We start from the raw sequence: 57,671 nt of genomic DNA on the forward strand, positions 1-57,671 counted from the left end.
CGCTTCGATCAGGGTCTTGCCCATGCGCCCCGCGGCGCCCATTACAGCTATACGTCGCATCATCAGCTCCAGGCTGCTGGCCGGGCGCCGCCTCGCGACGACGCCCCTGCCGGTTTAGAGGTCGTCGAAGAAGCGCTTCATGCCGTCGAACCAGCCACTGGCCCGGGGCGAATGGGAACTGTCGCTCTGCAGGGTGTTGCGGAATTCCTCGAGCAGCTCGCGCTGCCGCCGGCTCAGGTTGACCGGAGTCTCCACCACCACCTTGCACATCAGGTCGCCGGCGCCACCGCCACGCACGGGCGTCACGCCCTTGCCACGCAGGCGGAACATTTTGCCGGTCTGGGTGCCCTCGGGGATCTTCAGCTTGACGCGGCCATCCAGGGTCGGCACTTCCAGCTCGCCACCCAGGGCGGCATCGGTGAAGTTGATCGGCACCTCGCAATAGAGATGCTTGCCGTCGCGCTGGAAGATCGAGTGCTCGCGCACATTGACCACCACGTAGAGATCGCCGCTCGGACCACCCAGGGTCCCGGCCTCGCCCTCGCCGGTCAGGCGGATGCGGTCGCCAGTGTCGACGCCCGCCGGCACCTTGACCGACAGGGTCTTCTGCTCTTCCACACGTCCCTGACCATGGCAGGCGTTGCAAGGCTCGGGAATGATCTTGCCGCTGCCGTGGCAGCGTGGGCAGGTCTGCTGCACCGAGAAGAAGCCCTGCTGCATGCGCACCTGACCGATGCCGCCGCAGGTAGGGCAGGTGGACGCCGAGGTACCCGGCTTGGCGCCGTTGCCGTCGCAGACCTTGCACTCGACCAGGGTGGGCACGCGAATGGTGACCGTGGTCCCGCGCACCGCCTCTTCCAGATCCAAGTCCAGGGTGTAGCGCAGATCGGCGCCGCGCTGCGGACCGCCACGCCCACCGGCACCACCGCGCCCACCGAAGAAGTCGCTGAAGACGTCGCCGAAGATGTCGGAGAAGCTCGCGCCACCCGCCGCACCACCGAAACCGCCGCCACCCATGCTCGGATCGACGCCAGCATGGCCGTACTGGTCGTAGGCCGAGCGCTTGCCCGCATCGGACAGCACTTCGTAGGCCTCGGCGGCCTCCTTGAACTGCTCCTCGGCAGCCGCGTCACCCGGATTGCGATCCGGGTGGTATTTCATCGCCAGGCGTCGGTAGGCCTTCTTGAGCTCGGCTTCGCTGGCGCCGCGCTCGACCCCGAGCACCTCATAGTAATCACGTTTGGCCATAGACTTTCTGCACCTTAAATTTTCTCACCCTCCAGACACGCCAACGCGGGAGCAGGCTCCCGCGTGGCGGATCCGACGGGCCGAAGCCCGTCAGGTGCGGTAAGCACGCGGCTTACTTGTTGTCCTTCACTTCCTCGAACTCGGCATCGACCACGTCGTCGCCGGGCTTCTTGGCATCACCGTCCGCCTTGGCCGAGGCGCCTTCGGCACCCGCGGCAGCACCCTGCTCGGAATAGAGCTTCTGGGCCAGCGGCGCGGAGGCCTGGGACAGGGCATTCATCTTGGCTTCGATGGCATCCTTGTCGTCGCCGCGTACCGCGGTTTCCAGTTCGCCGATGGCCTTCTCGATGGTGCTCTTCTCTTCCGCGGTGGCCTTGTCGCCGGCCTCGGTCAGCATCTTGCGGGTGCCGTGCACCAGGGCATCACCCTGGTTGCGGGCGGCAGCCAGCTCTTCGAACTTGCGATCCTCGTCGGCATTGGCTTCGGCGTCACGCACCATCTGCTGAATCTCGTCCTCGGACAGACCGGAGGACGCCTTGATGACGATGGACTGCTGCTTGCCGGTGGCCTTGTCCTTGGCGGACACGTTGAGGATGCCGTTGGCGTCGATGTCGAAGGTCACCTCGATCTGCGGCACGCCACGCGGCGCCGGCGGGATCTCGGCCAGGTCGAACTTGCCCAGCGACTTGTTCTGCGCGGCCTGCTTGCGCTCGCCCTGCAGCACGTGGATGGTCACGGCGCCCTGGTTGTCGTCGGCGGTGGAGAACACCTGCGACTTCTTGGTCGGGATGGTGGTGTTCTTCTCGATCAGCGCGGTCATCACACCACCCATGGTCTCGATGCCCAGGGTCAGCGGAGTGACGTCCAGCAGCAGCACGTCCTTGACGTCGCCGGCCAGCACGGCGCCCTGGATGGCGGCACCGATGGCGACGGCTTCATCCGGGTTGACGTCCTTGCGCGCTTCCTTGCCGAAGAAGTCGGCTACGCGCTTCTGCACCAGCGGCATGCGGGTCTGACCGCCCACCAGGATGACCTCGTGGATGTCGGAGACGTCCAGGCCGGAGTCCTTCAGCGCAGTGCGGCACGGCTCGATGGTGCGCTCGACCAGCTCTTCCACCAGGGACTCCAGCTTGGCGCGGGAGACCTTGACGTTCAGGTGCTTGGGACCGCTGGCATCGGCGGTGATGTACGGCAGGTTGACGTCGGTCTGGGTAGCCGAGGACAACTCGATCTTGGCCTTCTCGGCAGCTTCCTTCAGGCGCTGCATGGCCAGCGGGTCACCCTTGAGGTTCATGCCGCTTTCTTTCTTGAATTCTTCGACGAGGTAGTCGATCAGGCGGATGTCGAAGTCTTCGCCACCCAGGAAGGTGTCGCCGTTGGTGGCCAGCACCTCGAACTGATGCTCACCATCGACCTCGGCGATCTCGATGACCGAAACGTCGAAGGTGCCGCCGCCCAGGTCATAGACGATCACGGTATGGTCGCCCTTGGCCTTGTCCAGGCCATAGGCCAGGGCAGCCGCGGTGGGCTCGTTGATGATGCGCTTGACATCCAGACCGGCGATGCGACCGGCATCCTTGGTGGCCTGGCGCTGGCTGTCGTTGAAGTAGGCCGGTACGGTGATGACCGCCTCGGTCACGGCTTCGCCCAGGTAGTCCTCGGCGGTCTTCTTCATCTTTTTCAGGACTTCGGCAGACACCTGGGGCGGCGCCATCTTCTGGCCCTTGGCCTCGACCCAGGCGTCACCGTTGTCGGCCTTGACGATCTTGTAGGGGACCATCTCGATGTCTTTCTGCACGACGTTTTCTTCATAACGCCGACCGATCAGACGCTTGACCGCGTACAGGGTGTTCTGCGGATTGGTCACCGCCTGGCGCTTGGCCGGCTGGCCGACCAGGGTCTCGCCATCGTTGGTGTAGGCGATGATGGACGGCGTGGTACGGGTGCCTTCGGCGTTTTCCAGTACCTTGACGTTACCGTTTTCGAGGATCGCGACGCAGGAGTTGGTCGTCCCCAGGTCGATACCGATGATCTTGCCCATGTAGTCTTCTCCAGAAATCTCAGATTCCGCGCGGCCCGCTCAGGGGGCCTTTGATGTTCGCTTGCCTACCAGATGGGGCCGAGCGAAAGAATTTCAAGCCTTTTCGTCGATGCTCGGCTGCTGCGCCGCAGGTGCCTTGCTGACTACCACCATCGCCGGCCGCAGCAGGCGACCATTGAGCAGATAGCCCTTTTGAAACACCTTGAGCACGCTGCCCGGCTCGGCGGTAGCGCTCTCCTCCATGGCCATGGCCTGGTGGTGCTCCGGGTTGAAGGGCGCGCCGTGGGGATCGACGGCCTCGACCTGATAGCGCTTGAGGGTGTCCTGCAGCATCTTCAAGGTCAGCTCCATGCCTTCACGCATGGGCTTGAGGGCCTCGTCGCTGGCGTTGGACAACTCCAGGCCACGCTCCAGGCTGTCGAGCACCGGCAGGAGATCGCCGGCGAATTTTTCCAGCGCGAACTTGTGCGCCTTCTCCACATCCTGCTCGGCGCGACGACGCACGTTCTGCAGCTCGGCGACGCTGCGCAGCGACTGATCCTGGGCAGCAGCGAGCTGCTCTTCGAGCGTGGCGACGCGGGTGGCGAGATCCTCGTGCTGGACGTCGCCCTGAGCGGCTGCTTCGTGCTCGGGGGTCTGGGAGTTCTGTTCGTCGGCCATGGAGTCCTCCTGTGATAATGCCGGTGGGCGCGCCCGCTAATGGACGATGCCTTGATCGATGGCGCCTATATGGGGCCGCCGGCCGGCGCTTCAAGAGCTGTATGGATTGCCAGTGCCCGAGAGGCACTGTATAAACAACCAGAAAACCGCTTTCGGAGATCGTCGCATGCTGGTGCATCTGTCCGTCCGCAACTACGCCATCGTCGAACACCTCGACCTCGACCTCGAGCGCGGCATGACCGTGATCACCGGCGAAACCGGCGCCGGCAAGTCCATCATGCTCGATGCCCTCGGCCTCACCCTGGGCGACCGCGCCGACAGCGATGCGGTAAGGCCTGGCGCCGACAAGGCCGATGTCCTGGCCAGCTTCGATACCACCGACATACCCGAGGCGCGCCAATGGCTCGCCGAGCGAGACCTGGAGCAGGACGGGCCCTGCCTGCTGCGCCGCGTCATCACCCGCGAAGGACGCTCGCGCGGCTATATCAATGGCTCGCCCTGCCCGCTGGCCGACCTCAAGACCCTCGGCGGTCTGCTGATCGACATTCACAACCAGCACGAACACCAATCGCTGCTCGGTCTCGATACCCATCGCCGCCTGCTGGACGAATACGCTGGCGCGGGCGAGCTGGTGCGCCAGGTGCAACTCGCCGCCCAGCGCTGGCGCCAGGTGCGCCAGACCCTGGAGCGCCTGACCCGCAACGGTGACGAGCAACGCGCCCGCCATCAGCTGCTCAGCTACCAGCTGGAAGAACTCGACAACCTCGCCCTGGTCGAGGGCGAGCTGCAGGCCCTGGAGCAGGAGCAGAGCGATCTGGCGAGTGCCGAGCACATCCTGCTGGCCTGCCGCCAGGCCATGGACCTCTGTACCGAGAACGAGCAGGGCAATGCCCAGTCAGCGCTCAATGCCAGCGTGGCACGCCTGACTGCCTTCGACCGCCCGCCTGCGCAGATCCAGGAAGCCAGCAACCTGCTCGCCTCCGCGCAGATCCAGATCGAGGAGGCGATGAACGAACTCAATCGCTTCGTCGATCATTTCGAAGCCGACCCGGAGCGCCAGCAGGCGGTACAGGAGCGTCTCGACAGCGTCTACAGCCTCGCCCGCAAGCATCGCGTGCAACCCGAAGCCCTGCTGGAGCTGCACGAACAGCTGCGCAACGAACTGCAATCGCTGGATGCCGACGACGTCGCTCTGGAGCGCCTGCAGGAAGAGCTGGCCGCCTTCGAGCGCCACTACCAGGAAAAGGCCGGCGAATTGAGCCGTCTGCGCGAGCAACGGGCGCCGGAGCTGGCCGCAGCGGTCGAAACCGAGATGCAGCGCCTGGGCATGCCAGGTGGCCGCTTCAGCATCACTCTCACGCCGGGCAGCACCGGCGAACCCCAGCCGGTGGGCAACGAGGGGGTCGAATTCCGCGTCAGCGCCAACCCGGGCCAGCCCCTGCGCCCACTGGCCAAGGTCGCTTCCGGTGGCGAACTGTCACGGATCAGTCTGGCCATCCAGGTCATCACCGCCCAGACCTCGCGCACGCCCACGCTGGTGTTCGACGAAGTGGACGTCGGCATCGGCGGCCCGACTGCCGAGGTGGTCGGCCAGCTGCTACGGCAGCTGGGCGAGCGCGGCCAGGTACTGACGGTCACCCACCTGCCCCAGGTAGCGGCCCAGGGGCATCAGCATCTTTTCGTGCACAAGGAACGCGGCACCGACGAGACCCGTACGGCGGTTGCAAAACTGGACCGGGCGCGCCGTGTGGAGGAAGTGGCGCGCATGCTCGGCGGCGTCGACCTTACCCGCGAATCCCTCGCCCATGCCCGCAAGCTGGTGGTCAGCCGCTAGATGCGGGCTGGCAACAGACATGAAAAAGGCGACTCGGAGTCGCCTTTTTCATGTCTGGATCTTCACTTGCGCTGACGGATGTACAGCACGAGGTTGTGATCGACCAGCTCGAAACCATGCTCTTCGACGATCTCGCGCTGACGCTTTTCGATCGAGGCATCGGTGAACTCGATGACTTCGCCGGTATCCACATCCACCATGTGATCGTGATGTCCGGTGTCGGCCAACTCGAACACGGCGTGACCGCCATCGAAATTGTGGCGCACCACCAGGCCGGCCGCTTCGAACTGGGTAAGGACCCGATAGACCGTTGCCAGCCCCACGTCCTCGCCTGCTTCCATCAGCGCCTTGTAAACGTCTTCAGCGCTCATGTGGCGCTGCTCGGTGGTGTCCAGCATCTGCAATATCTTGACGCGCGGCAGGGTCACTTTCAGACCCGCTTTGCGGAGTTCGTTGTTCTCTACCATGCTCTTTCTCGGTGCCGAGTGCTTTCGCAGCCCTCGGGAATACGGGTATGATCGGTGCTTCGTTGCCCAGCAAGATAGTGGAAGTCTCCCACCGATGCAAAACCTCAAGCAAACGCTGACCGGGCTCTCTCTGATGGGCCTAGCCATGCTCGCCGGCTGCTCTCTGCCGGGGGTTTACAAGATCGACATCCAGCAGGGCAACGTCGTCACCCAGGACATGATAGACCAGTTGCGCCCCGGAATGACCCGACAACAGGTCCGGTTTATCATGGGCTCGCCGCTGATCCAGGACACCTTCCATCCCAATCGCTGGGACTATCTGTACAGCCTGCAAGCCGCCGGTGGTCAGCGGAAACAAGAGCGTGTCAGCCTGGTGTTCAACGGTGACAACCAGTTGAGCAGCCTGGCTGGCGATTTCATGCCCGGCACCAGCCGTGAACAGCAGATCATGGGTACCGACAGTGGTACCAGCGTGGATCCCACCGCGCCGGCGCAACCCGCTGCTGCGCCTGCGGCAGCACCGGAAACCCCCGCCGTGCCCGGCTCGACCGAAGACACTATTCAGAAAGAGATCGATAGCGCTCGGCCGGCTGCCATCCCGACCCCCGACCGCATCCGTACCGACGGCCAGTGATCTCCAGCTAGAGTCCAGTCTTGGCTCTAGCCTTTTCGGCCCGCCGCTTGCGACTCTCCTTGGGATCCGCAAGCAGCGGGCGGTAGATCTCGACCCGTTCGCCTTCCAGCAGCTTCCTTTCTTCCGGCTTGGCGACCTGCTTGCCAAAGATGCCGACCCGATAGCCTTCGCGCTGCTCTGGCGTCAGCTGGTCGAGCAGACCCGAAGCCAGCACGGCCTGCGCGACCGTGGCGCCCTCCTCCAGCTCCAGCCTCAATAGCCATTGCCGCTCCGGCAGCGCCAGTGCCACCTCGATGGCGAGACGCTCAGCCATAGAGGGCTCGGGCACGCTGGCAGAAGGCATCCACCATGGTATTGGCCGCCTGATTGAACAGCGGGCCCAGGGTCGCGCGCACGATGGCGCTGTCGTATTCGAAGGACAGATCCAGCGAGATCTTGCAGGCCTTGTCGCCCAGTGCCTTGAATGTCCAGACGCCATGCAGCTGCTTGAAGGGCCCCTTCTCCAGATCCATGGTGATGGACTCGTCCGGCACCAGGGTATTGCGGGTCGTGAACTGCTGACTGAGGCCGCCCTTGGCCACTGTGAGACCGGCGCGCATCAGCCCTTCGTTCTGCTCCAGAATCTGGGCGGACGAGCACCACGGCAGGAACTCCGGATAACGGTCCACGTCATTAACCAGCGCATAGAGCGCTGAAGCAGGATAGGGAAGCAACGCCGAACGTTGGATGTGCGAGCTCATCGGAACCTCGTAGAATAGCGATATCGGTGTCGGACCTTGAATTTGAGGGCGGCGCTCGCATTTTACTCCCGCACCAGCCTGCCACGGTCCAGAACCGCGGTATTGTCCGTGTTTGCTCATACCCGCTCAAGCGCGTGGCGACATTTCCCCCGACTCGCTGTACCCTGGAATCATGGCCAAGCAAAAGAAAGTCTCCCCCGGTAGCATCGCGCAGAACAAGAAAGCGCTACACGAATACTTCGTCGACACCCGCTTCGAGGCAGGTGTTTCCCTGGCAGGCTGGGAGGTCAAGAGCCTAAGAGCCGGCAAGGCGCAGCTGACCGACAGCTATGTGCTGCTCAAGGACGGCGAAGCCTGGCTGCTCGGTAGCCACATCACCCCGCTACAGACTGCCAGTACCCACGTCATCGCCGACCCTACCCGCACCCGCAAGCTACTGCTGAACAAGCGCGAGCTGGGCAAGCTGTTTGGCGCGGTGCAGCAGAAGGGCTACGCCTGCGTAGCGCTGTCGCTCTACTGGAAAAAACACCTGGTCAAGTGCGAGATCGCCCTGGCCAAGGGCAAGAAGGAATTCGACAAGCGTGCCACTGAACGCGAGCGCGATTCCGACCGTGAGATCCAGCGCGCCATCCGCAAGGACGCCAAGTAGCCAAGCGGCTAAAAAAACGTTTCGTCAGCAATGACTTGCGCAGGACTGCTGGAATTCCTATAGTGAACGACCAGCAAGTTTTGGGGGCGATTAGGATTCGACGCCGGTAACGAAACTTGAGGGGCATGCCGAGCTGGTAGCAGAACTCGTAAATTCGCTGCTGCAAACTTATAGTTGCCAACGACGACAACTACGCTCTAGCTGCTTAACGCGGCTAGCAGTCGCTAGGGGATGCCTGTAAACCCGAAACGACTGTCAGATAGAACAGGATCGCCGCCAAGTTCGCTGTAGACGTAACGGCTAAAACTTATACAGCTCGCCCAAAGCACCCTGCCCGTCGGGCCGCAATGGGTTAACTCAGTAGACAGGGCTAAGCATGTAGAACCGATAGCGGAGAGCTGGCGGACGGGGGTTCAAATCCCCCCGCCTCCACCAAAAAGAAAGGGCAGCCACTGGCTGCCCTTTTTCTTTGCCTGATCAACGAGGCCCTAGAAGGGAATGTCGTCGTCGAAGCTGTCGTAGTCCTGCTGAGCCGGCTGCTGCTGGGGCTTGGGCTGCTGCTGAGGACGACTGTTGCCAGAGCCGGCATTGCCACCGTTGTCGTACTGCGGAGCCGACTGCTGGGGACGAGGGGCACGCTGCTGCTGGGGCGCAGGGGCGCTCTGGTTGTATTCATCGTTGCCACCGGCATTGCCACCGCGGCCACCCAGCAACTGCATGTTGCCGTTGATATCGACCACGATTTCGGTGGTGTAGCGATCCTGACCGTCCTGACCCTGCCACTTGCGGGTACGCAGGCTGCCTTCGACATAGACCTGGGAGCCCTTGCGGATGTACTCGCCGGCGATCTCTGCCAGACGACCGAAGAACACCACACGGTGCCATTCGGTGCGATCCTGCTGCTGGCCGGTCTGCTTGTCCTTCCAGCTTTCGCTGGTGGCCAGGGTGACATTGGTCACCGCATTGCCATTGGGCATGTAGCGGGTTTCGGGATCGGCGCCGGCATTGCCGACGAGGATGACTTTGTTGACGCCACGGGCCATATGAATCTCCTGATAGGGCTGTCGATCAAGCGGCGACTGGCGTTTGGCTTACCAGTCGCTCCAGTTGCGCCCGATCGACGATTTTAGTATCGATCTTGATGTAGACGGCTTGTTCTTCCGCCACCATTACCGCGTCGGTCACTCCGGCCAGGGCCAACAGGCGTCCGACCAATCCCTGGTCGTTGACTAGCGCGGGCGTAACCGGCAAACGCAGACTGGTGACATAGGGCGGTTCTCGCATCGTGCCAGCTACCACCGCCCATCCCAGGCAAAGCGCCGCACAACCCAGGAAGACGGTGGACAGGCCACCATGCTGGAACAGCCAGCCACCGAGGATACCGCCCAATGCGGAACCAAGGAACTGACTGGTGGAATAGATCCCCATGGCGGTGCCCTTGCCGCCTGCAGGTGCCACCTTGCTCACAAGTGACGGCAGCGAGGCCTCCAGCAGGTTGAAGGCGGTAAAGAACACCACGATGCCAATGACCAGGGCCACCAGGCTGTCGCTGAAAAAGAAGAAGTACAGCTCGCAGAGCACCAGCACACTGATGGCACCCACCAGCACGCGCTTCATCCGTCGCTTCTTTTCACCATAGATGATGAAGGGAACCATGGCGAAGAAGCCGACCACCAGTGCGGTCAGGTAAACCCACCAGTGCTCTTCCTTGGGCAGGCCGGCGTGTTCGGCGAGGGCCAGCGGCAGGACGACGAAACTGGCCATCAGCACAGCGTGCAGCGCCAGGATACCGAAGTCCAGCCGCAGCAGATCGCGATTGCGCAGGGTGGCGCCCAGCGCCTGACGCGCCAGATTCGACTCTCGATGGGTGAAGGGCGAGGCCTGGTGAGGAACCAGGAACAGCACGATCAGCAAGCCGACCAGTGCCAGCCCGCAGGTCGCCCAGAACAGACCGGCCAGACCATAGGCACGGGTCAGCAGCGGTCCGGCTACCATCGCCACGGCAAAGGACACGCCGATGCTCATGCCGATGGTAGCCATGGCCTTGGTGCGATGCTGCTCGCGGGTCTGATCCGACAGCAGCGCCATGATGGCGGCCGAAATGGCACCGCCGCCCTGCACGATACGACCGGCGATGACGCCCCAGATCGAGTGGGCATTGGCGGCAATGGCGGCACCAAGGGCGAACACCAGCAGTCCACCAATGATGATGGGGCGGCGACCGATGCGATCGGACAGCGTCCCCAGGGGAATTTGCAGAACCGCTTGGGTCAAACCATAGGCACCTATGGCCAGGCCAATCAGCGCCGGGGTGGCATCAGCCAACTCCTGACCATAGGTCGCCAGGACCGGGAGCACCATGAACATACCGAGCATACGAAAGGCGAAGACCAGAGCCAGCCCTAGGGCGGCACGGCGTTCGACGCCGTTCATGGCTTCACTGCGCTTGTCGAGCATTGATAATCCTCTCGTCGGCGACAGGCTTTTACGTCGCCACACATCTTTAAAACAGTCGTGACAATGACCATTTAGGGAGGAAGCGGTGAAGATAGCCGAGCGCTCGTCCGAACGTTCCCGACCGCCAGGATCACGAACGCCCGATCACCGCTGTCGGGCCACCAATTTTACCAGCCTTACCCCCTCTCTCACAGGCGCGGCAGATAGCCGCAGCCCGGGACGAGACCTCTTTCCTATTGAAGCGCCGCCAAAACGAGGCAGAAGTCTACGTGGATAAAATCCTCATCCGTGGGGCCCGCACCCATAATCTGAAGAACATCGACCTTACCCTCCCCCGGGACAAGCTCATCGTCATTACCGGCCTGTCCGGTTCCGGCAAGTCTTCGCTGGCGTTCGACACCCTCTATGCCGAAGGCCAGCGCCGCTACGTGGAATCCTTGTCGGCCTATGCCCGGCAGTTCCTGTCGATGATGGAAAAGCCCGACGTGGACACCATCGAAGGCCTGTCCCCGGCGATCTCCATCGAGCAGAAATCCACCTCGCACAACCCGCGCTCCACCGTGGGTACCATCACCGAGATCTACGACTACCTTCGTCTGCTCTATGCGCGCGTCGGTACGCCCCGCTGCCCGGAACACGACGTGCCCCTGGAAGCCCAGACCGTCAGCCAGATGGTCGATCAGGTGCTGGCCATGCCGGAAGGCGAGCGGCTGATGCTGCTCGCCCCCATCGTGCGCGAGCGCAAGGGTGAACACCTCTCGGTATTCGAGGAACTGCGCGCCCAGGGCTTCGTCCGCGTCCGCGTCAATGGCCGTCTGCACGAGATGGACGAACTGCCCAAGCTCGACAAGCAGAAGAAGCACACCATCGAGGTGGTGGTGGATCGCTTCAAGGTGCGCGAAGACCTCCAGCAACGCCTGGCGGAATCCTTCGAGACGGCGCTGAAGCTGGCCGACGACATCGCCATCATCGCGCCCATGGAAGGCGGGAAGGGTGAGGAGATCGTCTTCTCCGCGCGTTTCGCCTGTCCGATCTGCGGCTTTTCCATCGGCGAGCTGGAGCCCAAGCTGTTTTCCTTCAACAACCCTGCCGGTGCCTGTCCGACCTGCGACGGCCTGGGCGTGAAGCAGTTCTTCGATGCCCGCCGTGTGGTCAACGAGGAGCTCAGCCTCAGCGAGGGCGCCATCCGCGGCTGGGACAGGCGCAACGTCTACTACTTCCAGATGCTCGGCTCATTGGCGAGCCACTATGGCTTCAGCCTGGACGAGCCCTTCAAGGGTCTCGATGACAAGCACCGCAAGGCGGTCCTCAGCGGCTCCGGACGCGAGAGCGTCAACTTCCGCTATCTGAATGACCGCGGCGACATCGTCAAGCGCGCCCACCCCTTCGAAGGCATCCTGCCGAATCTGGAGCGGCGTTATCGCGAGACCGAATCCCAGAGCGTGCGCGAAGAGCTGGCGAAGTATCTGAGCACCCAGCATTGCCCGGACTGCAATGGCACCCGCCTGCGCCGCGAAGCCCGGCATGTGTGGGTCGGCGACAAGACCCTGCCGGCGGTCACCCGCCTGCCCGTGGGCGATGCCACCCAGTACTTCCAAGACCTCACCCTCAAGGGCCAGCGGCAGCAGATCGCCGACAAGATCCTCAAGGAGATCCGCGAGCGCCTGCAGTTCCTGGTCAACGTCGGCCTGGACTACCTGACCCTGGATCGCAGCGCGGACACCCTGTCCGGCGGCGAGGCGCAACGTATCCGCCTGGCCAGCCAGATCGGTGCGGGTCTGGTGGGCGTCATGTACATCCTCGACGAGCCTTCCATCGGCCTCCACCAGCGCGACAACGAGCGCCTGCTGGGTACCCTGACCCACCTGCGCGACCTGGGCAACACCGTCATCGTCGTCGAGCACGACGAGGACGCCATCCGCCTGGCGGACTATGTCATCGACATAGGTCCGGGCGCCGGCGTACACGGCGGCCAGATCATTGCGGAAGGTACGCCCGACCAGGTTATGCAGCACCCCGACTCGGTGACCGGGCAGTACCTGTCGGGTCGCAAGAAGATCGCAGTCCCCGCCAAGCGCACGCCGCGGGACAAGAAGAAGCTGCTGAAGCTAAAGGGTGCCCGCGGCAACAACCTGCAGAACGTCAATCTGGAGATTCCCGTTGGGCTGCTGACCTGCGTGACCGGGGTATCCGGCTCCGGCAAGTCGACTCTGATCAACAACACCCTCTTCCCGCTGACCGCCACGGCGCTCAATGGCGCGACGACCCTGGAAGTCGCCGCCCATGACAGCTTCGACGGCATGCAGCACCTGGACAAGGTGGTGGACATCGACCAGAGCCCCATCGGCCGGACGCCACGTTCCAACCCGGCGACCTACACCGGTCTTTTCACCCCGATTCGCGAATTGTTCTCCGGCGTCCCGGAATCCCGCTCCCGCGGCTACACCCCGGGGCGCTTCTCCTTCAACGTCAAGGGCGGCCGCTGCGAGGCCTGCCAGGGCGACGGCGTCATCAAGGTGGAGATGCACTTCCTGCCGGACGTCTATGTCGCCTGTGACGTCTGCAAGGGCAAGAGATACAACCGCGAGACCCTGGAGGTGAAGTACAAGGGCAAGACCATCACCGAGGTGCTGGACATGACCATCGAAGAGGCCCATGCCTTCTTCGAGTCGATCCCGGCCCTGGCGCGCAAGCTGCAGACGCTGATGGATGTCGGCCTGTCCTATATCCGTCTCGGCCAGAGCGCTACGACCCTGTCAGGCGGCGAGGCCCAGCGTGTGAAGCTGGCGCGGGAGTTGTCCAAGCGTGATACCGGCAAGACACTCTATATTCTTGACGAGCCTACTACCGGTCTGCACTTCGCCGATATCCAGCAGCTGTTGGACGTTCTGCATCGCCTGCGGGATCACGGCAATACCGTGGTGGTGATCGAGCACAACCTCGATGTCATCAAGACCGCCGACTGGCTGGTGGACCTGGGCCCGGAAGGCGGTTCGAAGGGTGGTCAGATCATCGCGACAGGTACACCCGAGGAGGTCGCGGCGAACAAGAAGTCCTATACCGGCCACTTCCTCAAGCCCTTGCTGGAACGTGACCGGGAGTAATCTTCGGCACCTTCCAGAACGCAAAAAGCCCGGCCAATGCCGGGCTTTTTCTTGCTCACGTAAAGATGCGGTAGGTTGGGCTGAGCACAGCGAAGCCCAACTTCCGGAAGCCAACCCCTGCCCCTCACCGCCCCGACCCGCCGCCGTTCGCTTGATCCCTGCAGCGGAGCTGATTGTTGGGCTTCGCTGCGCTCAGCGCCAACCTACGACGGTCCTGTGCCGCGCTTCAAGCACAACAGCCCGGCGCAGCTGGGCTGTTGGGCTCTTGCGGACGTAAAGCTGCACCTGCCTAGCAGGCACTGCTCCAACGCCGCCGCCGCGCCCTTTTGGTCTCCTCTCTCCCCGGAGAGGGCTAGGGTGAGGGCACCCTCAGCCACGCCGCGTCAGGCTTCCGCTAGCCGCTTAGCCGCTCCCAGCGCTCAAGCCCCTGACGCCCGGCCAAACTTTTCCCACCCCAAAGACAACACCCCCGCCAGAATGAACTGAGCGGGGGTGCTGGGTGTTAGGCGCTTGACGATGACCTACTCTCACATGGGGAAACCCCACACTACCATCGGCGATGCATCGTTTCACTTCTGAGTTCGGGAAGGGATCAGGTGGTTCCAATGCTCTATGTTCGTCAAGCAATTCGGTTGGCTGACCAGGCGATGAGGCTGCCTGGCTGGCCCAATTGGGTCTGTGATCGAAGTAGACAACTCGTCTTGGGTCTTGCGAACCCACGCGCCGTTTTCGGCGTCGTCTTCCTCACGCTCTGACCGCGGTCAGATTGTTTGGGTGTTATATGGTCAAGCCTCACGGGCAATTAGTATCGGTTAGCTCAACGCCTCACAGCGCTTACACACCCGACCTATCAACGTCGTAGTCTTCGACGGCCCTTCAGGAAGCTCAAGGCTCCAGTGAGATCTCATCTTGAGGCAAGTTTCCCGCTTAGATGCTTTCAGCGGTTATCTCTTCCGAACATAGCTACCCGGCAATGCCACTGGCGTGACAACCGGAACACCAGAGGTTCGTCCACTCCGGTCCTCTCGTACTAGGAGCAGCCCCTCTCAAATCTCAAACGTCCACGGCAGATAGGGACCGAACTGTCTCACGACGTTCTAAACCCAGCTCGCGTACCACTTTAAATGGCGAACAGCCATACCCTTGGGACCGGCTTCAGCCCCAGGATGTGATGAGCCGACATCGAGGTGCCAAACACCGCCGTCGATATGAACTCTTGGGCGGTATCAGCCTGTTATCCCCGGAGTACCTTTTATCCGTTGAGCGATGGCCCTTCCATACAGAACCACCGGATCACTAAGACCTACTTTCGTACCTGCTCGACGTGTCTGTCTCGCAGTCAAGCGCGCTTTTGCCTTTATACTCTACGACCGATTTCCGACCGGTCTGAGCGCACCTTCGTACTCCTCCGTTACTCTTTAGGAGGAGACCGCCCCAGTCAAACTGCCCACCATACACTGTCCTCGATCCGGATAACGGACCAGAGTTAGAACCTCAAGATTGCCAGGGTGGTATTTCAAGGATGGCTCCACGCAGACTGGCGTCCACGCTTCAAAGCCTCCCACCTATCCTACACAAGCAAGCTCAAAGTCCAGTGCAAAGCTACAGTAAAGGTTCACGGGGTCTTTCCGTCTAGCCGCGGATACACTGCATCTTCACAGCGATTTCAATTTCACTGAGTCTCGGGTGGAGACAGCGCCGCCATCGTTACGCCATTCGTGCAGGTCGGAACTTACCCGACAAGGAATTTCGCTACCTTAGGACCGTTATAGTTACGGCCGCCGTTTACCGGGGCTTCGATCAAGAGCTTCGCTTGCGCTAACCCCATCAATTAACCTTCCGGCACCGGGCAGGCGTCACACCCTATACGTCCACTTTCGTGTTTGCAGAGTGCTGTGTTTTTAATAAACAGTCGCAGCGGCCTGGTATCTTCGACCGGCATGAGCTTACGGGGTAAACCCTTCACCCTCACCGGCGCACCTTCTCCCGAAGTTACGGTGCCATTTTGCCTAGTTCCTTCACCCGAGTTCTCTCAAGCGCCTTGGTATTCTCTACCCGACCACCTGTGTCGGTTTGGGGTACGGTTCCTAGTTACCTGAAGCTTAGAGGCTTTTCCTGGAAGCATGGCATCAACCACTTCTCCTTCTAAAAGAAGGATCGTCATCAGCTCTCGGCCTTAACTGTCCGGATTTACCTAAACAGTCAGCCTACCACCTTAAACTTGGACAACCAACGCCAAGCTGGCCTAGCCTTCTCCGTCCCCCCATCGCAGTAACTAGAAGTACGGGAATATTAACCCGTTTCCCATCGACTACGCCTTTCAGCCTCGCCTTAGGGACCGACTCACCCTGCGTCGATTAACGTTGCGCAGGAACCCTTGGTCTTTCGGCGTGCGAGTTTTTCACTCGCATTGTCGTTACTCATGTCAGCATTCGCACTTCTGATACCTCCAGCAAGCTTCTCAACTCACCTTCACAGGCTTACAGAACGCTCCTCTACCGCATCACCAAAGGTGATACCCGTAGCTTCGGTGCCTGGTTTGAGCCCCGTTACATCTTCCGCGCAGGCCGACTCGACTAGTGAGCTATTACGCTTTCTTTAAAGGGTGGCTGCTTCTAAGCCAACCTCCTAGCTGTCTAAGCCTTCCCACATCGTTTACCACTTAACCAGGACTTTGGGACCTTAGCTGACGGTCTGGGTTGTTTCCCTTTTCACGACGGACGTTAGCACCCGCCGTGTGTCTCCCATGCTCGGCACTTCTGGGTATTCGGAGTTTGCATCGGTTTGGTAAGTCGGGATGACCCCCTAGCCGAAACAGTGCTCTACCCCCCAGAGTGATACATGAGGCGCTACCTAAATAGCTTTCGAGGAGAACCAGCTATCTCCGAGCTTGATTAGCCTTTCACTCCGATCCACAAGTCATCCCCTGCCTTTTCAACGGAAGTGGGTTCGGTCCTCCAGTCAGTGTTACCTAACCTTCAACCTGCTCATGGATAGATCGCCCGGTTTCGGGTCTATTCCCAGCGACTAAACGCCCTATTAAGACTCGCTTTCGCTACGCCTCCCCTATTCGGTTAAGCTCGCCACTGAAAATAAGTCGCTGACCCATTATACAAAAGGTACGCAGTCACCTAACAAAGTAGGCTCCCACTGCTTGTACGCATACGGTTTCAGGTTCTATTTCACTCCCCTCTCCGGGGTTCTTTTCGCCTTTCCCTCACGGTACTGGTTCACTATCGGTCAGTCAGGAGTATTTAGCCTTGGAGGATGGTCCCCCCATATTCAGACAGGGTTTCTCGTGCCCCGTCCTACTCGATTTCATTGATAAGAGCGTTTCGCGTACAGGGCTATCACCCACTATGGCCGCCTTTTCCAAAGCGTTCCGCTACTCTCAAATCAACTTAAGGGCTGGTCCCCGTTCGCTCGCCACTACTAAGGGAATCTCGGTTGATTTCTTTTCCTCAGGGTACTTAGATGTTTCAGTTCCCCTGGTTCGCCTCTTAACCCTATGGATTCAGGTTAAGATACCTAGCTTATGCTAGGTGGGTTTCCCCATTCAGAGATCTCCGGGTCGCAGGTCATTTGCCACCTCACCGAAGCTTATCGCAGGCTATCACGTCTTTCATCGCCTCTGACTGCCAAGGCATCCACCGTATGCGCTTCTTCACTTGACCATATAACCCCAAGCAATCTCGCTGGCATCCAAGGACGCTACCGATCTGCAGGCGTTACATGAGTGAAGACGACATTTCGCCGAAAACTTGCGCTTGAGTTCGCAAGATTTTACCTTGACGACACTAACTGCCAGTGAAAACAGTTAATGCAGTCTACTTCTATCACTTTCCCAATTTTTTAAAGAACAGTTCTGATCAAAGACCAGAAGTCAGGATTCGCGTCGGCGAACACTCACTTCTGAGCTTTTCAAGCAATTGCGTTAGCGGTTAGGTGGAGATGGTGGAGCCAAGGAGGATCGAACTCCTGACCTCCTGCGTGCAAGGCAGGCGCTCTCCCAGCTGAGCTATGGCCCCATCGATTGGTGGGTCTGGGCAGATTCGAACTGCCGACCTCACCCTTATCAGGGGTGCGCTCTAACCAACTGAGCTACAGACCCAATCGTCTTACCTTGAGTCTAACTAACTCAATTGCTCTTCTATCAGTGAATCAAGCAATTCGTGTGGGTGCTTGCCAGCAAGCTGACATCTTTCGATTAAGGAGGTGATCCAGCCGCAGGTTCCCCTACGGCTACCTTGTTACGACTTCACCCCAGTCATGAATCACTCCGTGGTAACCGTCCTCCCGAAGGTTAGACTAGCTACTTCTGGAGCAACCCACTCCCATGGTGTGACGGGCGGTGTGTACAAGGCCCGGGAACGTATTCACCGTGACGTTCTGATTCACGATTACTAGCGATTCCGACTTCACGCAGTCGAGTTGCAGACTGCGATCCGGACTACGATCGGTTTTATGGGATTAGCTCCACCTCGCGGCTTGGCAACCCTTTGTACCGACCATTGTAGCACGTGTGTAGCCCTGGCCGTAAGGGCCATGATGACTTGACGTCATCCCCACCTTCCTCCGGTTTGTCACCGGCAGTCTCCTTAGAGTGCCCACCATAACGTGCTGGTAACTAAGGACAAGGGTTGCGCTCGTTACGGGACTTAACCCAACATCTCACGACACGAGCTGACGACAGCCATGCAGCACCTGTGTCTGAGTTCCCGAAGGCACCAATCCATCTCTGGAAAGTTCTCAGCATGTCAAGGCCAGGTAAGGTTCTTCGCGTTGCTTCGAATTAAACCACATGCTCCACCGCTTGTGCGGGCCCCCGTCAATTCATTTGAGTTTTAACCTTGCGGCCGTACTCCCCAGGCGGTCAACTTAATGCGTTAGCTGCGCCACTAAGATCTCAAGGATCCCAACGGCTAGTTGACATCGTTTACGGCGTGGACTACCAGGGTATCTAATCCTGTTTGCTCCCCACGCTTTCGCACCTCAGTGTCAGTGTTAGTCCAGGTAGTCGCCTTCGCCACTGGTGTTCCTTCCAATATCTACGCATTTCACCGCTACACTGGAAATTCCACTACCCTCTACCACACTCTAGCCAGACAGTTTTGGATGCAGTTCCCAGGTTGAGCCCGGGGATTTCACATCCAACTTATCAAGCCACCTACGCGCGCTTTACGCCCAGTAATTCCGATTAACGCTTGCACCCTTCGTATTACCGCGGCTGCTGGCACGAAGTTAGCCGGTGCTTATTCTGTCGGTAACGTCAAAACTCACAGGTATTCGCTGCAAGCCCTTCCTCCCAACTTAAAGTGCTTTACGACCCGAGGGCCTTCTTCACACACGCGGCATGGCTGGATCAGGCTTTCGCCCATTGTCCAATATTCCCCACTGCTGCCTCCCGTAGGAGTCTGGACCGTGTCTCAGTTCCAGTGTGACTGATCATCCTCTCAGACCAGTTACGGATCGTCGCCTTGGTAGGCCTTTACCCTACCAACTAGCTAATCCGACCTAGGCTCATCTAATAGCGTGAGGTCCGAAGATCCCCCACTTTCTCCCGTAGGACGTATGCGGTATTAGCGTTCCTTTCGAAACGTTGTCCCCCACTACTAGGCAGATTCCTAGGCATTACTCACCCGTCCGCCGCTGAATCGAGGAGCAAGCTCCTCTCATCCGCTCGACTTGCATGTGTTAGGCCTGCCGCCAGCGTTCAATCTGAGCCATGATCAAACTCTTCAGTTAAGTAGACTGATCGGGTTTTGAGAAAACCCTAAACTTGGCTCAGCAATCGCAAAAAACTCATGAATTCACGAGTTACTTGTGTTGCTGATAATCTTGCGACACCAGACTTATCTCACAAGCACCCACACGAATTGCTTGATTCAACTTGTTAAAGAGCAGTTGGTTGCGACCGTGTCGCTAACCGAGGCGCGCATTCTACGCTGTCCTCACATCCTGTCAAGCGTTGATTTGAACTTTTTCGTTTCAACTCAACCACTTGCGCTTGCCTGACTGGTCTAGCCAATCTCGGCAGCGGGAGGCGAATCCTACAGCATCCTGAGACGCTGTCAACCCCCTCCGCTTCATCTCGTCATCACCCGGAGGTGAAGACCAAACAGCGAAGAGTCCGTGGACCCCTCGCCCGGCTCAGACCTAAGTGCTTGATTTTCAAGCCGCTTCAGCGTCTGCGCCGGAAGTGGGGCGCATTATAGGGGAGTTTCGGGGCAGGTCAACCGATTATTTTCACAAAGGCCAAAAAAGAAAGGGGGCTGCTTGCGCAGCCCCCTTTCCTATAGACCTATCGTGCGGCTAACCGCGACCGACACGACGATTGCGCCAGAGGGTGGTGAAGGGGCCGGAGACGGCATAGGCCAGGAAGCCCAACAACAGAACGCGCGGCGGGTCGGTGAAGACCACGGCGAAGACCAGCACGGCGATCAGGATGACCACGAAGGGCACCCGCCCTTTCAGGCCCAGGGTCTTGAAGCTCCAGTACTTGAAGTTGCTGACCATGAGCATGCCAGCCGCGGCGACCATCAGGGCTACCAGCAGGGACAGCTTGGAGCCCTGAATGCCGAAGTCACTGAAGCACCAGACGGTACCAGCCACCAGGGCCGCCGCGGAAGGACTGGCCAGGCCGATGAAGTAGCGCTTGTCCACGGAACCGATCTGGGTGTTGAAGCGCGCCAGACGCAAGGCGGCGCCTGCCACATAGATGAAGGCAACGGCCCAGCCGACATTACCCAGGCCGCTCAGTGCCCACTGGAAGGCCAGGATCGCCGGCGCGACGCCGAAGGCGACCATGTCGGAGAGCGAATCGTACTGCTCGCCGAAGGCGCTCTGGGTGTTGGTCATACGGGCGACGCGGCCATCCAGGCCATCGAGGACCATGGCAATGAAGATGGCGGCGGCGGCGGCCGAGAAACCGGCAGAGGCAATCTCGTACTGCCCCTGGATGAAGGCGGTCTGAGCCGCAACACCCTTGATAATCGAATAGAGGCCGGCAAAGAGCGCCGCGGTGGTGAAGAGGTTGGGCAGCAGGTACACGCCACGGCGTCTGATCTTGCGCCCCTGGGCGTCCTGCGTCTCCTCGATGTGTTCATCCACGGGGATGAGGCCGTCGGTGTTGGTGTTGGACGGGGTTTCTTCGGGACGCTCGCTCATGGATTTTCCTTCGGCATTACCTGACGGATTGGACTGACCTCTTGAGGATAGGGTTCAGCCTAACCTCCCATGCTAAGGCATTGCCGGGGTCGTGGGCAGTGCAATAAAAAACGCGGCCGAAGCCGCGTCTTTACTGTTCGTTACAGGGCTGACGCCCTGCCCGATCAGTTCTTGGTCTTGTCGACGATCTTGTTCGACGCGATCCAGGGCATCATGGCCCGCAGCTTCTCGCCGACCTGCTCGATCGGGTGAGCCGCGTTGTTGCGACGGTAGGCGGTCATGGAAGCGTAGTTGGACGCACCCTCGGCCACGAACATCTTGGCGTACTCGCCGTTCTGGATGCGCTTGAGCGCATTCTTCATGGCGGCGCGCGACTCGGCGTTGATCACCTCGGGGCCGGTCACGTACTCGCCGTACTCGGCGTTGTTGGAGATCGAGTAGTTCATGTTGGCGATGCCGCCTTCGTACATGAGGTCGACGATCAGCTTCAGTTCGTGCAGGCACTCGAAGTAGGCCATTTCCGGCGCGTAGCCGGCTTCGACCAGGGTTTCGAAACCGGCCTTGACCAGCTCGACCGCACCACCGCACAGCACGGCCTGCTCACCGAACAGGTCGGTTTCGGTCTCGTCCTTGAAGGTGGTTTCGATGATGCCGGTACGGCCGCCGCCGACGCCACAGGCGTAGGACAGGGCGACGTTCTTGGCATTGCCGGAAGCGTCCTGGTGGACGGCGACCAGATCAGGGATGCCGCCGCCCTTGACGAACTCGGAACGCACGGTGTGACCCGGGGCCTTGGGCGCGATCATGATGACGTCCAGGTCAACGCGGGGCACGACCTGGTTGTAGTGGATGGCGAAACCGTGGGCGAAGGCCAGGGTGGCGCCCTGCTTCAGGTTCGGCTCGACTTCGTCCTTGTACAGCTTGGACTGGAATTCGTCGGGGGTCAGGATCATGACCACGTCGGCGGAGGCGACCGCGTCCTTGACCGGCTTGACGGTCAGGCCATGGGCCTCGGCCTTGGCCACGGTGGCCGAGCCGCTGCGCAGGCCGACGACGACGTCGACGCCGGAGTCCTTCAGGTTGCAGGCGTGGGCGTGGCCCTGGGAGCCGTAGCCGATGATGGCGACCTTCTTGCCCTGGATGATGGAAAGGTCACAGTCTTTGTCGTAGTAAACGCGCATTGCAGGTTCTCCTGGAAAAGGGGGTATCAGATGCTCAGGGCTTTGTCGCCACGGGAAATTCCGGTCACGCCGCTACGCACCACCTCGAGGATGGACGCGGCGCCGATCGCCTGGATGAAGCTGTCGATCTTCTCGCTGGTGCCCGCCAGCTGAATGGTATACACGCTGCTGCCGACATCGACGATCTGGCCGCGAAAGATATCGGTGGTGCGCTTGACCTCGGCGCGCTGGGCGCCGGTGGCCTTGACCTTGATCAGCAGGAGTTCGCGCTCGATGTGGGCGCTCTCGGACAGGTTGACCAGCTTCACCACCTCGATGAGCTTGTTGAGGTTCTTGGTGATCTGCTCGACCGTCTCTTCCTGGCCGATGGTGGTCAGGGTCAGGCGCGACAGGGTCGGATCTTCGGTCGCGGCGACTGTGAGGCTTTCGATGTTGTAGTTGCGCTGGGAAAACAGGCCGACCACGCGGGACAGGGCGCCGGGCTCGTTTTCCAGCAGCAGGGAGATGATGTGTCTCATGTTCAGGTCCGCTCCGTCTTGCTCAGCCACATGTCGCGCATCGCGCCATCCTTGATCTGCATCGGATAGACGTGTTCGGTGTTGTCCACGGCGATGTCGAGGAAGACCAGGCGATTCTTCATGGCGAAGGCCTCGGCCATCATCGGCTTGAGGTCTTCCAGACGCTCGATGCGCATGCCGACGTGGCCATAGGCCTCGGCCAGCTTGACGAAGTCCGGCAGGGATTCCATGTAGGAGTGGGAGTAGCGGCTGCTGTACTGCATGTCCTGCCACTGGCGGACCATGCCCAGGGCACCGTTGTTAAGGCAGACGATCTTCACCGGCAGGTCGTACTGCATGCAGGTGGAGAGTTCCTGGATGTTCATCTGCACGCTGCCTTCACCGGTGACGCAGGCGACGTCGGCGTCCGGGAAGTTGAGCTTGACGCCCATGGCCGCCGGGAAGCCGAAGCCCATGGTGCCGAGGCCGCCGGAGTTGATCCAGCGATTGGGCTTGTCGTAGCGGTAGTACTGGGCGGCGAACATCTGGTGCTGGCCCACGTCCGAGGTGATGTAGGCATCGCCCGCGGTGACGTCGTACAGGGTCTCGATGACGGTCTGCGGCTTGATGATGCTGCCGTCGCCCTTGTCGTAGGGGAACATCTCGCGACCGCCACGCCATTCCTCGATCTGCTTCCACCAGGCGGCCTGGCTTTCGGCGTGGGGCTTCTCGCTCAGCTCGCGGACCACGGCGACCATCTCGGTGAGGACGCTGTCGACCGGACCGACGATGGGCACGTCGGCCTTGATGGTCTTGGAGATCGACGCCGGGTCGATGTCGACGTGGATGATCTTGGCGTTCGGGCAGAAGCGCGTGGCGCCGTTGATGACGCGGTCATCGAAACGTGCGCCCACGGCGAGGATGACGTCGCTGTGGTGCATGGCCAGGTTGGCCGGGTAGCTGCCGTGCATGCCGAGCATGCCGAGGAACTGGCGATCGCTGCCCGGATAGCCGCCGAGCCCCATCAGGGTATTGGTGACCGGCAGGTTGAGCAGGCGCGCCAGCTCGGTGAGGGCCGCGGAGGCGCCGCCGAGGATGACCCCGCCACCGGCGTAGAGAACCGGGCGCTTGGCCGCCACCAGCATTTCGATGGCCTTGCGGATCTGCCCGGAATGACCGCGCTGCGCCGGATTGTAGGAGCGCAGCTTGATCTTCTTCGGATAGACGTATTCGAATTTCTTGGTCGGATCGCCCATGTCCTTGGGGATGTCGACCACCACCGGACCGGGACGGCCGGACTCGGCGAGGTAGAAGGCCTTCTTGAGGACTTCGGGGATCTCGGAGGGATGCTTGATGATGAAGCTGTGCTTCACGATCGGCCGGGAGATGCCGACCATGTCGGTTTCCTGGAAGGCGTCGGTGCCCACCATGTTGCTCGGCACCTGCCCGGACAGGACCACCATGGGGATGGAGTCCATGTAGGCGGTGGCGATGCCGGTGATGGCATTGGTCGCACCGGGGCCGGAGGTCACCAGGACCACGCCGGCCTTGCCGGTGGCGCGGGCATAGCCGTCAGCCATGTGAGTGGCGGCCTGCTCGTGACGAACCAGGATGTGGTTCAGCGCCGGTTCCTTGAACAGGGCGTCGTAGATGTGCAGCAGGGCACCGCCCGGGTACCCGTAGATGTGTTTCACGCCCTCGTCGCGCAAGAAGCGGACGACCATCTCAGCGCCAGTTAATAGCTCCACGTATCACCTCATTCCACGCATGGCGAGCGCCCATTGGTGGACGCTCAAGGTTCGGTTGACTGCAAGGCAGAGCATGGGCGACGGTGGTCACCGACGATTCAGCTGCCTAGAAAGCCTTGTTGGAAGATTCCGATGAATGCTGGAGCTTCCACCCGACGCGAGGTAACGCGGTGCAGGGTATTTGACTGTGGCGGCGCGGGTAGGCACCTCATGGTCTGCCGAGCAGTCAGCTTTGGGCCGACTCGCTACAGCGAACTTTGGATTGTTCGCATTCGACCGGTGCAAGTCAAGCCGAAAGGTGCAACCGGGCGCAATCGGTCGTCGGCGATCAGCCGTGATGAAAAGGTCGACGTCTCCTCTTATAGTGAAGTCCTGTCCTCTCCCCTTCCAGGATTCCCATGCGCTCGATCTTCTGGCTTTCCGCCCTGGCTTTCGCCTGCAGCCTGTCCGCCCAGGCCGCGCAGGTCTACAAGTGGACCGACGACAAGGGTGTCACCCATTTCAGTGCCCAGCCGCCCGAGGGCCAGAAGGCCAACGAGGTGGACGTGAAGACGGCGCCGCAGATCAATGGCGGTGGCACTGCGCCCACCTACAAGATGCCCAACGGCGCCCAGCAGCCGTCGGTGTCCAACGATGCCCAGCAGCAGGAGCTGGATCGCCAGGTGAAGGCGCAGGTGCGCGAGGAGCAGAACAAGCTCAAGGAGCAGTGCGACCAGGCGCGCCAGAATCTGGCGCAGCTGCGCAACAATCCACGCATCCTGGTGCAGTCCGGTCGTGGTGAGACGCGGCGGCTGAGCGAAGAGGAGCGTCAGCAGCGGCTGGCCGAGACCCAGCTGTCCATCGAGCAGAACTGCGGCAAGTAGCTCAGGGGCCTTCGATGATGCGGTCGAATTCGGCCAGGGACGCGAGCAGGGGCAGGACCGGATCGAGATTGCCCTGGTAGACCATCTCGGCCATCGGCCGGATGCCCGAGCGCGCCGGCAGCACCGCATCGCTTTCGATGATCAGCTTCATCCGTGGCACGAAGATCCACTGCAGCCACTGGGCAAAGCTCAGGGTATCGACGCAGAAGGGCTCCTGGCTGGCCAGGGCCTCGGCGCTGGGCGCCTGCGCCGACCACCAGCCGAGCAGGCGCAATTCACGCTCGATCTGCAGCAGCTGATCGGCCAGGGCGGGCAGGCGCTCGTCCATCAGGTACCCACCTGCGCCTTCTGCCGAGCCAGGGCGGCCCCGGAGGCATCGCCCTGGGCTTCGCGGGCCTGGGCGATCAACTGCCAGAGACTGGCCTGCAGGGCCGGACGACCATTGGCGTAGGTCAGGGCGCGACGGGCCAGTTGCTCGCCCTGGGCCGGATCGTTCTGCGCCAGGCGCACCTGGGCCAGGCGATAGAGCACCTGGGGCTCGCGCGGGGCGATGCGCATGGCGCGCTCCAGGCTCGAGGAGGCGCCGTTGAGATCGCCACCACCCTGCTGTTGCTGGGCGGTGGTCAGCAGGGCCAGCACCGGACCGTCGAGCTGCTCGTCGGCAGCCAGGCCGCCGCCCGTGGAAGTGCTGGCGGAGGGGATGCCAGTCGGCGCGCTGCTGGCAGCGGCGGCGCCCTGAGTGGCGGGCGGATAGACCGGCTGCGAATAGCTGGGCTGCACCGGCGCCTGGGCGGGCGGCGTGCCGGGGCTGGACGAGGTGATCAGCGGCGCCGAGGCCGCCGGCGCGGCATAGGTCTCCAGAGGCGCGGAACTGCCGCCCGGCACCATGACGGTCACCCCGGCATCGGCCGGTGCGCTGGGCGCTGCGGCCACCGGGGCCTGGCGCTGCGCCGGCAGGGGCCGGTTTTTGCCCTGGCGATAGAGTTCGCCGTTGGACACCGGACCGCCGGAATCGACCACGGGGATGGCGCCACGCTGCGGCGCGGCGCAACCGGCGAGGAGAACACCGGCGATCATCACCGGCCAGACTGCTTTCGTCACCTTGGGACCTCTCAATTCAACCAACCCTTGACCCAATCCATGACCGGACTGCCGCTGTTGCCGTTACCGCCGGTGGCGGGTGCGGCCGGCGCGCCACAGGAGGCGCCCGCTGGCGGTTCACTGCCGCGAATATAAGGCATCTGCACGGCATTGGGACACGAGGGATCCGTGCCGCGGCCGGTGGTGGCATCGACCCAGGCCTGGGTGATGTTGTCCGGCACCGGCATATCCAGGGAGACCGGATCGGCGCGGCGCATGAAGTTGCTCCAGACCTGCAGGGCGCCGGTGGCACCGGTCAGCGGTGTCTTGCCGTTGTCGTCGCGACCCAGCCAGACCACCGCCAGCAGATCCTGGCTGAAGCCGGAGAACCAGCTGTCGCGGGAATCGTTGGTGGTACCGGTCTTGCCCGCCAGGTTCACGCTGGTGGGGATCTGGTTGTAGACCGAGCGGCCGGTGCCCTCGCGCATGACACGCTGCATGGCGTACTGCACCAGGTAGATGGCGCCGGTATCGAAGCGCTGCTCGATCTGGAACGGATAGCGCTTGAGCGGCTCGCCATTGGCGTCGAGCACGCTGCGGATGCTGCGCAGCGGGGTATTGAAGCCGCCGTTGGCCAGCGTCTGGTACATGGTCGCCACTTCCATGGGCGTCAGGGCGCCGGCACCGAGCAGGGTCGCCGGATAAGGCGGCAGGGCGCGACTCACGCCCAGGCGCTCGACGGTCTTGAGCACCTCGGGTAGCCCCAGGTCCAGGCCCAGGCGCGCCGTGGAGAGGTTGTAGGAATGCGCCAGCCCCTGATAGAGGAAGATGGTGCCGTGCGCCTTGTGCTCGTAGTTCTGCGGCCGCCAGACCTGGCCGTCGGCGCCTTTCACCGAGAAGGGCTCGTCCTGGATCAGGGTGGTCAGGGTGTACTTGCTGGGGCGTTCCAGGGCGGTGAGATAGACCGCCGGCTTGATCAGCGAACCGACCTGGCGCACCGCATCGAGGGCGCGGTTGTAGCCGGCGAAGCGCGGATCGCGGCCACCCAGCAGCGCCTGGACCTCACCGGTTTCTGGATTGGTCACCACCATGGCCGACTCGACGTTTTCCGCGCCCTTGCGACCATCGATGCGCTTCAAAGCCTCGGCCATGGCCGCTTCGGCCTTGGTCTGCAGGATGGGGTCGAAGCTGGTGAAGATGCGCAGCCCTTCCTCGGTGAGGTCTTCGTCGCGGTAGTCCTGCTTGAGCTGACGCTTGACCAGGTCGACGAAGGCCGGGAAGGAACTGTTGGTCAGGCTGCCGGCCTTGGTGATGCCCAGCGGGCGGGCCTTGGCGGCCTCGGCCTCAGTGGCGCTGACCACGCCCTGCTCGGCCATGAGGTCGAGTACCAGATTGCGGCGGGCCATGGCGCGCTCGGGATAGCGACGCGGGTTGTAGTAGGACGGACCCTTCACCAGACCGACCAGCAGGGCGACCTGATGCAGTTTCAGTTCGCTGAAGGGCCGGCCGAAGAAGTACTGGGCGGCCAGACCGAAGCCGTGGATGGCGCGCGAGCCATCCTGACCGAGGAATACCTCGTTGAGATAGGCCTCGAGGATTTCCTGCTTGCTGTAGTGCAGCTCCAGCAGCAGCGCCATCAGGGCTTCGGTGCCCTTGCGGGTGATGCTGCGCTCGTTGGTGAGATAGAAGTTCTTGACCAGCTGCTGGGTCAGGGTACTGCCACCCTGGCGCACCTGGCCGCTGGTGGCGTTGACCCAGACGGCGCGCGCGATGGATTTGGGCGAGACGCCGTGGTGATGCCAGAACTCGCGGTCCTCGACGGCCACCAGGCCATCGACCAGGTGCGGCGGCGCCTGGTCGAGCTTGATGAGGATGCGATCCTCGTTATGCGCCGGATAGATGCCGCCGATCATCAGCGGTTCCAGGCGGGCCACGGCCAGGTTGCTGCCATCCAGGGCGCTGACGCCGGAGACGGTGCCGCCGGCGAAGCGCACGCGGATCGCCCGGGCCGGTTCGACGCCTTCGTAGAACTGGAAGCCGCGGGTGTTCAGCTCGACCGTGGAGGCACCCACGGAGACGCTGCCGGGGCCGTCCACGGTCTTCTCGCGGCGATAGCCGAGGGCATCGAGTTCGGTGAGGAAGTCGTCACGGCTGAGCTTGACGCCATTGAACAATTCCAGCGGCCGGGCATAGACCTTGGCCGGGATGGTCCAGCGCTTGCCGGAGAATTTTTCCTGGACCACGGCATCCAGATAGATGCATACGCCAGCCAGGGCTACCAGCGCGACCAGACCAAGCTTGACTGCCCAGCCGGACAGACGGCGCCAGTCAAAGGTCTTGCGCTTGCGGGAACGAGAGGATCGGGGTCGCTTCATGGCGGCGCATTATACGCACTTGCCCGTTGGCCGACAGCGGCCCACAAGCGCTTCGTCAGCTGGGGTTCAAGGATGCCCCTTCCCGGTGTCGTGGCTTGCATGGACCGCCCTGGCAGCGATAATGCCGCCATCCATTTCCTACAAGGACCGCCCGTGAGCCAGCTCCTGATTTCCGCCCTGCAGAACCCGGCGCTCTATCCCCACCCCACCTCGGCGTTCCGGGTGATCGAAACCCATATTTCCTGGGTCGTGCTGACCGGCGAGGTCGCCTACAAGATCAAGAAGCCGGTGAACTTCGGTTTCCTCGACTTCACCGACCTGGAGGCCCGCGGTCACTTCTGCCGTGAGGAGCTGCGCCTCAATCAGCGCCTGACCCGCGATCTCTACCGGGACGTGGTGGCCATCACCGGCAGCGAAGGTGCTCCCGAGCTGGATGGCAGCGGTCCGGTGATCGAATACGCCCTGCGCATGCGCGAATTCCCCCAGAGCCAGCTGCTCAGCGAAGTGCAGCAACGCGGCGAACTGACCGAGGCGCACATCGATGCCCTGGCCGCCCAGATCGCCCGCTTCCACCTGGCAGCGCCCCAGGTGGCAACCGAGCATCCGCTGTGCACCCCGGACGCCGCCATGGCGCCGGTGCGGCAGAATTTCGAGCAGATCCGCGCCATGCTCGGCGAGGCGGCCGACCTCAAGCAGCTCGATCAGCTGGAAGCCTGGGCCGAAGCCAGCTACGCCCGCCTGCTGCCACTGTTCGAGACCCGCTGCCGAGACGGCTTCATCCGCGAATGCCACGGCGACATCCACCTGGCCAACGCCACCCTGCTCGACGGCGAGGTGGTGCTGTTCGACTGCATCGAGTTCAACGAGCCCTTCCGCCTGACCGACACCATGGGCGATGCCGGCTTCCTGGCCATGGACCTGGAAGACCGGGGTCTCAAGGCGCTGAGCAACAGATTCGTCAACGCCTACTTCGAGGCGACCGGCGACTATGCCGGTCTTGCCCTGCTCGACTTCTACAAGGCCTATCGCGCCATGGTGCGCGCCAAGATCGCCCTGTTCCGCCTGGGCCAGGCCGAGGAGCCGGCGCTGCGGGCCGAGATCCTCGCCAGCTATCGCAGCTACACGGCCCTGGCCGAGGGCTACACCCAGGTGCCTCAGCCCTTCGCGGCGGTGATGCATGGCGTCTCGGGCATCGGCAAGAGCACCGTGGCCCTGGCCCTGGTCGAGGCGCTCGGCGTCATTCGCCTGAGATCCGATGTCGAGCGCCAGCGCCTCTATGTCGACAGCGACGAAGCCACCCGTTACAGCGCCGCAGCCGGCGAAGCCACCTATGCGCGACTGCACGAGATCGGCGCCCAGGTGCTGGCGGCCGGCTATCCGCTGGTGCTCGACGCCACCTATCTCAAGCAGGCCCAGCGCGCCGCGGCCCAGGCCCTGGCCGAAGCCCAGGCCGCCCCCCTGCTGATCATCGACTGCCAGGCGGACGACGAACTCATCGCCCGCTGGCTGCAGGAGCGCCAGGCCGAGGGGACCGATCCTTCCGAAGCCACCCTCGCGGTGGTGGCAGCCCAGCGCCAGGCGCAGGATCCGCTCGAACCCGCCGAGCAGGATCGGGCGCTGGTGGTGGAGCTGGAGCGCGCGGGACAGCTGGAGGCCCTGCCGGCTCGACTGCTGCGCCGCCTGGGTCGCGCGCCGGTCTGACCGCGACCTCCTGGGAGGCAGAACAAGCGTTCCGTCACAGCTCGTGGAGTTGTGGATTTACGGTCGCCGACGAGCGGCTTATCGTGCGACCCACGTCACAACCTCTGCGTAACAAGAAGGAATTGGCACCATGTACCTCATCGGCGATCAGCCTCCCTATGTCGATCAGCTGCGTCAGGCGCTGCAGGCCATTCCGGCGCGGCTGGTCAGTGGTGTGGCGCCGAGCCGGCAGCCGCTGCAGCTGAGTCCCGCCGCCCTGCTGCAGGACTGGATGCGCAATGACGAGGTCTATCTGATCCAGCGCGGCCCGCTGCGGGTGGTGCTGGATCAGCGGGCGCTGTTCCAGCTCGGCGAGGGCGATCTGATCGGCCTGGGGCGCACCCTGGACCTGCCGATCCTCAACTACGAAAGCGAGGCCGACGTGCGGGTGCTGCCCTACGACCGCGAGACCTTTCTCGCGGCGGCCACCGCCACGCCGGTCCAGCGCGATGCCCTGCTGAGGTACATGCTGGGCCAGCAGTCGCTGCTGGCCCAGGCGCTGATCCGGCTCAAGCCGCCAGTCACCCAGCCGGCGACCGGCTTCCGTCGCTATGCCGCCGGCGAGGTCATCATCCGCCAGGGCGACTCCGCCGAGCATGTCTTCGTCATCACCGAAGGCCATGCCGAGGCCTGGGTGGATGGCTGCAAGGTCGGCGAGGTCTGCCAGGACGAGATCGTCGGCGCCCTGGCGGTCTTCACCCATACGCCGCGTACCGCCAGCGTCATCGCCAAGACCGTCTGCACTGTGCTGGTGATTCCCCAGGATCAGTTCGTCTCGCTGATGGAGACCACCCCGCGCATCGCCCACAGCCTGATCGAGAACATGGCGCGCCATATCGATACGCTGAACAAAGAAGTCACTCGCCTGCGCACTGCCCCGGAGTGCCCCGCTGGCAGTAATTAAGAAATATTCTCGAATACGCTTGACGATGGAATGAGAATTGTTATTATTCAACTCAGCCGGTCGCGAGATCGGTCGATAACTGGAGGTCCAGCAGTGGTCTTCGGGTTATCTCCTCATCAGGCTAATCACGGTTTTGGACCCGGCTCTGCCGGGTCTTTTTTTGTCCGGAATCTGACGCTAGCGGCGATCCAGTACGACTGGCACAGCATCAGCCGGCCGCTCCTCCCCCAGAACATAGGCCGCCTGCAGTTGCCGGGCAGCCCGCGCGGCACGGTGGGCGTCGCCGGCATGGATCAGACCCAGGGGCCGATTCTCGTCGACCCACTCGCCGGGCAGTGCCAGATCAGCCAGGCCTACGGCAGGATCCACTTTATCTTCCGGGCGCTGTCGACCGCCACCCAGTTCGACCACCAGCAAACCCAAGGCACGGGTATCGACCTGCTGCACCCAGCCCGGGCGGGCCGGATGGACGGCGCGCACGATCGGAGCCCGAGGGAGATGCTGCCAGGGCCGCTTGGTCAGGTCGGACGGGCCGCCCAGGGCCAGGTTCATCGCCGCGAAACGCGCCAGGGCGGCGCCGCTCTGCCAGGCCTCAAGCACCAGGCGCTCGGCCGCGATGGCATCGTCGGCCAGTCCGGCCAATTGCAGCGTCTCCTCGGCCAGCGCCTGGATCACCTGCCAGAGGCGCGCGCTGCGCACCTCGCCGGCCAGCAGGGCGATCGCCTCCTCCACTTCCAGGGCATTGCCGGCGCTGCGCGCCAGGGGCTGGCCCATGTCGGTGACCAGGGCGCGGGTACGGACACCTGCCGCCTCGGCGACCTCGACGATGCTGTCGGCCAGGCGCAGGGCGGCTTCCTGCTCGGCCATGAAGGCACCGCCGCCGGTCTTGACGTCCATGACCAGCACGTCCAGGCCGGCGGCCAGCTTCTTGGCCAGGATGGAGGCGGTGATCAGGTCCACCGATTCCACCGTGGCGGTGACGTCGCGAATGGCATAGAGGCGGCGATCGGCCGGGGCCAGATCGGCGTCCGGACCGACGATGGCGCAACCCACCTCGGCCACCACCTGACGAAAGCGCGCGAGGCCAGGACGGATACGATAGCCGGGGATGCTCTCCAGCTTGTCGAGGGTGCCGCCGGTATGGCCCAGGCCGCGCCCGGAGATCATCGGCACATGGCAGCCACAGGCGGCGAGCAGCGGTGCCAGCACCAGGCTGGTGAGATCGCCCACGCCGCCGGTGGAATGCTTGTCCACCACCGGCCCCGGCAGGTCCCAGTGCAGCACCTGGCCGCTGTCGCGCATGGCCAGGGTCAGGGCGGTGCGCTCCGCAGCGGTCATGCCACGCAGCAGGGTGGCCATGGCGAAGGCGGCGATCTGGCCTTCGCTGAGGCTGTCGTCGGCGATGCCGCGGACCAGCCGCTGGAGATCCGCAGCGGACACCTCCAGGCCATCGCGCTTCTGGCGGATCACTTCCTGGGCAAGCCACATGGGCGGACTCCTCAGAAGTCTTCGAAGGCGCCGGGCAGCAGCTCGGCCAGGGTCCAGGTGCGGGTACGGCCGGGTTCGCTGCCGCTGCAGACGATGGTCGCGTCGGGCGCCATCAGCTCCAGCAGCACCTGCCGGCAGGCGCCGCAGGGACTGATCAGGGGGACGCCCGGCGCATGGATGGCCATGGCAGCGAAGCTGCGCGGCGGCAGGCCTCGGCTGATGGCGGCGAACAGGGCGCTGCGCTCGGCGCAGTTGGTCAGGCCGTAGGAGATGTTTTCCACGTTGCAGCCATGGATGACCTCGCCCTCGGCGGTCAGCAGGGCGGCGCCCACGGGAAATTCCGAATGCGGACAGTAGGCGCGCTCGGCTGCAGCGACCGCTTCCGGAAGCAATGCGGCGAGGTGCGCAGGCAGGTTGGTGCTCATGACAGTCTCCAGATCAGAATTGATAACCCACCCCCGCATAGTAGCCCCAGCCGTTGGAGCGACCCTCGAAATCACCCTCGCCAAAGTTCAGCTCGGTACCGTCGCGCCAGTTGCCGCCATTGTGGAAGTGCCGCGCCGCGAACATGAAGCGCAGGTGGGTGAAGGCATAGAGCAGCACGTTGGTGGACACGGTGGCATTGGCCGTACGCCCCGGCTCGTCGCCCAACTGCGAGCCGAAATCGAAGTTGGTAAAGCCGACATAGGTCAGGGAGGCGCCGTTGCCGAACCTGGCCAGCGGCCAGATGTACTTGAGCTGGGCGCGATAGCCGTCCCAGGAATCCTCGTTGGCGGCGCCATAGTTTTCCCACTGGCGGCGGCCGTAGAGGTTGGCGGACAGCAGTACCGGAGTACGGGTCTCGATGTCGGTACCGAAGCCGGCGTAGAGGGTGTTCTGCCGACTGGCCTGGCTGCTGCCGTGATCGTAGATCCAGTCGAAGGCCAGGTACCACTCCTTGAACGGCCCGAAGGCCAGCGAGCGGCCGGTGAGCTGATCGAGGGAAATCCGCGGTTCGTGCTCCATGAACAGGGGCGAACCGCGGTCCCAGACGCCGGAGTCGTGGCTGTTGCCGATGCCAAGCACCTTGGGCACGTCGATGTAGCCATAGAGTTCGAAGGGCCCCTTGCGGCCGAAGTACTCGTACTCCAGATAGACGTCGTCCACGGGCTGCGGGCCGAAGCTGATGTCCTTGCTGCCGATCAGGGTCAGATCCTGGTTGTACCAGGACGATAGATAGGGCGAGCGATTTTCCGTCTGTTGCGCGGCAGGACTGGCGGTCTCGCCCTGGGCGCTGTCGGTCGCGACAGCGGGAGCGGCCAACAGCTGAGTGCTGCAGCAGAGCAGGAGCGATAAGGCGCCGAAGCACACGCGACGGGGGCGGGAAAACGTCATGAGGAGGGTTCCTGAGCAAAAGCCTTGAGAAGCCGCGGACAACCCGTGGCGGCGAAGCCGCAGCACGCCACGGTCATCCGCTGTTACGTTTTGGCGCACCCAGGCCAGCTGTGCACCATAAAGTGGACCCGATGGTCCGATCAACATCGACCTAGAGGCCGATGAAGAAGCCGGCCAGGGCCGCGCTCATCAGGTTGGCCAGGGTGCCGCCAAGCATGGCGCGCAGGCCCAGCTGAGCCAGTTCGTGACGCCGCTGCGGGGCGATGCCGCCCAGGCCGCCGAGCTGGATGGCGATGGAGGAGAGGTTGGCGAAGCCGCACAGGGCGAAGGTGACGATGACCTGGGTGTGCGCCGACAGCGGCTGGACGCCAGCCGCCGCCGACTTGACCGGGTCCAGGTAGGTCGAGAGGTCGGCATAGGCGACGAATTCGTTGAGCACCAGCTTCTGGCCGATGAAGCCACCGGCCTGCACCGCCTCGCTCCAGGGCACCCCGATGAGGAAGGCCACCGGCGCCAGCAGATAGCCCAGCACCAGTTGCATGCTCAGTTGCGGCACGCCGAACCAGGCGCCGCACCAGCCGAGGATGCCGTTGAGCAGGGCGATCAGGGCGATGAAGGCCAGCAGCATGGCACCGACCGCCAGGGCGATGCGCAGACCGACCTGGGCGCCTTCGGCGGCCGCATCTATGACGTTGGCCGGACGCTCCTCGCCCTCTCCCAGGGTCTTCATGGCCTGGTCGCGCGGCTGCTCGGTCTCCGGCTCCATCAGCTTGGCCATCAGCAGTCCGCCCGGGGCGGCCATGAAGCTGGCGGCGATCAGGTACTTGAGTTCCACGCCCATGCCGGCGTAGCCCAGCAGCACCGAACCGGCCACCGCGGCGAACCCGCCGACCATGATGGCGAACAGCTCCGAGCGGGTGAGATCGGCGATGAAGGGCCGCACCACCAGCGGCATTTCCGACTGGCCGAGAAACAACGTCGCGGTGACCGTGGTGGATTCCACCCGACTGGTGCCGAGCAGGGCGTGCAAGGCCCCGCCCACCACACGGATGATCCAGCCCATGATGCCCAGGTAGTAGAGCACCGCGATCAGGCTGCCGAAGAACACGATCAGGGGCAGCACCCGCACGGCGAAGACGAAGCCGCCGTTACCGAAGTACTCGAACATCCTCGGTCCGGCGAGGCCGCCGAAGAGGAATTCGATGCCCTTGTCGGCATAGAGCTGCAGGGAGGAAACGGCTCCGGAGACGCTGCCGAGCACCTGCTGGCCCCAGGGAATGTAGAGGACGAACAGACCGAGCCCCGCCTGCAACAGAAAGGCCGCAAGCACGGTACGCACGCGAATGGCGCGCCGCTGGCGGGAAAAGAGGATGGCGATGGCCACCAGCAACAGCATGCCCAGCACAGAGATCATCAAGAGACTCCTGACAGGATCGCCCGATAGCGGCGATCGATGGGCGATATCCGTAAGCAAGGCGCCTGCCAGATCCTGTCCGGGCGATCAGCTTTTAGTGACTGCTCAGTCAGCGAGGCGTAGCGGTCGGTCCAGCTGCAGACCCGTGGGGGAGAGCCGTGCCCCATAAGCCAGCACCTGCACGCCCTGCCGGCGGGCTTCGCCCAGGGCCAGGGCATAGGCGGCATCGATCTCCGCCGCCGGGCGCACCGCCTCGATGCCATCGAGCAGCACGCAATAGAGCAGCACCGCCCGCTCGCCGGCCGCGGCCAGGGCCGCCAGCTCGCGCAGATGGCGGGTCCCGCGGGTGGTCACGGCATCGGGAAAGGCGGCGACCGTGGTGTCGGCAAAACCCAGGGTGACGCTCTTCACCTCCAGATACAGCGGCCCGGCGGGATACTCCAGGCGGAAATCGGCGCGACTGTTCTCCAGGCCGTAGGCCACCTCCCGGCGCAGGGCGGTGAAGCCGGCCAGCTCGGGAATGCCACCCGCCAGCAAGGCCTCTTCCACCAGGCGATTGGCACGAGCGGTATTAATGCAGGCCAGGCGCCCGTGATCCGTCTCGACCAGTTCCCAGGTGCCGGGCAGCTTGCGCTTGGGACCACTGGCCCGGCTGAACCAGACCCGGGCGCCCGCCGGCTGACAGTGAAGCATGGACCCGGTATTGGGGCAGTGCAGGGTCAGCACCTCACCGCTGGCGGTCTCGATGTCGGCGAGAAAACGCTTGTAGCGGCGCAGCAGGCGACCCTCCTCCAGGGGCGGATCGAATCTCACCGGGCCCTCCAGCGCTGCAGGCCCTGGGCGATGCGGGCGACGGCCTCTTCCAGGCGCGGCAGCGACTGGGTGTAGGCGAAGCGCACATGGGTGTCGGCACGGTGGCGACCGAAGTCCAGGCCGGGGGTGATGGCCACGTGTTCGGTCTCCAGCAGGAACTGGCAGAAGGCATAGGCGTCGCCGCCAAAGGCGGAGATGTCGGCATAGAGATAGAAGGCGCCCTGAGGCTCGACGGCGATTTCGAAGCCCAGGCCACGCAGCGCCGGCAGCAGGTAGTCGCGACGGCGGGCGAATTCGGTGCGCCGATCTTCGAAGATGGCCATGGCCTCTGGGGTAAAACAGGCCAGGGCCGCCTGCTGCGCCACGGTGGAGGCGCTGATGTAGAGATTCTGCGCCAGTTTTTCCAGCTCCGGCACAGCGGCGGGCGGCGCCACCAGCCAGCCGAGGCGCCAACCGGTCATGCCGAAGTACTTGGAGAAGCTGTTGAGCACAAAGGCCGAATCGTCGACTTCCAGTACGCTGGGGGCGTCCAGGCCGTAGGTCAGGCCGTGGTAGATCTCGTCCACCACCAGGTGACCACCCCGCGCCCTGAGGGCGGCCGACAGCCCGGCGAGTTCATCGCGATCGAGCAGGGTGCCGGTCGGATTGGCCGGCGAGGCCACCAGGGCGCCGACGCTGGCCGGTTGCCAGTGCCGCTCGACCAGCTCGGGCGTGAGCTGGTAGCGGGTGTCGGCACCGACCGGGATCAGCTGAGCCGCGCCTTCCACCAGGCGCAGGAAGTGCCTGTTGCAGGGATAGCCGGGATCGGCCAGCAGCCAGTGCCGCCCGGGATCGACCAGCAGGGCGCTGGCCAGCAGCAGGGCGCCCGAGCCACCGGGGGTGATCAGCACCCGCTCCGGATCCAGGTCGATGTCGTAGCGCTCGCCATAGAAGGCGGCGATGGCGCGGCGCAACTCCGGCAGGCCGCGGGCCGCGGTATAGCGGGTCTGACCGGCTGCCAGCGCGGCCTGGCCAGCGGCGACCACCGGGGCGGCGGTGGTGAAATCGGGCTCGCCGATCTCCAGGTGGATGACGTCGTGCCCGGCGGCCTGGAGCTGGTTGGCGCGCTCCAGCAGGGCCATCACATGGAAGGGCTCGATGGCCTGGCTGCGTGCGCTGTAGGAATTGGACATGGACGGGGTCCGAACTTGTGGCGAAGGCGGGATTCTAACCAAGGCTTCGCAGACCGGCACCCGCCGCGTCGGCACGGAGCGGGAGGCCAGTAGTAGCGCCCCCTGGAAGCTTCTGGTAAGTTCGCCGGCTTGCATCCGCAGGGCGACTGGCCAGTCGAGAACATATTCAGCCTGGCGTCGGCATTGCGCGGGACGTCATCGGCAGCCACAGACCCCGGGCGTTCCAACATGGAGAGGCCTGGAAACGCATCCAGCCTGTGGACAGGATCAGCGAAAGTGAGAGGGTCAATCATGCCCAGCGAAGCAAATCAGCAGAACAATCATCTGGCCCGTGGCTACGAACCCTACCAGCCTGCCAAGGGCGAGGAATACATGAGTGAGCGCATGCGCGCCCACTTCACCGGCATTCTGAACAAGTGGAAGCAGGAACTGCGCGAAGAAGTCGATCGCACCGTGCACCACATGAAGGAAGAAGCGGCCAACTTCGCCGACCCGGCCGATCGCGCGACCCAGGAAGAGGAATTCAGCCTGGAACTGCGTGCCCGCGACCGCGAGCGCAAGCTGATCAAGAAGATCGACGAGACGCTGCAGCTGATCGAAGACAACGAATACGGCTGGTGCGATTCCTGCGGCGTGGAAATCGGCATCCGTCGTCTGGAAGCCCGTCCGACCGCCAGTCTGTGCATCGATTGCAAGACCCTGGCCGAGATCCGCGAGAAGCAGACCGGGACCTGAGTCCTGCTGCCTCACCGACGAGGGCGCTACGGCGCCCTTTGTTCTGTTCAGATTTCGGTTTTTCCGGCATTCACAGGATGAGCTATGGCCAGGCGCCCCTATGTCGGCCGTTTCGCCCCCACGCCCAGTGGCTATCTGCACTTCGGCTCGCTGGTCGCCGCCCTCGCCTCCTACCTGGATGCCCGCGCCGCGGGCGGGCGCTGGCTGGTGCGCATGGAAGACCTGGATCCGCCACGCGAGGTTCCGGGCGCCCAGGCGGCCATTCTCACTACCCTGGAGGCCTATGGCTTCGAATGGGACGGCCCGGTGCTGCGCCAGAGCGAACGCCTGGACGCCTATCGCGCAGTCATCGCGCAGTGGCTGGCCAGCGGGTTGGCCTATGCCTGCGACTGCTCGCGCAAGCAGCTCGAAGGCAGTGGTGGGATATACCCCGGCTACTGTCGCAATCGCGGCCTGCCGGCGACGGACGCCGCCCTCCGCATCCGCGCCCCTGAGCTGGACTACCGCTTCGTCGACCGGGTGCAGGGCGAATTCCGCCAGCACCTGGGACGCGAGGTGGGCGACTTCGTCATCCAGCGTCGCGACGGCCTGATCGCCTACCAGCTGGCGGTGGTGATGGACGATGCCCTGCAGGGCATCACCGACGTGGTGCGGGGCGCCGACCTGCTGGACTCCACGCCGCGCCAGCTCTATCTGCAGGAATTGCTCGGCCATCCGGCCCCGTGCTATCTGCACGTGCCGCTGCTGATCCAGCCGGACGGCCACAAGCTGGGCAAAAGTTACCGCTCGCCGCCGCTGCCAGCCGAACAGGCCGGCGCCCTGCTGGTACGCGCCCTGCGCGCCCTGGGCCAGCCGATCCAGCCGGCGCTGGCCGAGGAGCCCCCGACCCGGGTGCTGGCCTGGGGCGTCGCCCACTGGGACGCCACGCTGATCCCCCGGGTGCCCCACCTGGCCGAAGCCCAGCTGCCGGACTAGTAGTTGGGCCAGAGTCCGGGCGTGACCAGTTCCAGCAGGTGCCCGTCCGGATCGCGGAAATACAGGCTGATTGCGCCCCGTGGCCACTGGGTACGCTCCTCGATGGCGACCTCGACGGCTGCCAGGTGCGTGACCCAGGCGTCCAGTTCATCCGCCGCGATCGCCAGGGCCAGGTGCTGACAGCCCTGGGCGCCGTGAGGAGGGATGCAGCCGCCCGGCAACCTGACGGGTTGCTCGGTAGTGCCCCGCTGGAACAGCAACAGGACGCTGGCGCCCACCGCATAGGCGGCCAGACGTTCGTCGGCGAACAGCGGCGCCAGGCCCAGCACCTCGTCATAGAATTGCCGGGCCCTCGGCAGATCGGCGACATAGAGCGCGGTTTCCAGCACGGCGGCGAGGCGGGGTCTGGTCATTGGCGAACTCCAACGGGCAAGTAAGCCTTCACGGTAGAAGCCTCCCTCTCCGGGGTACAGCGCTTTTGCTTTACCATGGCGCCATCGCCGTTCGGGAACCGCGCATGTACATCTACCGGCTGGTCCTGCTCCTCGTGGTAGGCATCTATCTGTTCTCCCCCGCCATCATGGATTGGTGGATCGCTCCCAGCGGCGCCTGGTATCGGCCCTACCTGCTGTGGCTCATTCTCATCGTGGTGACCTTCATCCTGCAGAGCCAGCGCGATGCCGACGAGCTTTAGTCTGTCCCAACTGGTCCTGATCAGCGCCGGTTACCTGCTGATCTTCTTTGGCGTCGCCTGGATGACCGAGAAGGGCTGGGTGCCGCGCCGGCTGGTGCGCCATCCGCTGATCTACACCCTGTCGCTGGGCGTCTATGCCAGCGCCTGGGCCTTCTATGGCACCGTGGGCCTGGCCTACGACTACGGCTACGGCTTTCTCGCCTATTACCTGGGGCTGTGCGGCGCCTTTCTGCTGGCGCCGGTATTGCTCTACCCCATCCTGCGCCTGACCCGTGCCTACCAGCTGGCGTCCCTGGCCGATCTCTTCGCCTTCCGTTTCCGCAGCACCTGGGCCGGCGCCCTGACCAGTCTGGGCATGCTGATCGCCGTGCTGCCACTGCTGGCGCTGCAGATCCAGGCGGTGGCCACCAGCACCGGCATCCTGGTGCAGGCCCGCGCCCAAGACGCGCCGGCGCTGGGCTTCTGCCTGCTGATCACCCTGTTCGCCATGCTCTTCGGCGCGCGCCAGATCAACTCCAAGGAGCGCCACGAGGGCCTGGTGGTGGCCATCGCCTTCGAATCCCTGGTCAAGCTGCTGGCCCTGGGCATCGTCGGCGGCGTCACCCTCTATACCGTGTTCGGCGGGCCCAACGGCCTGGAGACCTGGCTGCAGCAGAACCAGAGCGCCCTCTCCACCCTGCACACCCCGCTGCAGGAAGGCCCCTGGCGGATCCTGCTGCTGGTGTTCTTCGCCGCGGCCATCGTCACCCCGCACATGTACCACATGGCCTTTACCGAAAATCTCAGTCCCCAGGCGCTGGTCAGCGCCAGCTGGGGCCTGCCGCTGTTCCTGCTGCTGATCAGCCTGGCGGTGCCGCCGATTCTCTGGGGTGGCCTGGCGCTGGGTTCGCCGACGCCGCCGGAGTACTTCACCCTGGGCGTGGGCCTGGCGCTGGACAATCCGCTGCTGGCGCTGGTGGCCTTCGTCGGCGGCCTGTCGGCGGCCAGCGGCCTGATCATCGTGGTGACCATGGCGCTGTCGGGCATGCTGCTCAACCACATCGTGCTGCCGCTCTACCAGCCGCCCACCGATGGCAACATCTATCGCTGGCTGCGCATGACCCGGCGTCTGCTGATCGCCGCCATCATCCTCGGCAGCTACGGCTTCTATCGCCTGCTGCAGGGCCATGGCGATCTCTCCAGCCTGGGCATCGTCTCCTTTGTCGCCACCGTGCAATTCCTGCCCGGCGCGCTGTCGGTGCTCTACTGGCAGACGGCCAATCGCAAGGGCTTCATCGCCGGTCTGCTATGCGGCCTGGGCCTGTGGTTCCTGAGCATGCTCATGCCGCTGGTGGCCGACATCAATCCGCTGCACATCGGCGTCTTCAGCTATCGCATCAGCGCCAGCAACTGGCACCTCGCCGCCGTGGCCTCGCTGACCGTCAACGTGCTGGTGTTCGCCCTGGTCTCGCTGTTCACCGAAGCCAGCGAAGAAGAGAAGAGCGCCGCCGAGGCCTGCGCGGTGGACAACGTCCGCCGTCCGCAGCGCCGCGAACTGGCGGCCAGCTCGCCCCAGGACTTCGCGGCCCAGCTGGCCAAGCCGCTGGGCGCCAAGACCGCGCAAAAGGAAGTCGAGCGCGCCCTGGCCGACCTGCTGCTGCCCTATGACGAACGCCGCCCCTATGCCCTGCGCCGGCTGCGCGATCGCATCGAGGCCAACCTCTCGGGCCTGATGGGCCCGCGGGTCGCCCAGGACATCGTCGAGACCTTTCTGCCGTTCAAGGCGGAAAGCGAGGCCTATGCCACCGAAGACATCCACTTCATCGAGAATCGTCTGGAAGACTACCAGTCGCGCCTGACCGGTCTCGCCGCCGAGCTGGACGCCCTGCGCCGCTATCACCGCCAGACCTTGCAGGAGTTGCCCATGGGCGTCTGCTCCCTGGCCCGGGACCGCGAGATCCTCATGTGGAACCGCGCCATGGAAGAACTCACCGGCATCGACGGCGCCCGGGTAGTGGGCTCGCGCCTGAGCGCCCTGCCCGATCCCTGGCAGGACCTGTTCGAGCGCTTTCTCGCCGAACCGGCGCAGCAGCACCTCTACAAGCAGCGCCTGCCCCAGGAACACGAGCAGCGCTGGCTCAACCTGCACAAGGCGACCATCGACGAACCCCTGGCGGTGGGCAGCAACGGCACGGTGCTGGTGGTGGAAGACATCAGCGAGACGCAACTGCTGGAAGACCGCCTGATCCACTCCGAGCGCCTGGCCTCCATCGGCCGGCTGGCCGCGGGCGTCGCCCACGAGATCGGCAACCCGGTCACCGGCATCGCCTGCCTGGCGCAGAATCTGCGCGAGGAGCGCGAGGCGGACGAAGAGATCGACGAGATCAGCAGCCAGATCATCGAGCAGACCCGCCGCATCACCCGCATCGTCCAGTCGCTGATGAGTTTCGCCCACGCCGGCGGCCGCCAGCAGGCCCACGAACCGGTGTGCGTGGCCGAGGCGGCGCAGGAGGCCATCGCCCTGCTCTCGCTCAATCGGCAGAGCGTGGACGTCGACTTCTTCAATCTCTGCGACCCGGAACACCTGGTGCAGGGCGATCCCCAGCGCCTGGTGCAGGTGATGATCAACCTGCTGTCCAACGCCCGCGACGCCTCGCCGGCCGGCGCGCCGATCCGGGTGCGCAGCGAGGCCCATGGCCAGACCGTGACCCTGAGCGTCGAAGACGAAGGCAGCGGCATTCCCAAGGCCATCGTCAGTCGGCTGTTCGAACCCTTCTTCACCACCAAGGATCCGGGCAAGGGAACAGGGCTTGGCTTGGCGCTGGTCTATTCCATCGTAGAAGAGCATTATGGTCAGATAATGATCGATAGTCCTACCGACCCCGTGACCGGCCAGGGCACCCGCATTCGGGTACTGCTGCCGCGCTATCTCGGGTTGCCGGAGGCGCCGTGACGGACCCATCCGCCTGCTGGATGGATCTGCTAAAGCATTCGGAAGTCCAGACGACCGCGACAACACACGCTGCCTGGCGTGGGTCGTCTTGCCTTCCCGTAAGAGAGCGCACTTGATGGCCCATATCCTGATTGTCGAAGACGAGAAGATCATCCGTTCGGCGCTGCGCCGCCTGCTCGAGCGCAACCAGTTCCGCGTCAGCGAAGCCGGCTCCGTCCAGGAAGCCCAGGATCTCTACGACGTTTCCAGCTTCGATCTCGTCATCAGCGATCTGCGCCTGCCCGGCGCCCCGGGTACCGAGATGATCGATCTCGCCAAGGGCAAGCCGGTGCTGATCATGACCAGCTACGCCAGCCTTCGCTCGGCAGTCGATTCCATGAAGCAGGGTGCGGTGGACTACATAGCCAAGCCCTTCGATCACGACGAGATGCTGCAGGCCGTGGCGCGCATCCTGGTGGAACGCGAGCAGCGCCCGCCGATGGTCGCCGAGGAAAGCGTCACGCCGGCGCCGGCCACCGGCGAGATCGGCATCATCGGCAACTGCGCGCCGATGCAGGACCTCTTCGGCAAGATCCGCAAGGTCGCGCCCACCGATTCCACCGTGCTGATCCAGGGTGAATCCGGTACCGGCAAGGAACTGGTGGCGCGGGCACTGCACAATCTGTCGCGGCGGGCCAAGGCACCGCTGATCTCGGTCAACTGCGCGGCCATTCCCGAGACCCTGATCGAATCCGAACTCTTCGGCCACGAGAAGGGCGCCTTCACCGGCGCCAGTGCCAGCCGTACCGGCCTGGTGGAAGCGGCTGATGGCGGCACCCTGTTTCTCGACGAGATCGGCGAATTGCCGCTGGAAGCTCAGGCACGCCTCTTGCGCGTGCTGCAGGAAGGCGAGATTCGCCGGGTCGGCTCGGTGCAGTCGCAAAAGGTCGATGTGCGCCTGATCGCCGCGACCCACCGGGATCTCAAGGGCCTGGCCAAGATCGGCCAGTTTCGCGAAGACCTCTTCTATCGCCTCAATGTCATCTCCCTGCGTCTGCCCGCCCTGCGCGAACGCGGCGGCGACGTCATGGAGATCGCCCGGGTGTTCCTCGCTCGCCAGTCGGCGCGCATGAGTCGTCCAGGCCTGAAGCTCGGCGCCGAGGCCGAGGCCGCCATTCGCCACTACAGCTGGCCGGGCAACGTGCGCGAACTGGAGAACGCCATCGAGCGCTCGGTGATTCTCAGCGAAGGCCAGGAAATCAATGCCGATCAGTTGGGCATCGACGTCGAGCTCGGCGAACTGGAGCTGGCCGACAGCTACCTGGATCCGCTGCCCAGCTCGGGACTGGGTAACGGCAATGGCGCCCACGAACCCACCGAGGACCTGTCGCTGGAAGACTACTTCCAGCACTTCGTGCTCGAGCATCAGGACCACATGACCGAGACCGAGCTGGCGCGCAAGCTGGGCGTCAGCCGCAAGTGCCTGTGGGAACGTCGTCAGCGCCTGGGCATCCCGCGGCGCAAGGCCAGCGCCAGCAGCGACGCCTCCTGATCCATACCGGGACGTGACAGCCCTGCACGTCCCGCGGTAACACCTCTCCAGTCTCTCCCCCATCCTTTGCAATGTGTTACCGCCGTAACAGCCGGCGGGTTCAGCGGTAACGAAAATTTGCCTGTAGCCCCTGAGCAAAAAGGCTACATTTTTCGCAAATCATTGAAAATAAAGGATTTTATAAAACTGGCACGGCATCTGCTTTATGTTCTCGTACAAGAACAATAAGAACGTACCCCAGCCATAACAAAAACAAGACGTAGCGACTCCAGCACAACAAGAACAAGCAGGCGGAGGCGTAGCTAACTGATCATTTTGGAGAAGAGTCGTCTAGCGGGATGGTCCGCGCGATGTCAGGCCAGAGAACAACAAAACTGCCCCGAGGCAGCACCCGTACCAGGCAGAGCAGGAATGATCCTGACGGCATCAGCTTCCAAAGTAATCCGTTTGCTCTTGGCTCTAGACTTCAGAGCCTTTCCGGCGGCAGGTAACCGCACGGAACAGACCACACAAGAAAAACAAGAGGTCTGGATAAACAATAAAAACAAAGCACGTACCACTTTGGGGGGGAGCTTCGGCTCCCCCAGTGCCTTTGACAGCCTCCCCTCCCTCGTTCAAGATCCCCTCCTTATCTATTGCGCAACGGTTCCCGCTGTGGGCCAGATTGCGTATAGCCGTCTCTCCGAACAGAAACTCGCATGCTGAAGAAGCTCATCCAGACTCTGCGCTCGCCCCTGCGGCGTACTCCGCCCGCGCCTGCCTTGCCCATCGAACTGCCCCGCAGTCAGCATGCTCTGGAACGAGAGCGCATCAGCCGCTACGCCCTGAGCGTCGTCGAGCGGCTGGAAAAGGCGGGTTATCAGGCCTACCTGGTGGGCGGTTGCGTCCGGGACCTGCTGCTGGGCTTCGAGCCCAAGGACTTCGATGTCGCCACCAGTGCCACGCCCGAACAGGTGCGGGCCGAATTCCGCAATGCACGGGTCATCGGTCGGCGTTTCAAGCTGGTCCACGTGCATTTCGGCCGCGAGATCATCGAGGTCGCGACCTTCCGCGCCAACCATCCCACCGGCGATGCCGAGGACGAGGCCCAGGGCTCGCGCCATGAAAGCGGCCGGATCCTGCGCGACAACATCTATGGCAACCAGGAACAGGATGCCCAGCGGCGCGACTTCACCATCAACGCGCTCTACTACGACGCCAGCGGCGAACGCATCCTCGACTATGCCAATGGCACCCAGGACATCCGCCTGCGGCAGATCCGCCTGATCGGCGATCCGGAGCAGCGCTACCAGGAAGACCCGGTGCGGATGCTGCGCGCCGTGCGCTTCGCCGCCAAACTGGACTTCCAGATCGAGACCGCTACCGCCGAGCCCATCAGTCGTCTGGCGCCACTGCTGCGGGACATTCCCGCACCGCGCCTGTTCGACGAGGTCATCAAGCTGCTGCTCGGCGGCAAGGCCGAACGTACCTTCGAGCTGCTCTGCCAGTACGGCCTGTTCGCCCCGCTGTTCCCGGCCAGCGGCGAAGCCCTGGAACGCGACCCGGAATACGCCGGCAGCCTGATTCGCCAGGCCCTGGCCAATACCGATACCCGCATCCGTGAAGGCAAGCCGGTCACTCCGGCCTTCCTGTTCGCCGCCCTGCTCTGGCCGGCCCTGCCCGAGCGTGTCCGGCATCACCAGGACCTCGGTCTGGCGCCGATTCCGGCCATGCAGGAAGCCGCCCACGACCTCACCGTGCAGCAGTGCCAACGCACCGCCGTCCCCAAGCGCTTCACCCTGCCGATGCGCGAGATCTGGGACATGCAGGAACGCCTGCCGCGCCGTCAGGGCAAGCGCGCCGATCAACTGCTGGAAAATCCGCGCTTCCGTGCCGGCTACGATTTTCTCCTGCTGCGCGAGAGCGCGGGCGAAGAGACCGGCGGCCTGGGCGACTGGTGGACACGCTACCAGGAGGCCGGTGACAGCCAGCGGCGCGAGATGATCAAGAACCTCAGCCGGGACGAAGGCGCGCCGGCCAAGCGTCGCCGCCGGGGCGGCAGCAGTCGCAAGCGGCGCACCTCGGATGCGCCCACCGCCGGCGACGAATGATGGAACGGGTCTATCTCGGCCTGGGCAGCAACCTGGCCGAGCCACGGCGGCAGCTGGACGCCGCCCTGGAGGCCCTGGCCAGCCTGCCCGAGAGTCGGCTGGTGGCGGTCTCCGCCTTCTATGCCAGCGACCCCCTAGGTCCGCCCGACCAGCCGCGCTACGTCAATGCCGTCGCCGCGCTGGACACCGCCCTCGCCCCCCTGGCGCTGCTCGACGCCACCCAGGCCATCGAGCAGCAGCAGGGCCGCGTGCGCAAGGACGAACGCTGGGGTCCGCGCACCCTGGACATCGACATCCTGCTGTTCGGCGAACGGCTGATCGACGAGCCACGCCTGCAGGTACCGCACTATCACCTCCAGGCCCGCGCCTTCGTGCTCTATCCACTGGCCGAGCTGGCTCCCGCGCTGCACCTGCCCGACGGCCGCCGCCTGCCGGACCTGCTGTCCGCCTGCCCTTTCGAAGGCCTGGAACGGCTGCTACCGTCGTCACCCAGCCGGTAACACAGCCGTAACACCGAGCATTGACTTGTGCCGGACGCGCCAGGACTATAGCAGCCGTTTGCGCGCGGCAACCCCGCGCCCGCGGCGCCCAGACAACAACCATAGCGCCGTCCCACGAGGACCCCTTGCATGCCTGATATCAGCCTCACGACCCTTCAGGGGCTCAAGCAGCGCGGCGAAAAGATCGCCATGCTGACCGCCTACGATGCCACCTTCGCCCAGGCCGCCAGTCAGGCCGGCGTGGAGATGCTGCTGATCGGCGATTCCCTCGGCATGGTGCTGCAGGGTCACGACAGCACCCTGCCGGTGACCCTCGACGACATGGTCTACCACACCGCCTGCGTCAAGCGCGGTCATGCGGGTGCCTTCATCGTCGCCGACCTGTCGTTCATGACCTATGCCACCCTGGAGCAGACCCTGACCAGCGCCGGTCGCCTGATGCAGGCGGGCGCGCAGATGGTCAAGCTCGAGGGCGATGCCTGGCTGGCCGAGCCGATTCGCCGCCTGGCCGCCAATGGCGTGCCGGTCTGCGCCCACCTGGGCCTGACGCCCCAGTCGGTCAACGTCTTCGGTGGCTTCAAGGTGCAGGGCCGCGATCCGCTCCGCGCGCAGCAGCTGCGCGAGGCCGCGCGCGAGCTGGAAGAAGCCGGCGCGGCCATGCTGCTGCTGGAATGCGTGCCCTCGGCGCTGGCCGAGGAAATCACCCGGACCGCCCGGGTGCCGGTGATCGGCATCGGCGCCGGTGCCGCCACCGATGGCCAGGTGCTGGTGCTGCACGACATGCTCGGTCTGGCCCTGCGCGGGCGCACGCCGAAATTCGTCCGCAACTTCATGGCCGGTCAGGACAGCATCCAGGCTGCCCTGGCGGCCTACGTCGCCGCCGTCAAGGACGGCAGCTTTCCCGCTCCCGAACACGGATTCTCCGCATGAAAACGGTCCATAGCGTCCGCGAACTGCGCGCCGCCGTCGCCGCCGCGCGCCGCCAGGGCCTGCGCATCGGCCTGGTGCCCACCATGGGCAATCTGCACGCCGGCCATATCGCGCTGGTGGAGACTGCCCGGCGTCACGCCGACTTCGTGGTGGCGAGCATCTTCGTCAATCCGTTGCAGTTCGGCCCCGGCGAGGATCTGGACACCTATCCCCGCACCCTGGCGGAAGACAGCCGCCAGTTGAACGAAGCCCATTGCGATCTGCTGTTCGCACCGGCGGTGGCCGAGATGTATCCCAGCGGCATGGACGGCCTGGCTCGGGTAAACGTCCCCCAGGTCTCGGAAGGCCTCTGCGGCGCACGCCGGCCCGGGCATTTCGAGGGCGTGGCGACGGTGGTCACCAAGCTGTTCCAGATGGCGCAACCGGACGTGGCGGTGTTTGGCGAAAAGGACTATCAGCAGCTGGCGGTGATCCGCAAGCTGGTCCAGGACCTGGACATGCCCATCGAGATCGTCGCCCAGCCCACGGTGCGGGCCACCGACGGCCTGGCGCTGTCGTCCCGCAATGGCTATCTCGATGACGGCCAGCGCGCCAGTGCGCCCTGTCTGTACAGCCTGCTCAGGCGGCTCGCCGATCAGCTCGCCGCCGGCGCCGCGGTGGAGGCCACCCTGGCCGCCGGTGTCGCCGAACTGCAAGCTCAGGGGCTTAAGGTGGACTACCTGGAACTGCGTGAGCAGCTGAGTCTGCAACCGGCCGGGCCGGACACCTCGGCACTGGTCCTGCTGGTGGCGGCCTACCTCGGCCAGACCCGCCTGATCGACAACCTGAGCTTTCGCCGCAGGGCCCGAGTGTGACGCAACCGAAGGTTAGCTCACCCGACCCTGACTGAACCCTGGAAGCCCGGAACATACCGGGCTTTTTCATGCTCGAAGCGCGGCGCCACGACCGGCGTCTCGCGGTCACCGACTTTCTCTTGCAAGCCAGCGGCTTGTGGGGCACAACAGCAAACAAGAGCCACCAAGGAAAAGCCTACCCATGGAGTACTATCAACATCCCCTCGACGTGACCCAGCTCGCCTCTTGGAAAGCGCTGCAAGAGCACCGCAAGGCCATGCAGAACTTTCGCATGCGCGACGCCTTCGCCGCCGACCCGCAGCGGTTCACGCAGTTCTCCCTGAACACCAGTGGTCTGTTCCTCGACTATTCCAAGAATCTCATCACCGAGCAGACCCGTGAGCTGCTGGTGAACCTGGCTCGCGAAGCGGGCCTGGAAGGCGCCATCCACACCCTGTTCGACGGCGCCTACGTCAACTCCTCCGAACACCGCCCCGCCCTGCACACCGCCCTGCGCCGCCCGGTGGGCGACAGCGTCCAGATCGACGGCCAGGACATCATGCCCGAGGTGCACCGGGTCCTGAACCAGATGACCCAGCTGGTCACCCGCATCCACAACGGCCTCTGGCGCGGCTACACCGAGAAGCCGATCACCGATGTGGTCAACATCGGCATCGGTGGCTCCTTCCTCGGTCCGCAACTGGTCTCCGAGGCGCTGGTGCCCTTCACCCAGCGCGGCGTGCGTTGCCACTACCTGGCCAACATCGATGGCAGCGAATTCCGCGAGGTGACCTCCAAGCTCGCCGCCGACACCACCCTGTTCATCGTCTCCTCCAAGTCCTTCGGCACCCTGGAGACCCTGAAGAACGCCCAGGCCGCCCGCGCCTGGTGCCTGGCCCAGGGCTGCCCGGAGCCGGAGCTGCACAAGCACTTCATTGCCGTCTCCAGCAACGTCAAGGTGGCGGTGGAATTCGGCATCGCCGAAGAGAACATCTTCCCCATGTGGGACTGGGTCGGCGGCCGCTATTCGCTGTGGTCGGCGATCGGCCTGCCCATCGCCCTGGCCATCGGCATGTCCAATTTCAAGGACCTGCTGGCCGGCGCCTATGCCATGGACCAGCACTTCACCAGCGCCCCCTTCGAAGAGAACATGCCGGTGCTGCTGGGCCTGCTGGGAGTCTGGTACGGCAATTTCTGGGGCGCGACCAGTCATGCCATCCTGCCCTACGACCACCACCTGCGTAACTTCGTGAAGCACCTGCAGCAGCTGGACATGGAGTCCAACGGCAAGAGCGTGCGTCAGGACGGCTCGCCGGTGAGCGTCGAGACCGGCCCGGTGATCTGGGGCGGCGTCGGCTGCAACGGTCAGCACGCCTACCACCAGCTCTTGCACCAGGGCACCCAGCTGATCCCCGGCGACTTCATCGTGCCGGTGGTGAGCCACAACCCGGTGGCCGATCATCAGCAGTGGCTCTATGCCAACTGCCTGTCGCAGAGCCAGGCGCTGATGCTGGGCAAGACCCGCGAAGAAGCCGAGGTCGAACTGCGCGAGAAGGGTCTGGGCGAAGCCGAGATCGCCAAGCTGGCGCCGCACAAGGTGATCCCGGGCAACCGCCCGAGCAACACCCTGGTGCTGGAGCGCATCTCGCCACGGCGCCTGGGGGCGCTGGTGGCCCTGTACGAGCACAAGGTGTTCGTGCAGAGCGTCATCTGGGGCATCAACTGCTTCGACCAGTGGGGCGTCGAGCTGGGCAAGGAGCTGGGCAAGGACGTCTACCAGCACATCATCGGCCGCAGCGAAGGCAAGGCCGACGATGGTTCGACCCAGGGCCTGATCGACTACTTCCGCGGTCGTCACCGCGGCTGATCGATCAAGGTCCGCTCGGAAAAGCGCCGCTCTGCGGCGCTTTTTTCGTTTTATCGCCTCGCTGAACCCCGGCAGGCCATCCGCGGCCTAAACTGGGAGCACAACAACACCAAGAAGGAGCCGGCCATGAGCCAACGCTATCCCGTGCCCGAGAGCCTGACTGCCCGCACCCACCTCGACGAAGCCCGTTATCGCGAGCTCTACCAGCGCTCGGTGGAACAGCCGGAGCGCTTCTGGAGCGAACAGGCCAGCGCGCTGCTCGACTGGTCGCGCACCTGGGACGAAGTCCATAGCGGCGATATGCGCCAGGGCCAGACCCGCTGGTTCAGCGGCGGCCAGCTCAACGTCGCCTACAACTGCATCGATCGCCACCTCGCCGCACGCGGCGATCAGACTGCCATCCTCTGGGAAGGCGACGACCCCGCCGACAGTCAGGCCATTAGCTATCGCCAGTTGCACGAGCACGTCAGCCGCCTGGCCAATGTGCTCAAGGATCGCGGGGTCGGGAAAGGCGACCGCGTCTGTCTCTATATGCCGATGATTCCCGAGGCGGCCTACGCCATGCTCGCCTGCGCGCGCATCGGCGCGGTGCATTCGGTGGTATTCGGCGGCTTCTCGCCCGAGGCGCTGCGCGACCGCATCCTCGATGCCGACTGCCGGGTGGTGATCACTGCCGACGAGGGTGTGCGCGGCGGCAAGCGTGTCCCGCTCAAGGCCAATGTCGACAAGGCCCTGGCCAAATGCCCGGAGGTCCACACCGTGGTCATGGTCGAACGCACCGGCGCCGCCGTGGCCCGCCAGGAGGGACGCGACCTGCCCTACGCCCAGGCGGTGGCCGCTGCTTCGCCCGACTGCCCGGCGGAGCCCATGGACGCCGAGGACCCGCTGTTCATCCTCTATACCTCAGGTTCCACCGGCAAACCCAAGGGCGTGCTGCACACCACCGGGGGCTATCTGCTGGGCGCCACCCTGAGCTTCAAGTACCTCTTCGACTACCACGAGGGTCAGGTCTTCTGGTGCACCGCCGACGTTGGCTGGGTCACCGGCCACAGCTACATCGTCTATGGCCCCCTGGCCAATGGCGCCACCACCCTGATGTTCGAAGGCGTCCCGAGCTATCCCGATGCCAGTCGCCTCTGGCAGGTGGTGGACAAGCACCAGGTCAACATCTTCTATACCGCCCCCACGGCCCTGCGCGCCCTGATGCGCGAAGGCGACGGGCCGGTACAGCGTACCTCGCGCAAGAGCCTGCAGCTGCTGGGCAGCGTCGGCGAGCCGATCAATCCCGAGGCCTGGGAGTGGTATCACCGGGTGGTGGGCGAAGGGCGCTGCCCCATCGTCGACACCTGGTGGCAGACCGAGACCGGCAGCATCCTCATCGCTCCGCCACCCGGCGCCCTGGCGCTGAAACCGGGTTCGGCCACCCTGCCCTTCTTTGGCGTCCAGCCGGTGCTGCTGGACGAGCAGGGCAAGGAGATCGACGGCCCTGGCAGCGGCGTACTGGCGATCAAGTCCAGCTGGCCGAGCCAGATTCGTACCGTCTATGGCGACCACCAGCGCCTGATCGACACCTATTTCAGCGCCTATCCGGGTTACTACTTCACTGGCGACGGCGCACGGCGGGACGAAGACGGCTACTACTGGATCACCGGGCGGGTGGACGACGTGCTCAACGTGTCCGGTCACCGCATCGGCACCGCCGAGGTGGAGAGCGTGCTGACCGAACATGCAGACGTGGCCGAGGCCGCCGTGGTGGGCTGCCCCCACGAGGTCAAGGGTCAGGCGGTCTATGCCTTCGTCACCACCAAGGGCGGGGTGACCCCGAGCGACGAACTCAAGGCCCGCCTGCGCCAGCAGGTGGCCGACGAAATCGGCAGCTTCGCCAAGCCGGAATTCCTGCAGTGGGCACCCGCCCTGCCCAAGACCCGCTCCGGCAAGATCATGAGGCGCATCCTGCGCAAGATCGCCTGCGACGAACTGGACAGCCTGGGCGATACCTCGACCCTGGCCGATCCTTCGGTGGTCGACAGCCTGATCGACGCCCGCCTCAATCGCGCGCCCCAAAACTGAACGCCGGCCCAAAGAAAAGCCCCGCCTAGGCGGGGCTTTTTCTGCGCGCAGCCTTAGTGGGCGGCTTGCATACGGTGCTTCAGGTCACGCATGCGATCATGGGTCGCACGGGCCTTTTCCAGCTGGCTGCGCAGGTTGGCCTGGGCATCCGGGGTGGCGTGTTCGTTGACGGCACGCTCCAGCGCGTGCAGCAGGCGGTCTTCCTGCTCTTCCAGCTCGCTGACGTAGGTGACTTCTTCCTTTTCCTTGCTGGCAAAGGAGGTTTTGACGTCGGTGTAGTACTTGCGGAAGCTGCCGGCGAAGGTGCCTTGTTCGGCGGGCTTTTCACCCGAGGCCGATACCTGGCTGCTCAGGGCGCTGATGATCTCGGCCTTGCTCTGGGCGATCTCGGTGAACAGGGCCTTCAATTCGGGGTTCTTCACTTCGGTGAGGGCGTGCTCGTAGAAATTCTTGCCGTCACGGGCGATCTCGATCAGATCGTTGAGGGTTTCAGTCGTGCTGGTCATGGCAGTTCTCCGGGGCGAAGGACAGGGGGTGATGGCAGCGCGCGGCGCCGCCATCGTGCCGGGTGTACCGGGCGTTCTTACTGGGCGGCTTTCAGCGCGTCAGCCGATACGGCCTTGACGCCCTTGATGGCCTTGGCTTCCTTGATCGCCAGGTCGCGCTGGGCTTCGGTCGCCACGGTGCCGGACAGAGACACGACACCCTTGTTGGTCTCGACCTTGATCGAGGTGCCCTTGATGTGTTCGTCGGCCAGGAAGGAAGCCTTCACCTTGCTGGTGATCCAGGTGTCGGAAGCGGCTTCTTCGGTCTTGTCCATGGTGTTGTTGGCGGCCAGGGTCATGTTCTGGCTGGTGGCAGCAAAGGCACCGCCGGCCAGCGGCAGGCTCAGTACGGAAGCGGTAACGGCAGCGAGGGCAAAAGTACCGAAAGTCTTTTTCATGAGATGACTCCTGTTTTCCTTGGTTGTACTGCGCTCAGGTCCTGGCAGCAGCGACCTAGATGTAGAGCGCAACGGTGGCGCCGAATTCCGAAACTTGTTAAAGACGTTATTTATCAATGACTTATATAAAATAGATAGAGACAGGAAGCGGGCAAAATGCAATTCGCAGGTGGATAGGCCTGGTAATTTGCACGAGGTCAGACGACTCTTGAGCCTGGATGGGAAGAGTGGCCTGTCAGGGCACCTCACCCGATAAAGCCGGACTTATGGAAAAGATTTCCTCGTGACCAGGCCAGAACTGCCATACCTTTATCCGGTCGAAGCCCAATCGAACCCGACACCTGCGATCGGGCCTTGAGGATCCGGCATGCGGCCTCTTTCTCCTGCGCGCATTGCCCTGGTTTATCTGCTGCTGAGTGCCCTCTGGGTGATCGGCAGCGACGGGCTGCTGTATCTGCTGGTCAGCGATCAGGACAGTGTCTATCTGTGGCACACCCTGAAGGGCCTGGCCTTCATGAGTCTGCTGTCGCTGGTGCTCTATGCATTGCTGCGGCGCCAGGTCAGCTATCGCGAAGGCTTCATCGAAGAGCTGCAGAATCAGCGCGCCACCCAGGATTTCGTCCAGCGCCTGACCAACACCGGTGACTGGCAGCTGACGGCCGATGGTCGCCTGCTCTGCTCCGAACGTGCCCTGTTGATGCTGCACCAGCCCAAGGGCAGCGATCCGCTGGATTTCGCCACCATCGCGGCCTGCGCCCGTGCCGATGACCGCGATCATGTGCACAGCATGCTCGAACGCCTGCAGCACATGCAGGGCCCGCTGAATTTCTCCGCGCATTTCGCCGATGGCCAGGACAGCTGGCGCTGGCTCAACTGGCAAAGCGACTTCGACGAAGCCGGCACCACGCGCGGTGCCCTGGTCGACATCACCAGCCACAAGCTGGCCGAGCAGGCGCTGCAGGACAGCCAGAGACGCTATCGCGAACTGGTCCAGCACCTGCCGCTGGTGGTCTTCGCCAGTGATCACCGTGGCCGCTGGCAGTTTCTTAATCCGGCCTGGGAAGCCCTGACCGGCCAACCCGCCAGCCAGCAACTTAACCACCCCCTGGATCAGGCCTTCCACCCCCAGGATGGGGCCCGCCTGCGCCAGCTGGTGGCCGATTTCGCCGCCGGTCAGCGCCTGCACTGGAATGGCGTGGTACGGCTGCGCCTGTCGGTGGAAAGTCATCGCTGGATGCAGATGGAGCTGCGCGCCGGTCTCGATGGCGAGATTCAGGGTACCCTCACCGACATTCATCACGATTACCAGGCGCAGCAGCTGCAACAGGCCCGCAGCGACGTCCTCGACGATCTGCTCACCGGCCTGCCGCTGGCGGAGATCCAGCAGGGCATCGCCCAGCGGCTGGAACGGATCTATCCGGAGATGCGCGTCGCCCTGTTGCTGGACGACCAGGGCGAGCATCTGCGGGTCGCCGCCGCACCGAGCCTGCCACCCGCCTTCCAGGCGGCACTGGAAAGCGTGCCGCGCAGCCACCATGACCAGGGCTGCTGCAGTGCCATCACCACCAATGCCCCGGTGTTCACCATCGATGTCGAACTGGATCCGGCCTGGCAGAAGCTGCTGCCGGCCGCCCAGGCGGCCGGCATTCGCGGCGCCTGGGCCCTGCCCCTGCAGGACGAGCAGCAGCGCGCCGTGGGCGCCCTGGGCGTCTACTATGGAGAAGCGCGGCTGCCCGAGACGGAAACCCAGGCGCTGATCACCGAATTCACCCGCCTCGCAGTGCTGGCCATCCGCCAACAGCGCGTGGTCCAGGCCCAACGCGCGAGCGAGGCGCGTTACCGCGGCATCTTCGAGCAGGCCTACACCGGCATCATGCTCAGCGACCTGGAAGGTCGCTGGCTGAGCGCCAACCACCACTTCTGCCAGATGCTCGGCTACTCGCAACCGGAACTGCTGCAGAAGGACACCGCCTCGGTGACCCATCCGGACGAGCGCGCCCTGGGCGCCACCCTGCGCAAACAACTGGTCGACACCGGCCAGGACCGCTACACCCTGGAAAAGCGCTATCTGCATCGCAGTGGCCAGCCGGTCTGGGCCAATGTCACCACGCGCCTGATCCGCGACGACCAGGGGGTGCCCCAGTATTTCATCAGCACCGCCCAGGACATCACCCTGCGCAAGCAGCAGGAAGAAAGCCTGCGCCAGGCCGCGGCGATGTTCCAGAACAGTCGCGACGGCCTGCTGCTGCTCGACGAGCGCCGCTGGATCCTGGCGGTGAATCCGGCCTTCGCCCGCCTGCTGGGCGCCCAGGAAGGCACCCTGCTCGGCCAGCGGCTGGGACTGCCCGGCGGCGGTCGCCAGGACCAGCGCTTCTACCGTGAACTCTGGCGCGCGGTGCGCCGCGAGGGCCGCTGGGAGGGCGAACTGCTCTGGCCGCGCCTCGACGGCACTACCTTTCCGGCCTGGACCGCCATCGACACCCTCTACCCCCGGGAAACCCGGCAGTACACGGTCACCGTCAGCGATACCACGCGCCTGCGGGAAAGCGAGGCGCGCCTGAGTCACCTGGCGCATCACGATCCCCTGACCGACCTGCCCAATCGCCTGCTGGCGCGCACCCATCTGGAGCATGCCCTGGCCCTGGCCGAGCCCCAGGAATACCTGGTCGCCGTACTGATCCTCGACTTCGATCATTTCCGCACGGTCAACGAAAGCCACGGCCATGCCCTGGGTGACGAACTGCTGGTGGAATTCGCTGCCCGCCTGCGCGCCCTGCTCAGCGAAGACATCACCCTGGCGCGCATCGGTGGCGACGAGTATCTGGTCATCATCGAGCGGATAGACCGGCCCGAATTCGCCGCCCAGATCGCCCAGGCCATGCTCGGCAAGCTGGAGCAGCCCTTTCACCTCGGCGAGCACGACATCTATCTCAACGCCAGCATCGGCATCAGTCTCTTTCCCGACGATGGCGCCACCGCCGATGACCTCATCCGCAATGCCGACACCGCCATGCACCAGGCCAAGGACCAGGGTCGCGACACCTTCCGCTTCTATACCCAGGCCCTCACCGAGCAGTCGCGGCGGCGGCTGAATCTGGAATCGCGGCTGCGCACGGCGCTCAAGCGCGGTGATTTCGTCCTCTACTACCAGCCGCTGATGAGCGTCAGCACGGCCCAGACCATTGGCGTGGAAGCCCTGGTGCGCTGGCGGGATCCGGAGCTGGGGCTGATCCCACCCACCGAATTCATTCCGCTGGCCGAAGAGACCGGACTCATCGTGCCACTGGGCGACTGGATCATCGAAAGCGCCTGCCAGCAGATGCACAGCTGGCTCGCCCAGGGACTGGAGCTGGAGACCCTGGCGATCAACATCTCGCCCCGGCAATTCGCCAAGCGCGACCTGGCCAGCACCATTTCCCGCGCCCTGGCGCGCAGTCGCCTGCCGGCCGAGAACCTGGAACTGGAGATCACCGAAGGGACCCTGATGAACAATGTCGAGGAGGCGCTGCTGTCCCTGGCCACCCTCAAGACCCTGGGGGTGCGCATCGCGGTGGACGACTTCGGCACCGGCTATTCCTCGCTGGCCTACCTGCGCCGCTTCCCCCTGGACAAGCTCAAGATCGACCAGAGCTTCATGCACGAACTGCGCAGCGACAGCGGCACCCACAGCAGCCAGGCCATCGCCGCGGCCATCGTCGCCCTGGGCCAGGGGCTGGATCTCGACGTGCTGGCCGAAGGGGTGGAGACCACCGAGCAGTGGGACATCCTGCGCAAGCTGGGTTGCCAGCAATGCCAGGGTTTCCTGTTCAGTCCGCCACTGCCGCCGGACGAGTTCGAGGCCTGGTATGCCGAACGGCAGAAGGCGCGCGCCTAGCGGCTAAGCGACGAATGTCACGGTATTGCAATCAAAACCGCTCTAGA

General features: G+C 63.9%; 44 protein-coding genes, 2 tRNA genes, 3 rRNA genes and 1 other RNA gene (1 of these 50 only partly in view). 20 read left to right on the plus strand and 30 right to left on the minus strand.

The genetic code is table 11. The annotated features are described in order from the left end of the window. From dapB to grpE, 4 genes are all read right to left on the minus strand, one after another. A protein-coding gene (gene dapB, locus QE444_RS00280) for a 4-hydroxy-tetrahydrodipicolinate reductase (protein ID WP_133863034.1) crosses the window boundary here: on the minus strand, nucleotides 1-60 show its 5' end (the start). Its footprint begins 747 nt before the window's first position; the window shows 60 of its 807 coding nt (coding positions 1-60); the start codon lies at nucleotides 58-60; its stop codon lies beyond the left edge, outside the window. Between the two features lie 54 nt (nucleotides 61-114). Beyond that, nucleotides 115-1,248, minus strand: coding sequence for a molecular chaperone DnaJ (gene dnaJ / locus QE444_RS00285; RefSeq protein WP_007162663.1), 1,134 nt, complete (start codon nucleotides 1,246-1,248; stop codon nucleotides 115-117). A 112-nt stretch (nucleotides 1,249-1,360) separates the two neighbouring features. After that, a complete protein-coding gene (gene dnaK / locus QE444_RS00290) occupies nucleotides 1,361-3,289 on the minus strand; it encodes a molecular chaperone DnaK (RefSeq protein ID WP_133863033.1) in 1,929 nt (642 codons plus the stop codon). Nucleotides 3,290-3,382: 93 nt separating this feature from the next. Beyond that, entirely contained in the window at nucleotides 3,383-3,949 is a 567-nt protein-coding gene (gene grpE, locus QE444_RS00295; protein WP_133863032.1) for a nucleotide exchange factor GrpE, read from the minus strand. A 166-nt stretch (nucleotides 3,950-4,115) separates the two neighbouring features. Between grpE and recN the strand changes: the two genes are divergently transcribed. Next, complete coding sequence (gene recN, locus QE444_RS00300; RefSeq protein WP_273861262.1) at nucleotides 4,116-5,783, plus strand: DNA repair protein RecN; 1,668 nt, start codon at nucleotides 4,116-4,118, stop codon at nucleotides 5,781-5,783. 62 nt (nucleotides 5,784-5,845) lie between these two features. Here recN and fur read toward each other — a convergent pair whose 3' ends face one another. Further along, nucleotides 5,846-6,250 (minus strand): ferric iron uptake transcriptional regulator, encoded by a 405-nt coding sequence (fur, locus tag QE444_RS00305; RefSeq protein WP_007162667.1) that lies wholly within the window; start codon nucleotides 6,248-6,250, stop codon nucleotides 5,846-5,848. A gap of 94 nt (nucleotides 6,251-6,344) precedes the next feature. On the opposite strand from fur, the gene QE444_RS00310 reads away from it, so the two are divergent. Continuing rightward, complete coding sequence (locus QE444_RS00310) at nucleotides 6,345-6,884, plus strand: outer membrane protein assembly factor BamE (RefSeq protein ID WP_133863030.1); 540 nt, start codon at nucleotides 6,345-6,347, stop codon at nucleotides 6,882-6,884. Between the two features lie 7 nt (nucleotides 6,885-6,891). Here QE444_RS00310 and QE444_RS00315 read toward each other — a convergent pair whose 3' ends face one another. Then, entirely contained in the window at nucleotides 6,892-7,197 is a 306-nt protein-coding gene (locus tag QE444_RS00315) for an RnfH family protein (protein WP_187980472.1), read from the minus strand. Further along, a complete protein-coding gene (locus tag QE444_RS00320) occupies nucleotides 7,190-7,624 on the minus strand; it encodes a type II toxin-antitoxin system RatA family toxin (protein ID WP_133863028.1) in 435 nt (144 codons plus the stop codon). Before QE444_RS00320 ends, QE444_RS00315 begins: the two co-directional genes overlap by 8 nt. Nucleotides 7,625-7,796: 172 nt before the next feature. Between QE444_RS00320 and smpB the strand changes: the two genes are divergently transcribed. Both smpB and ssrA read left to right on the plus strand, forming a co-directional pair. Next, nucleotides 7,797-8,273 carry an SsrA-binding protein SmpB gene (smpB, locus tag QE444_RS00325; protein ID WP_007162671.1) on the plus strand — a complete coding sequence of 159 codons (477 nt, stop codon included), beginning with the start codon at nucleotides 7,797-7,799 and terminating at the stop codon, nucleotides 8,271-8,273. Between the two features lie 82 nt (nucleotides 8,274-8,355). Further along, nucleotides 8,356-8,708, plus strand: a transfer-messenger RNA (tmRNA) gene (gene ssrA / locus QE444_RS00330). 53 nt (nucleotides 8,709-8,761) lie between these two features. On the opposite strand, the gene ssb is transcribed toward ssrA, so the two are convergent. Together ssb and QE444_RS00340 are read right to left on the minus strand one after the other, a co-directional pair. Beyond that, entirely contained in the window at nucleotides 8,762-9,316 is a 555-nt protein-coding gene (gene ssb / locus QE444_RS00335; protein WP_158893811.1) for a single-stranded DNA-binding protein, read from the minus strand. Nucleotides 9,317-9,341: 25 nt separating this feature from the next. After that, on the minus strand, nucleotides 9,342-10,730 hold the full coding sequence (locus QE444_RS00340) for an MFS transporter (protein ID WP_280311458.1): 1,389 nt from the start codon (nucleotides 10,728-10,730) through the stop codon (nucleotides 9,342-9,344). 269 nt (nucleotides 10,731-10,999) lie between these two features. On the opposite strand from QE444_RS00340, the gene uvrA reads away from it, so the two are divergent. After that, a complete protein-coding gene (gene uvrA / locus QE444_RS00345) occupies nucleotides 11,000-13,834 on the plus strand; it encodes an excinuclease ABC subunit UvrA (protein WP_187980474.1) in 2,835 nt (944 codons plus the stop codon). 508 nt (nucleotides 13,835-14,342) lie between these two features. Here uvrA and rrf read toward each other — a convergent pair. The 9 genes from rrf to QE444_RS00390 all read right to left on the minus strand — a co-directional run bounded on the left by rrf (nucleotide 14,343) and on the right by QE444_RS00390 (nucleotide 24,427). Further along, nucleotides 14,343-14,458 (minus strand): 5S ribosomal RNA (gene rrf, locus QE444_RS00350). A gap of 157 nt (nucleotides 14,459-14,615) precedes the next feature. Then, nucleotides 14,616-17,508, minus strand: a 23S ribosomal RNA gene (locus tag QE444_RS00355). A 278-nt stretch (nucleotides 17,509-17,786) separates the two neighbouring features. After that, nucleotides 17,787-17,862: transfer RNA gene (locus QE444_RS00360), tRNA-Ala, on the minus strand. 6 nt (nucleotides 17,863-17,868) lie between these two features. Beyond that, nucleotides 17,869-17,945 (minus strand) — tRNA-Ile (locus QE444_RS00365). A 97-nt stretch (nucleotides 17,946-18,042) separates the two neighbouring features. After that, nucleotides 18,043-19,579 (minus strand): 16S ribosomal RNA (locus QE444_RS00370). Together the 16S, 23S and 5S rRNA genes with 2 tRNA genes alongside form the textbook arrangement of a ribosomal RNA operon. Nucleotides 19,580-20,146: 567 nt before the next feature. Then, on the minus strand, nucleotides 20,147-21,001 hold the full coding sequence (pssA, locus tag QE444_RS00375; protein WP_133861906.1) for a CDP-diacylglycerol--serine O-phosphatidyltransferase: 855 nt from the start codon (nucleotides 20,999-21,001) through the stop codon (nucleotides 20,147-20,149). Between the two features lie 164 nt (nucleotides 21,002-21,165). Beyond that, nucleotides 21,166-22,182 (minus strand): ketol-acid reductoisomerase, encoded by a 1,017-nt coding sequence (gene ilvC / locus QE444_RS00380; RefSeq protein WP_273862350.1) that lies wholly within the window; start codon nucleotides 22,180-22,182, stop codon nucleotides 21,166-21,168. 26 nt (nucleotides 22,183-22,208) lie between these two features. Next, on the minus strand, nucleotides 22,209-22,700 hold the full coding sequence (gene ilvN / locus QE444_RS00385) for an acetolactate synthase small subunit (RefSeq protein WP_007159690.1): 492 nt from the start codon (nucleotides 22,698-22,700) through the stop codon (nucleotides 22,209-22,211). Nucleotides 22,701-22,702: 2 nt separating this feature from the next. Next, entirely contained in the window at nucleotides 22,703-24,427 is a 1,725-nt protein-coding gene (locus QE444_RS00390; protein WP_133861908.1) for an acetolactate synthase 3 large subunit, read from the minus strand. A gap of 398 nt (nucleotides 24,428-24,825) precedes the next feature. Between QE444_RS00390 and QE444_RS00395 the strand changes: the two genes are divergently transcribed. Next, nucleotides 24,826-25,290 (plus strand): DUF4124 domain-containing protein, encoded by a 465-nt coding sequence (locus tag QE444_RS00395; RefSeq protein ID WP_133861909.1) that lies wholly within the window; start codon nucleotides 24,826-24,828, stop codon nucleotides 25,288-25,290. A gap of 1 nt (nucleotide 25,291) precedes the next feature. Here the strand turns inward: QE444_RS00395 and QE444_RS00400 are convergent, their stop codons facing one another. From QE444_RS00400 to mrcB, 3 genes are read right to left on the minus strand one after another with little or no spacing between them, the layout of a single operon-like run. Then, nucleotides 25,292-25,618, minus strand: coding sequence for a YqcC family protein (locus QE444_RS00400; protein WP_133861910.1), 327 nt, complete (start codon nucleotides 25,616-25,618; stop codon nucleotides 25,292-25,294). Further along, nucleotides 25,618-26,367, minus strand: a complete 750-nt coding sequence (locus QE444_RS00405; protein WP_285389642.1) for a tetratricopeptide repeat protein — start codon at nucleotides 26,365-26,367, stop codon at nucleotides 25,618-25,620. Before QE444_RS00405 ends, QE444_RS00400 begins: the two co-directional genes overlap by 1 nt. A gap of 35 nt (nucleotides 26,368-26,402) precedes the next feature. Then, nucleotides 26,403-28,745 carry a penicillin-binding protein 1B gene (mrcB, locus tag QE444_RS00410; protein ID WP_285389582.1) on the minus strand — a complete coding sequence of 781 codons (2,343 nt, stop codon included), beginning with the start codon at nucleotides 28,743-28,745 and terminating at the stop codon, nucleotides 26,403-26,405. Between the two features lie 153 nt (nucleotides 28,746-28,898). On the opposite strand from mrcB, the gene QE444_RS00415 reads away from it, so the two are divergent. Further along, a complete protein-coding gene (locus QE444_RS00415) occupies nucleotides 28,899-30,446 on the plus strand; it encodes a bifunctional aminoglycoside phosphotransferase/ATP-binding protein (RefSeq protein WP_285389584.1) in 1,548 nt (515 codons plus the stop codon). A 130-nt stretch (nucleotides 30,447-30,576) separates the two neighbouring features. Then, nucleotides 30,577-31,389 carry a cyclic nucleotide-binding domain-containing protein gene (locus tag QE444_RS00420; RefSeq protein ID WP_187980476.1) on the plus strand — a complete coding sequence of 271 codons (813 nt, stop codon included), beginning with the start codon at nucleotides 30,577-30,579 and terminating at the stop codon, nucleotides 31,387-31,389. 177 nt (nucleotides 31,390-31,566) lie between these two features. Here QE444_RS00420 and deoA read toward each other — a convergent pair whose 3' ends face one another. The 6 genes from deoA to QE444_RS00450 all read right to left on the minus strand — a co-directional run bounded on the left by deoA (nucleotide 31,567) and on the right by QE444_RS00450 (nucleotide 37,650). Continuing rightward, entirely contained in the window at nucleotides 31,567-32,877 is a 1,311-nt protein-coding gene (gene deoA, locus QE444_RS00425; protein ID WP_285389588.1) for a thymidine phosphorylase, read from the minus strand. Between the two features lie 11 nt (nucleotides 32,878-32,888). Beyond that, entirely contained in the window at nucleotides 32,889-33,302 is a 414-nt protein-coding gene (locus QE444_RS00430) for a cytidine deaminase (protein WP_187980478.1), read from the minus strand. A 13-nt stretch (nucleotides 33,303-33,315) separates the two neighbouring features. After that, nucleotides 33,316-34,251, minus strand: coding sequence for a nucleoside-specific channel-forming protein Tsx (locus QE444_RS00435; RefSeq protein WP_285389592.1), 936 nt, complete (start codon nucleotides 34,249-34,251; stop codon nucleotides 33,316-33,318). Nucleotides 34,252-34,402: 151 nt separating this feature from the next. Continuing rightward, nucleotides 34,403-35,665, minus strand: coding sequence for a NupC/NupG family nucleoside CNT transporter (locus QE444_RS00440; RefSeq protein ID WP_187980479.1), 1,263 nt, complete (start codon nucleotides 35,663-35,665; stop codon nucleotides 34,403-34,405). A gap of 105 nt (nucleotides 35,666-35,770) precedes the next feature. Beyond that, on the minus strand, nucleotides 35,771-36,478 hold the full coding sequence (sfsA, locus tag QE444_RS00445) for a DNA/RNA nuclease SfsA (protein ID WP_285389595.1): 708 nt from the start codon (nucleotides 36,476-36,478) through the stop codon (nucleotides 35,771-35,773). Continuing rightward, nucleotides 36,475-37,650, minus strand: a complete 1,176-nt coding sequence (locus QE444_RS00450; RefSeq protein WP_285389598.1) for a pyridoxal phosphate-dependent aminotransferase — start codon at nucleotides 37,648-37,650, stop codon at nucleotides 36,475-36,477. Before QE444_RS00450 ends, sfsA begins: the two co-directional genes overlap by 4 nt. A gap of 291 nt (nucleotides 37,651-37,941) precedes the next feature. On the opposite strand from QE444_RS00450, the gene dksA reads away from it, so the two are divergent. Further along, on the plus strand, nucleotides 37,942-38,385 hold the full coding sequence (dksA, locus tag QE444_RS00455; protein WP_007159704.1) for an RNA polymerase-binding protein DksA: 444 nt from the start codon (nucleotides 37,942-37,944) through the stop codon (nucleotides 38,383-38,385). 84 nt (nucleotides 38,386-38,469) lie between these two features. Beyond that, entirely contained in the window at nucleotides 38,470-39,360 is an 891-nt protein-coding gene (gene gluQRS, locus QE444_RS00460; RefSeq protein ID WP_285389601.1) for a tRNA glutamyl-Q(34) synthetase GluQRS, read from the plus strand. Here gluQRS and QE444_RS00465 read toward each other — a convergent pair. Further along, on the minus strand, nucleotides 39,357-39,773 hold the full coding sequence (locus tag QE444_RS00465; protein WP_285389603.1) for a VOC family protein: 417 nt from the start codon (nucleotides 39,771-39,773) through the stop codon (nucleotides 39,357-39,359). The two genes, gluQRS and QE444_RS00465, sit on opposite strands and share 4 nt — an antisense overlap. Nucleotides 39,774-39,877: 104 nt before the next feature. Here QE444_RS00465 and QE444_RS00470 point away from each other — a divergent pair, with 104 nt between their 5' ends. From QE444_RS00470 to acs, 9 genes are all read left to right on the plus strand, one after another. Then, nucleotides 39,878-40,054 carry a hypothetical protein gene (locus tag QE444_RS00470; protein WP_007159707.1) on the plus strand — a complete coding sequence of 59 codons (177 nt, stop codon included), beginning with the start codon at nucleotides 39,878-39,880 and terminating at the stop codon, nucleotides 40,052-40,054. After that, the gene (locus QE444_RS00475; protein WP_133861921.1) at nucleotides 40,038-42,986 is read left to right on the plus strand and encodes a sensor histidine kinase; all 2,949 of its coding nucleotides are present in this window, start codon (nucleotides 40,038-40,040) and stop codon (nucleotides 42,984-42,986) included. Before QE444_RS00470 ends, QE444_RS00475 begins: the two co-directional genes overlap by 17 nt. Nucleotides 42,987-43,101: 115 nt before the next feature. Beyond that, nucleotides 43,102-44,517 carry a sigma-54 dependent transcriptional regulator gene (locus tag QE444_RS00480; RefSeq protein ID WP_133861922.1) on the plus strand — a complete coding sequence of 472 codons (1,416 nt, stop codon included), beginning with the start codon at nucleotides 43,102-43,104 and terminating at the stop codon, nucleotides 44,515-44,517. Nucleotides 44,518-45,215: 698 nt separating this feature from the next. Next, nucleotides 45,216-46,607 (plus strand): polynucleotide adenylyltransferase PcnB, encoded by a 1,392-nt coding sequence (locus tag QE444_RS00485; RefSeq protein ID WP_285389610.1) that lies wholly within the window; start codon nucleotides 45,216-45,218, stop codon nucleotides 46,605-46,607. After that, nucleotides 46,604-47,107 (plus strand): 2-amino-4-hydroxy-6-hydroxymethyldihydropteridine diphosphokinase, encoded by a 504-nt coding sequence (gene folK, locus QE444_RS00490; RefSeq protein ID WP_285389612.1) that lies wholly within the window; start codon nucleotides 46,604-46,606, stop codon nucleotides 47,105-47,107. The genes QE444_RS00485 and folK overlap by 4 nt, the downstream gene beginning before the upstream one ends. A 129-nt stretch (nucleotides 47,108-47,236) precedes the next feature. After that, entirely contained in the window at nucleotides 47,237-48,037 is an 801-nt protein-coding gene (gene panB / locus QE444_RS00495; protein WP_285389615.1) for a 3-methyl-2-oxobutanoate hydroxymethyltransferase, read from the plus strand. Further along, complete coding sequence (gene panC / locus QE444_RS00500) at nucleotides 48,034-48,891, plus strand: pantoate--beta-alanine ligase (protein ID WP_187980488.1); 858 nt, start codon at nucleotides 48,034-48,036, stop codon at nucleotides 48,889-48,891. Before panB ends, panC begins: the two co-directional genes overlap by 4 nt. Before the next feature lie 181 nt (nucleotides 48,892-49,072). Then, the gene (pgi, locus tag QE444_RS00505; protein ID WP_133861927.1) at nucleotides 49,073-50,737 is read left to right on the plus strand and encodes a glucose-6-phosphate isomerase; all 1,665 of its coding nucleotides are present in this window, start codon (nucleotides 49,073-49,075) and stop codon (nucleotides 50,735-50,737) included. Nucleotides 50,738-50,863: 126 nt separating this feature from the next. Beyond that, entirely contained in the window at nucleotides 50,864-52,807 is a 1,944-nt protein-coding gene (gene acs, locus QE444_RS00510) for an acetate--CoA ligase (RefSeq protein WP_273862360.1), read from the plus strand. Nucleotides 52,808-52,860: 53 nt separating this feature from the next. Here acs and QE444_RS00515 read toward each other — a convergent pair whose 3' ends face one another. Together QE444_RS00515 and QE444_RS00520 are read right to left on the minus strand one after the other, a co-directional pair. Further along, nucleotides 52,861-53,313, minus strand: a complete 453-nt coding sequence (locus tag QE444_RS00515) for a PA2169 family four-helix-bundle protein (protein WP_133861929.1) — start codon at nucleotides 53,311-53,313, stop codon at nucleotides 52,861-52,863. A 77-nt stretch (nucleotides 53,314-53,390) separates the two neighbouring features. Beyond that, nucleotides 53,391-53,750 carry a BON domain-containing protein gene (locus QE444_RS00520; RefSeq protein ID WP_017640375.1) on the minus strand — a complete coding sequence of 120 codons (360 nt, stop codon included), beginning with the start codon at nucleotides 53,748-53,750 and terminating at the stop codon, nucleotides 53,391-53,393. Between the two features lie 367 nt (nucleotides 53,751-54,117). On the opposite strand from QE444_RS00520, the gene QE444_RS00525 reads away from it, so the two are divergent. Then, nucleotides 54,118-57,624: an EAL domain-containing protein gene (locus tag QE444_RS00525; RefSeq protein ID WP_273862361.1), complete on the plus strand. Its 3,507-nt coding sequence runs from the start codon at nucleotides 54,118-54,120 to the stop codon at nucleotides 57,622-57,624. Nucleotides 57,625-57,671 lie beyond the last annotated feature (47 nt).

The sequence above is a fragment of the Pseudomonas sp. SORGH_AS_0199 genome (assembly GCF_031453735.1).
In the GTDB taxonomy this organism is placed as follows: domain Bacteria; phylum Pseudomonadota; class Gammaproteobacteria; order Pseudomonadales; family Pseudomonadaceae; genus Chryseomonas; species Chryseomonas aestiva.

Coding starts and splice junctions, on each gene's coding strand:
- dnaJ (WP_007162663.1), bottom strand. CDS start 1,248: ATGGCCAAACGTGATTACTATGAGGTGCTCGGGGTCGAGCGCGGCGCC.
- dnaK (WP_133863033.1), bottom strand. CDS start 3,289: ATGGGCAAGATCATCGGTATCGACCTGGGGACGACCAACTCCTGCGTC.
- grpE (WP_133863032.1), bottom strand. CDS start 3,949: ATGGCCGACGAACAGAACTCCCAGACCCCCGAGCACGAAGCAGCCGCT.
- recN (WP_273861262.1), top strand. CDS start 4,116: ATGCTGGTGCATCTGTCCGTCCGCAACTACGCCATCGTCGAACACCTC.
- fur (WP_007162667.1), bottom strand. CDS start 6,250: ATGGTAGAGAACAACGAACTCCGCAAAGCGGGTCTGAAAGTGACCCTG.
- QE444_RS00310 (WP_133863030.1), top strand. CDS start 6,345: ATGCAAAACCTCAAGCAAACGCTGACCGGGCTCTCTCTGATGGGCCTA.
- QE444_RS00315 (WP_187980472.1), bottom strand. CDS start 7,197: ATGGCTGAGCGTCTCGCCATCGAGGTGGCACTGGCGCTGCCGGAGCGG.
- QE444_RS00320 (WP_133863028.1), bottom strand. CDS start 7,624: ATGAGCTCGCACATCCAACGTTCGGCGTTGCTTCCCTATCCTGCTTCA.
- smpB (WP_007162671.1), top strand. CDS start 7,797: ATGGCCAAGCAAAAGAAAGTCTCCCCCGGTAGCATCGCGCAGAACAAG.
- ssb (WP_158893811.1), bottom strand. CDS start 9,316: ATGGCCCGTGGCGTCAACAAAGTCATCCTCGTCGGCAATGCCGGCGCC.
- QE444_RS00340 (WP_280311458.1), bottom strand. CDS start 10,730: ATGCTCGACAAGCGCAGTGAAGCCATGAACGGCGTCGAACGCCGTGCC.
- pssA (WP_133861906.1), bottom strand. CDS start 21,001: ATGAGCGAGCGTCCCGAAGAAACCCCGTCCAACACCAACACCGACGGC.
- ilvC (WP_273862350.1), bottom strand. CDS start 22,182: ATGCGCGTTTACTACGACAAAGACTGTGACCTTTCCATCATCCAGGGC.
- ilvN (WP_007159690.1), bottom strand. CDS start 22,700: ATGAGACACATCATCTCCCTGCTGCTGGAAAACGAGCCCGGCGCCCTG.
- QE444_RS00395 (WP_133861909.1), top strand. CDS start 24,826: ATGCGCTCGATCTTCTGGCTTTCCGCCCTGGCTTTCGCCTGCAGCCTG.
- QE444_RS00400 (WP_133861910.1), bottom strand. CDS start 25,618: ATGGACGAGCGCCTGCCCGCCCTGGCCGATCAGCTGCTGCAGATCGAG.
- QE444_RS00405 (WP_285389642.1), bottom strand. CDS start 26,367: ATGATCGCCGGTGTTCTCCTCGCCGGTTGCGCCGCGCCGCAGCGTGGC.
- mrcB (WP_285389582.1), bottom strand. CDS start 28,745: ATGAAGCGACCCCGATCCTCTCGTTCCCGCAAGCGCAAGACCTTTGAC.
- QE444_RS00420 (WP_187980476.1), top strand. CDS start 30,577: ATGTACCTCATCGGCGATCAGCCTCCCTATGTCGATCAGCTGCGTCAG.
- deoA (WP_285389588.1), bottom strand. CDS start 32,877: ATGTGGCTTGCCCAGGAAGTGATCCGCCAGAAGCGCGATGGCCTGGAG.
- QE444_RS00430 (WP_187980478.1), bottom strand. CDS start 33,302: ATGAGCACCAACCTGCCTGCGCACCTCGCCGCATTGCTTCCGGAAGCG.
- QE444_RS00435 (WP_285389592.1), bottom strand. CDS start 34,251: ATGACGTTTTCCCGCCCCCGTCGCGTGTGCTTCGGCGCCTTATCGCTC.
- QE444_RS00440 (WP_187980479.1), bottom strand. CDS start 35,665: ATGATCTCTGTGCTGGGCATGCTGTTGCTGGTGGCCATCGCCATCCTC.
- QE444_RS00450 (WP_285389598.1), bottom strand. CDS start 37,650: ATGTCCAATTCCTACAGCGCACGCAGCCAGGCCATCGAGCCCTTCCAT.
- dksA (WP_007159704.1), top strand. CDS start 37,942: ATGCCCAGCGAAGCAAATCAGCAGAACAATCATCTGGCCCGTGGCTAC.
- gluQRS (WP_285389601.1), top strand. CDS start 38,470: ATGGCCAGGCGCCCCTATGTCGGCCGTTTCGCCCCCACGCCCAGTGGC.
- QE444_RS00465 (WP_285389603.1), bottom strand. CDS start 39,773: ATGACCAGACCCCGCCTCGCCGCCGTGCTGGAAACCGCGCTCTATGTC.
- QE444_RS00470 (WP_007159707.1), top strand. CDS start 39,878: ATGTACATCTACCGGCTGGTCCTGCTCCTCGTGGTAGGCATCTATCTG.
- QE444_RS00475 (WP_133861921.1), top strand. CDS start 40,038: ATGCCGACGAGCTTTAGTCTGTCCCAACTGGTCCTGATCAGCGCCGGT.
- QE444_RS00480 (WP_133861922.1), top strand. CDS start 43,102: ATGGCCCATATCCTGATTGTCGAAGACGAGAAGATCATCCGTTCGGCG.
- QE444_RS00485 (WP_285389610.1), top strand. CDS start 45,216: ATGCTGAAGAAGCTCATCCAGACTCTGCGCTCGCCCCTGCGGCGTACT.
- folK (WP_285389612.1), top strand. CDS start 46,604: ATGATGGAACGGGTCTATCTCGGCCTGGGCAGCAACCTGGCCGAGCCA.
- panB (WP_285389615.1), top strand. CDS start 47,237: ATGCCTGATATCAGCCTCACGACCCTTCAGGGGCTCAAGCAGCGCGGC.
- panC (WP_187980488.1), top strand. CDS start 48,034: ATGAAAACGGTCCATAGCGTCCGCGAACTGCGCGCCGCCGTCGCCGCC.
- pgi (WP_133861927.1), top strand. CDS start 49,073: ATGGAGTACTATCAACATCCCCTCGACGTGACCCAGCTCGCCTCTTGG.
- acs (WP_273862360.1), top strand. CDS start 50,864: ATGAGCCAACGCTATCCCGTGCCCGAGAGCCTGACTGCCCGCACCCAC.
- QE444_RS00515 (WP_133861929.1), bottom strand. CDS start 53,313: ATGACCAGCACGACTGAAACCCTCAACGATCTGATCGAGATCGCCCGT.
- QE444_RS00520 (WP_017640375.1), bottom strand. CDS start 53,750: ATGAAAAAGACTTTCGGTACTTTTGCCCTCGCTGCCGTTACCGCTTCC.
- QE444_RS00525 (WP_273862361.1), top strand. CDS start 54,118: ATGCGGCCTCTTTCTCCTGCGCGCATTGCCCTGGTTTATCTGCTGCTG.